This window comes from Staphylococcus sp. GDY8P119P (assembly GCF_017892075.1).
Lineage (GTDB): Bacteria > Bacillota > Bacilli > Staphylococcales > Staphylococcaceae > Staphylococcus > Staphylococcus ureilyticus.
In genome coordinates, this window is the sequence record NZ_JAESKJ010000011.1 from 1 (window position 1) to 57,671 (window position 57,671).

The 57,671-nt window shown below is 32.4% G+C and carries 46 protein-coding genes, 2 pseudogenes, 1 riboswitch and 2 other annotated features (1 of these 51 running past the window's edge); of the genes and pseudogenes, 3 read left to right on the plus strand and 45 right to left on the minus strand.

Annotated elements, in window-relative coordinates; genetic code table 11:
* The 7 genes from radC to KA830_RS10965 all read right to left on the minus strand — a co-directional run.
* Positions 1 to 555, minus strand: a 555-nt coding sequence (gene radC, locus KA830_RS10935; RefSeq protein ID WP_210134253.1) for a RadC family protein, incomplete at its 3' end; no start/stop codon positions are given.
* Positions 556 to 772: 217 nt separating this feature from the next.
* Complete coding sequence (locus KA830_RS10940; RefSeq protein WP_075100080.1) at positions 773 to 982, minus strand: hypothetical protein; 210 nt, start codon at positions 980 to 982, stop codon at positions 773 to 775.
* Between the two features lie 159 nt (positions 983 to 1,141).
* On the minus strand, positions 1,142 to 1,963 hold the full coding sequence (locus KA830_RS10945) for a squalene/phytoene synthase family protein (protein ID WP_204180454.1): 822 nt from the start codon (positions 1,961 to 1,963) through the stop codon (positions 1,142 to 1,144).
* Between the two features lie 233 nt (positions 1,964 to 2,196).
* A complete protein-coding gene (locus tag KA830_RS10950) occupies positions 2,197 to 3,045 on the minus strand; it encodes an aldo/keto reductase (RefSeq protein WP_046207648.1) in 849 nt (282 codons plus the stop codon).
* Positions 3,046 to 3,170: 125 nt separating this feature from the next.
* The gene (locus tag KA830_RS13910; RefSeq protein WP_046207649.1) at positions 3,171 to 3,881 is read right to left on the minus strand and encodes a prepilin peptidase; all 711 of its coding nucleotides are present in this window, start codon (positions 3,879 to 3,881) and stop codon (positions 3,171 to 3,173) included.
* 180 nt (positions 3,882 to 4,061) lie between these two features.
* Positions 4,062 to 5,324, minus strand: coding sequence for a bifunctional folylpolyglutamate synthase/dihydrofolate synthase (locus tag KA830_RS10960; protein ID WP_064208865.1), 1,263 nt, complete (start codon positions 5,322 to 5,324; stop codon positions 4,062 to 4,064).
* A gap of 11 nt (positions 5,325 to 5,335) precedes the next feature.
* On the minus strand, positions 5,336 to 7,966 hold the full coding sequence (locus KA830_RS10965; protein WP_210134254.1) for a valine--tRNA ligase: 2,631 nt from the start codon (positions 7,964 to 7,966) through the stop codon (positions 5,336 to 5,338).
* Between the two features lie 40 nt (positions 7,967 to 8,006).
* Positions 8,007 to 8,247 (minus strand) — a binding site (T-box leader).
* A 58-nt stretch (positions 8,248 to 8,305) separates the two neighbouring features.
* Here KA830_RS10965 and KA830_RS10970 point away from each other — a divergent pair.
* Positions 8,306 to 8,884: a DNA-3-methyladenine glycosylase I gene (locus KA830_RS10970; protein ID WP_046207652.1), complete on the plus strand. Its 579-nt coding sequence runs from the start codon at positions 8,306 to 8,308 to the stop codon at positions 8,882 to 8,884.
* Positions 8,885 to 9,238: 354 nt separating this feature from the next.
* On the opposite strand, the gene KA830_RS10975 is transcribed toward KA830_RS10970, so the two are convergent.
* From KA830_RS10975 to KA830_RS11110, 28 genes are all read right to left on the minus strand, one after another.
* Positions 9,239 to 10,321, minus strand: coding sequence for an AbrB family transcriptional regulator (locus tag KA830_RS10975; protein ID WP_064208863.1), 1,083 nt, complete (start codon positions 10,319 to 10,321; stop codon positions 9,239 to 9,241).
* A 224-nt stretch (positions 10,322 to 10,545) separates the two neighbouring features.
* The gene (hemL, locus tag KA830_RS10980) at positions 10,546 to 11,829 is read right to left on the minus strand and encodes a glutamate-1-semialdehyde 2,1-aminomutase (RefSeq protein ID WP_046207654.1); all 1,284 of its coding nucleotides are present in this window, start codon (positions 11,827 to 11,829) and stop codon (positions 10,546 to 10,548) included.
* Between the two features lie 14 nt (positions 11,830 to 11,843).
* Entirely contained in the window at positions 11,844 to 12,821 is a 978-nt protein-coding gene (gene hemB / locus KA830_RS10985) for a porphobilinogen synthase (RefSeq protein ID WP_046207655.1), read from the minus strand.
* Positions 12,811 to 13,497, minus strand: coding sequence for a uroporphyrinogen-III synthase (locus KA830_RS10990; protein ID WP_204180452.1), 687 nt, complete (start codon positions 13,495 to 13,497; stop codon positions 12,811 to 12,813). The genes hemB and KA830_RS10990 overlap by 11 nt, the downstream gene beginning before the upstream one ends.
* An 18-nt stretch (positions 13,498 to 13,515) precedes the next feature.
* Positions 13,516 to 14,442 (minus strand): hydroxymethylbilane synthase, encoded by a 927-nt coding sequence (gene hemC, locus KA830_RS10995; protein WP_204180460.1) that lies wholly within the window; start codon positions 14,440 to 14,442, stop codon positions 13,516 to 13,518.
* A 49-nt stretch (positions 14,443 to 14,491) separates the two neighbouring features.
* Positions 14,492 to 15,331: a cytochrome C assembly family protein gene (locus KA830_RS11000; protein ID WP_064208860.1), complete on the minus strand. Its 840-nt coding sequence runs from the start codon at positions 15,329 to 15,331 to the stop codon at positions 14,492 to 14,494.
* 21 nt (positions 15,332 to 15,352) lie between these two features.
* On the minus strand, positions 15,353 to 16,687 hold the full coding sequence (hemA, locus tag KA830_RS11005) for a glutamyl-tRNA reductase (protein ID WP_204180451.1): 1,335 nt from the start codon (positions 16,685 to 16,687) through the stop codon (positions 15,353 to 15,355).
* Between the two features lie 149 nt (positions 16,688 to 16,836).
* On the minus strand, positions 16,837 to 17,424 hold the full coding sequence (gene yihA / locus KA830_RS11010) for a ribosome biogenesis GTP-binding protein YihA/YsxC (RefSeq protein WP_046207659.1): 588 nt from the start codon (positions 17,422 to 17,424) through the stop codon (positions 16,837 to 16,839).
* A gap of 271 nt (positions 17,425 to 17,695) precedes the next feature.
* Positions 17,696 to 18,958 carry an ATP-dependent Clp protease ATP-binding subunit ClpX gene (gene clpX, locus KA830_RS11015; protein WP_046207660.1) on the minus strand — a complete coding sequence of 421 codons (1,263 nt, stop codon included), beginning with the start codon at positions 18,956 to 18,958 and terminating at the stop codon, positions 17,696 to 17,698.
* Positions 18,959 to 19,144: 186 nt separating this feature from the next.
* Positions 19,145 to 20,455 (minus strand): trigger factor, encoded by a 1,311-nt coding sequence (tig, locus tag KA830_RS11020; protein ID WP_046207661.1) that lies wholly within the window; start codon positions 20,453 to 20,455, stop codon positions 19,145 to 19,147.
* A 184-nt stretch (positions 20,456 to 20,639) separates the two neighbouring features.
* Positions 20,640 to 21,566, minus strand: coding sequence for a hypothetical protein (locus KA830_RS11025; RefSeq protein WP_204180450.1), 927 nt, complete (start codon positions 21,564 to 21,566; stop codon positions 20,640 to 20,642).
* A gap of 12 nt (positions 21,567 to 21,578) precedes the next feature.
* Positions 21,579 to 22,190 carry an NUDIX domain-containing protein gene (locus tag KA830_RS11030; protein WP_064208858.1) on the minus strand — a complete coding sequence of 204 codons (612 nt, stop codon included), beginning with the start codon at positions 22,188 to 22,190 and terminating at the stop codon, positions 21,579 to 21,581.
* A 246-nt stretch (positions 22,191 to 22,436) separates the two neighbouring features.
* Positions 22,437 to 22,793 (minus strand): 50S ribosomal protein L20, encoded by a 357-nt coding sequence (rplT, locus tag KA830_RS11035; RefSeq protein ID WP_019468478.1) that lies wholly within the window; start codon positions 22,791 to 22,793, stop codon positions 22,437 to 22,439.
* 66 nt (positions 22,794 to 22,859) lie between these two features.
* Positions 22,860 to 23,060: a 50S ribosomal protein L35 gene (gene rpmI / locus KA830_RS11040; protein WP_019468477.1), complete on the minus strand. Its 201-nt coding sequence runs from the start codon at positions 23,058 to 23,060 to the stop codon at positions 22,860 to 22,862.
* A gap of 28 nt (positions 23,061 to 23,088) precedes the next feature.
* Positions 23,089 to 23,616, minus strand: coding sequence for a translation initiation factor IF-3 (gene infC, locus KA830_RS11045; protein WP_037539866.1), 528 nt, complete (start codon positions 23,614 to 23,616; stop codon positions 23,089 to 23,091).
* A gap of 23 nt (positions 23,617 to 23,639) precedes the next feature.
* Positions 23,640 to 23,768: a sequence feature (ribosomal protein L20 leader region), on the minus strand.
* A gap of 58 nt (positions 23,769 to 23,826) precedes the next feature.
* Positions 23,827 to 25,320, minus strand: coding sequence for an amino acid permease (locus tag KA830_RS11050; protein WP_046207664.1), 1,494 nt, complete (start codon positions 25,318 to 25,320; stop codon positions 23,827 to 23,829).
* A 208-nt stretch (positions 25,321 to 25,528) separates the two neighbouring features.
* Positions 25,529 to 25,702: riboswitch (Lysine riboswitch) on the minus strand.
* Between the two features lie 59 nt (positions 25,703 to 25,761).
* Positions 25,762 to 27,699, minus strand: coding sequence for a threonine--tRNA ligase (gene thrS / locus KA830_RS11055; RefSeq protein WP_192945941.1), 1,938 nt, complete (start codon positions 27,697 to 27,699; stop codon positions 25,762 to 25,764).
* A 340-nt stretch (positions 27,700 to 28,039) separates the two neighbouring features.
* Positions 28,040 to 28,963, minus strand: a complete 924-nt coding sequence (gene dnaI / locus KA830_RS11060) for a primosomal protein DnaI (RefSeq protein WP_046207666.1) — start codon at positions 28,961 to 28,963, stop codon at positions 28,040 to 28,042.
* A 3-nt stretch (positions 28,964 to 28,966) separates the two neighbouring features.
* The gene (locus KA830_RS11065; RefSeq protein ID WP_204180449.1) at positions 28,967 to 30,358 is read right to left on the minus strand and encodes a replicative helicase loading/DNA remodeling protein DnaB; all 1,392 of its coding nucleotides are present in this window, start codon (positions 30,356 to 30,358) and stop codon (positions 28,967 to 28,969) included.
* The gene (gene nrdR / locus KA830_RS11070; protein WP_046207668.1) at positions 30,359 to 30,829 is read right to left on the minus strand and encodes a transcriptional regulator NrdR; all 471 of its coding nucleotides are present in this window, start codon (positions 30,827 to 30,829) and stop codon (positions 30,359 to 30,361) included.
* A 261-nt stretch (positions 30,830 to 31,090) separates the two neighbouring features.
* Complete coding sequence (gap, locus tag KA830_RS11075) at positions 31,091 to 32,116, minus strand: type I glyceraldehyde-3-phosphate dehydrogenase (protein ID WP_210122862.1); 1,026 nt, start codon at positions 32,114 to 32,116, stop codon at positions 31,091 to 31,093.
* A 254-nt stretch (positions 32,117 to 32,370) separates the two neighbouring features.
* Entirely contained in the window at positions 32,371 to 32,997 is a 627-nt protein-coding gene (gene coaE / locus KA830_RS11080) for a dephospho-CoA kinase (RefSeq protein WP_046206879.1), read from the minus strand.
* Between the two features lie 15 nt (positions 32,998 to 33,012).
* A complete protein-coding gene (gene mutM, locus KA830_RS11085; RefSeq protein ID WP_204180459.1) occupies positions 33,013 to 33,885 on the minus strand; it encodes a bifunctional DNA-formamidopyrimidine glycosylase/DNA-(apurinic or apyrimidinic site) lyase in 873 nt (290 codons plus the stop codon).
* 15 nt (positions 33,886 to 33,900) lie between these two features.
* Positions 33,901 to 36,531, minus strand: coding sequence for a DNA polymerase I (gene polA / locus KA830_RS11090; protein ID WP_204180447.1), 2,631 nt, complete (start codon positions 36,529 to 36,531; stop codon positions 33,901 to 33,903).
* 361 nt (positions 36,532 to 36,892) lie between these two features.
* The gene (gene pnpS, locus KA830_RS11095) at positions 36,893 to 38,581 is read right to left on the minus strand and encodes a two-component system histidine kinase PnpS (protein ID WP_046206877.1); all 1,689 of its coding nucleotides are present in this window, start codon (positions 38,579 to 38,581) and stop codon (positions 36,893 to 36,895) included.
* Positions 38,581 to 39,291 (minus strand): response regulator transcription factor, encoded by a 711-nt coding sequence (locus KA830_RS11100; RefSeq protein ID WP_046206876.1) that lies wholly within the window; start codon positions 39,289 to 39,291, stop codon positions 38,581 to 38,583. Before KA830_RS11100 ends, pnpS begins: the two co-directional genes overlap by 1 nt.
* Positions 39,292 to 39,710: 419 nt before the next feature.
* Entirely contained in the window at positions 39,711 to 40,979 is a 1,269-nt protein-coding gene (gene icd / locus KA830_RS11105; RefSeq protein ID WP_046206875.1) for an NADP-dependent isocitrate dehydrogenase, read from the minus strand.
* A gap of 49 nt (positions 40,980 to 41,028) precedes the next feature.
* Complete coding sequence (locus tag KA830_RS11110) at positions 41,029 to 42,147, minus strand: citrate synthase (RefSeq protein WP_210134255.1); 1,119 nt, start codon at positions 42,145 to 42,147, stop codon at positions 41,029 to 41,031.
* A gap of 352 nt (positions 42,148 to 42,499) precedes the next feature.
* Here KA830_RS11110 and KA830_RS11115 point away from each other — a divergent pair, with 352 nt between their 5' ends.
* Entirely contained in the window at positions 42,500 to 43,864 is a 1,365-nt protein-coding gene (locus KA830_RS11115) for an amino acid permease (RefSeq protein WP_070039334.1), read from the plus strand.
* 428 nt (positions 43,865 to 44,292) lie between these two features.
* Here KA830_RS11115 and pyk read toward each other — a convergent pair whose 3' ends face one another.
* The 9 genes and pseudogenes from pyk to KA830_RS11155 all read right to left on the minus strand — a co-directional run bounded on the left by pyk (position 44,293) and on the right by KA830_RS11155 (position 56,274).
* Positions 44,293 to 46,053, minus strand: coding sequence for a pyruvate kinase (gene pyk, locus KA830_RS11120; RefSeq protein WP_046206872.1), 1,761 nt, complete (start codon positions 46,051 to 46,053; stop codon positions 44,293 to 44,295).
* Positions 46,054 to 46,073: 20 nt separating this feature from the next.
* Complete coding sequence (gene pfkA / locus KA830_RS11125) at positions 46,074 to 47,042, minus strand: 6-phosphofructokinase (protein ID WP_046206871.1); 969 nt, start codon at positions 47,040 to 47,042, stop codon at positions 46,074 to 46,076.
* A 394-nt stretch (positions 47,043 to 47,436) separates the two neighbouring features.
* On the minus strand, positions 47,437 to 48,381 hold the full coding sequence (locus KA830_RS11130) for an acetyl-CoA carboxylase carboxyltransferase subunit alpha (RefSeq protein ID WP_064208849.1): 945 nt from the start codon (positions 48,379 to 48,381) through the stop codon (positions 47,437 to 47,439).
* Positions 48,374 to 49,240 (minus strand): acetyl-CoA carboxylase, carboxyltransferase subunit beta, encoded by an 867-nt coding sequence (gene accD / locus KA830_RS11135; protein ID WP_046206869.1) that lies wholly within the window; start codon positions 49,238 to 49,240, stop codon positions 48,374 to 48,376. The genes KA830_RS11130 and accD overlap by 8 nt, the downstream gene beginning before the upstream one ends.
* 75 nt (positions 49,241 to 49,315) lie before the next feature.
* The gene (gene ystJ, locus KA830_RS11140; RefSeq protein ID WP_204180445.1) at positions 49,316 to 50,548 is read right to left on the minus strand and encodes an NADP-dependent malic enzyme; all 1,233 of its coding nucleotides are present in this window, start codon (positions 50,546 to 50,548) and stop codon (positions 49,316 to 49,318) included.
* 414 nt (positions 50,549 to 50,962) lie between these two features.
* Positions 50,963 to 53,507 (minus strand): annotated as a pseudogene (locus KA830_RS11145) (DNA polymerase III subunit alpha); the annotation flags it as partial.
* 113 nt (positions 53,508 to 53,620) lie between these two features.
* Positions 53,621 to 53,990 (minus strand): annotated as a pseudogene (locus KA830_RS13915) (PHP domain-containing protein); the annotation flags it as partial.
* 20 nt (positions 53,991 to 54,010) lie between these two features.
* Complete coding sequence (locus KA830_RS11150) at positions 54,011 to 54,946, minus strand: DHH family phosphoesterase (RefSeq protein ID WP_204180443.1); 936 nt, start codon at positions 54,944 to 54,946, stop codon at positions 54,011 to 54,013.
* A 35-nt stretch (positions 54,947 to 54,981) separates the two neighbouring features.
* Positions 54,982 to 56,274 carry a DRTGG domain-containing protein gene (locus tag KA830_RS11155; RefSeq protein WP_046206865.1) on the minus strand — a complete coding sequence of 431 codons (1,293 nt, stop codon included), beginning with the start codon at positions 56,272 to 56,274 and terminating at the stop codon, positions 54,982 to 54,984.
* 223 nt (positions 56,275 to 56,497) lie between these two features.
* Here KA830_RS11155 and KA830_RS11160 point away from each other — a divergent pair, with 223 nt between their 5' ends.
* Positions 56,498 to 56,911, plus strand: coding sequence for a universal stress protein (locus KA830_RS11160; RefSeq protein WP_046206864.1), 414 nt, complete (start codon positions 56,498 to 56,500; stop codon positions 56,909 to 56,911).
* 145 nt (positions 56,912 to 57,056) lie between these two features.
* Here the strand turns inward: KA830_RS11160 and KA830_RS11165 are convergent, their stop codons facing one another.
* A protein-coding gene (locus KA830_RS11165) for a metal-dependent hydrolase (protein WP_046206863.1) crosses the window boundary here: on the minus strand, positions 57,057 to 57,671 show its 3' portion. It continues 75 nt past the right edge of the window; 615 of the gene's 690 nt are visible here — the last part of the coding sequence; its start codon lies off the right edge, out of view — the gene reads right to left on this strand; its stop codon occupies positions 57,057 to 57,059.

The window sequence follows — 57,671 nt, forward strand, 5'->3', positions numbered from 1 at the left end:
GGATACTATGTTTAATACATCACCAGATGGATGGTTATGTAAAACGATAATCGCATTACTGGCACATTTAATCGCTTCACTAAATATTTCTCTTGGATGTACGATTGAAGCATTTAACGTACCTATAAATATTGTTTTCTTTTTTATAACGATATTTTTGGAATTTAAGAAAAGTACAATAAATTTTTCTTGTTTTAAGTGTTCCATCTGACCCATCATAAAGTCCGCCACATCTCTAGGGCTAGTGATTTGAATTTTATCATCGACGCTTCCAGAATGTATGCGCTCTCCTAATTCAAATGCTGCTTTCAATATAAGTGCTTTATACAGTCCCACACCTTTTACTTTGTTTAAATCGTTAATGGATAATGCTTTTAACTCTTTTAAATTATCTACTGATTTTAGTAATTCATTAGCTATGTCTAAACTTGAACTACCTTTTCTACCTGTATTAATTAGAATAGCTAATAATTCAGCATGTGATAAATACCTAGCACCCTGACTCAACATACGTTCTCTTGGTTTTTGATGATCTGCAAGTTCATTTATTTTCAATAAATAACAACTCCTATGAAATAATCTAGATGTATTACAATATTGGTAAACTTAATCATTTGTAATGTCATTGGAATAAGATTCTTTAGAAGATTTCAAAAGTGAGATGTATTTATTCTACTACGAATAATATCTCATGTAGACTTTTTTCTCATTAATCTAATAATTGTTAATTTCTAGCTAAAAATTTTTAATTCAATATGAAACAGTTGCATCATTAAAATTTATGATTATCAAAATGATTACTATCATGCTGATATTTTCTAAAACTATCTATTAAAATGAAAATGCCTAATCCAAGTATGATTAAAGGAAGTATGATGATGAAATATATTGTGAGTTTCCCAAATATATTAGTTAAAAATGCTAAAGCAAATATTATTAAAAATACAAAATTTAATAAACTTAATAGTGTCGTTCTATTCATAACTGAATCCATCCTTAAATTAATGTCTGTTCAAAGATATCTCATAATAGTGCGTTAAAATTCGACAAATAAAATCATACATTTTATATATAATTAAAAAGCATAGTAAGTTTCAACATGTAAATCTTACATATTAAAATAACTATGCTTTTAATCAAACTACTCTTCTTTTTTAACTTCTTCTACTGTTTTTTCAACTTCTTCACGTGTCATTTTTTCACGTCCATTTTTCATTGCTTTTAATGTTTTATGTGCGAACGCTAATGGTAAACGACAGAACAACAATATCGTTCTTTTATTGATAGCCTTCATGTATTCATCGGCTTTTGCTAAATTTTCTTCAGCATATGCAAATAAATCTGCGCGAGTCCAACCATCTGGAACAAAGCTTACGTCACGTTCTTCAAGATCTTCTTCCTCGTTACGAAGGATGTTGACAGCCTGCAGTCCTCTTCCGTAGCCTATTGCTAAATCTCTATCTGTTTTAACATTTGCACAAACATCCCAGAGTTTAGATAGCATTACACCTACAAGCCCAGCCACATAATATGTATAATCATCTAAATCATCGCGAGATTTAATTCTCCAATTAGCTTTTGCCCATTTTGCCATACCATACGCCATTTCACTAGAAGATTCTCTAACGATTGACCGTGTGTGTTCAGGGCAAGCATCCAACCAATCTTCCAATCTTACTGTAACCTCTGGTAATTTATCTTTGACTGGATTTATGATTTCTAAATATTTTTCTGAATCAAAAGGTGTTTTAAGTAAATCGCTAATTTGCATTAACATATGATACTTTAAATCATTACTAATTTCTTCATGATCTTCAATTTCATCAATTGCACGCATAACTAAATATGCACAAGCTACAGAATGTTTTAGTTCTTTTTCTAAAAAAGTAATTGGAATATAAAACGTACGGCTTGTCTCTTTTAAAACGCGCATTGCATCTTTTGGGAATTTCTTTTCTGCCATTTTATGAGTTCCCCTCCCTTTTCTTGATATTATCATATTTTTAAATATTAAAATAGCATATGCTATACTGTTAGCAGATTTATACTTATGTTATTTAAATATATTAAAAAGCGAGAATAAAATCGACTAAAATTAATCAATTCTATTTCCCGCTTCTAGGAGTTAACAAACACAGATTTTTAAAATACTAAGCTTCTAAAGATTTTAGTACTTAAATGTAACTTTAAATTCTATTATACAAACTCTTCGTATTCATAAGGATTTTGTCCTTCAACACGACCATTTTCACCTTTGTCTAATGCATCAATTTTAGCAATATCTTGATCTGATAGTTCAAAGTCTAGATAGTTAAAGTTATCACGTTGATGGTTATATTGTGATGCTTTAACTACAGGAAAAACATGTTTTTGGTTTACCCAATTAATAATGACTTGTGCTGTAGAACGATGATATTTTTCAGCAATTTCTTTAATTGTATCATTCATTAGCACATCATTAATCTCACGACCCAATGGACTCCACGCTTCTGATAAAATACCACGCTTATCATTTTCTTCAATTAATTCACTATTATTAAAGTATGGGTGAATTTCTATTTGGTTAGTTACCGGAGTAACTCCTGTTGCCTCAATGATGTCATCTAAATGATCAGGCATAAAATTAGATACACCTATTGATTTTATTAATCCATATTTTTGAGCATCAACTAATGCTTGCCAAGCTTCTACATATTTACCTTGTTTAGGATTAGGCCAATGAACTAGATATTTATCAAAATAATCTAAACCTGTTCTATAAAGAGATTCTTGTATCAAGTTAATTGCCTTATCATATTCATGAGCCGAACCTGGTAATTTGGCACTGACATAAATTTCTTCTCTTGGAATACTAGAACGACGAATAGCTTCACCTACCATCCCTTCATTATTGTAGTTAGTAGAAGTATCAATGACGCTATAACCTAGATTTAATGCATTTTCTAATTCTTTAACACCTTTACCACCTTGAATATTAACTGTACCTAATGCTATATGAGGTAATGTGGTACCATCATTTAATAGAAACTTTTTATTTAAACTCAATTTATAACTTCCTTTCAATATTAGGTGAGTTTTGTTACAAATCAACCTTAAATTGATTTTAAATCATTACTTTTATATTTTACCCTCTTTTAAGCATTTTTAATCGCTATAGTTGCCTGAATTAATCATAAATATCTAAATCCTACTTCGAAAATTCTTAAATGTAATAAAACTGTCTCTATACAAAAAGCAAGATATATAAATGGGATAAGTGGTATTTTAATTTTTCGTTTTTTTGTTTGAAGCACTAATATCGTTGAAATTACACTGCCTAGTAAGAAAGTAAGAAAGAGTATGTTAATAAAGATGGAATAAGGTATTAAGTAAGATAAAAGTGAACAAATTAATATATCGCCATATCCAATAGCATGTTTGAACAAGAAATAAAATATGTGTAGAAAGAATGTAACAATGACAAAATAATTAAGATGACCCTCAAAAATTATTGCACTAACAAAAGCAAATATTAAAAATATATGTAATGGGATAGAAAGTGTTTGTATATCAAAGAGAGCAAAAACAAGCAGAAATAAATATAAACATATGAAAGTACTTAACGCTTGTACACTTGGATGAAATAGTGTATAAAGTGCTGGTACTACTGACAATATTTCACCTAAGATATAACATCTACTAAGCGTTTGATTACAGCACGACGCCTTTCCAAAAAGTCTAATATAACTGAATATTGGTATGATATCTCTGTACCTCAATTGCTTATTACAGAAATCACATTTAGATCTACTTACCAAATACTTTAATTTAAAAGTTTCTACAAAACATAACTGGTAAAGAAAACTAAATAATACAGGACATACAACAAACAATAACAGCAATGAATCGCCTCCTCTTGCTTATTATACCTGCAAGAGCCTAGCTTTTTAACAAAAATATCATTTTTTTAAGAATAGTAAATATTTGTAGAAAAAGCTAGTTAACTATTTAACAAAAACAATAAATACCTTTGGTTAAGTTGTAAAATAGTAACTAGCTTTATGATATTCAAATAAAAATATTTAGAAATTCACTTTCGCTTTAACTTCACTAATGAAATACAAACTACCTGTAATGACTAACCCTTGTCCTTCATAGTTTTCAATAAATTGAACAAAATCATCTACAGTTTCTTTTTGCTCGAATCGTATTTCATCATAAATTTCTTCTTTTGTACATGCTTTTGGAAAATCAAAATCGGTAATATACATTGTAGAAGCAATTGTTTTTAATTGATCAACCATTGCGTGGATAGGTTTGCCATTAATAGCTGCATACAAAACGTCCACATTGTCTATTTTATAATAATCTTTTAATGTCTTTATGAGTGCTTCTATACTTTCTAAATTATGCGCACCATCTATAATCATCAATGGATCATCTTTAACCTTTTCAATTCTTCCTGTCCAATGCACTGCTTCAATCCCATTGATCATCTTGTTAAAATCTAATTCCACTAATCCTGATTCATTTAATTCGATTAATGCTGTAATTGCCAATGCTGCATTCTCTTTTTGATGTTCACCAAACATATCCAAAATAAGCGTTTCTAGTTCATAATTCTTATAGCGATATGTAAATTCCTCACCTTGTGAAATCACACTGATATCTCTATCTAACTCGATACCTTCTGCATTTTGTTGTTCTACAAAATCACGAATGACTTTAAGTGCATCTTCATTCTTCACAGCATATATAACAGGTGTTTCAGGTTTAACAATTGCACCTTTATCTTTGGCAATATCTACATATGTGTCGCCTAAAATATCAACATGATCTAAACCAATACTCGTTAAAATGCTAAGTATTGGTTTAAATACATTGGTAGAATCATTTTTTATACCCAAGCCTGCTTCTACTATTACAAAGTCAACCGGATGAATTTCTCCAAAATATAGAAACATCATCGTTGTAATAATTTCAAATTCTGTTGCTGTTCCAAGTTCTGTTTCTGCTTCTAATGCTTCACTTACTGGTTTTACCTTTTGAACTAATTCTACAATGGCATCATCGCTAATTGGTACACCATTTAAACTTATACGTTCATTAAACGTTTCTATAAAAGGAGATGTAAAGGTCCCAATTTCATATCCATTGTCAACAAGCGCTGACCTTAAATAGGCAACTGTTGATCCTTTACCATTTGTACCACCGACATGAATACCATTGATATTAAATTGTGGATTGTTTAATTTATCTAGCATCCACTCCATGCGTTTAACACCTGGTTTAATGCCAAATTTAGTTCGTTCATGTATCCAATATAAGCTGTCTAGGTAATTCATGTTAAGGACTCCTATGCTTTTAATTGATTAATGCGTTCTTGTACACCATCATATTTTTCTTGATATGTTTGCTTTTTCTCACGTTCTTCATTAATAATTTTTTCAGGTGCTTTATTAACAAAGTTTTCATTTGATAGTTTCTTATTAACACGGTCTAACTCTTTTTCCCATTTTTTGAGTTCATTTTCTAAGCGCGTAATTTCTTTATCCATGTCAATCAAGCCTTCTAATGGTAATACGACTTCACCAGCAGAAGTAATAGATGTCATTGCTTTTTCAGGGATATCTATTGTAGTTTTAATAATCAACTCACTTGGATGACAAAATCTATCAATATAATTTGAATTATTTAATAAAGTCTCTTTTATATTTTCATTTTTTGCTTGAATAAAAATTGGAATTGCTTTAGATAATGGCGTATCTACTTCTAAGCGTGATTGTCTTACGGATTTAATTATTTCAACAAGTTGTTGCATCGTTTCTTTACTTTCATCAAATACTAACTCATTATTGGATTTTGGCCAAGCTGCATTGACAATCGTTTCACCTTCGTGTGGTAAATTTTGCCAGATTTGTTCTGTTACAAATGGCATAAATGGGTGCAACATTCTCATCGTATTATCTAATACATATGTTAATACAGAACGTGTAACTTGTTTTTGATCTTCATCTTCTCCGTTCATAGGTATTTTACTCATTTCTATATACCAATCGCAGAATTCATCCCAAATAAAGTTATATAAAGCTCTGCCAACTTCTCCAAATTCATAACGTTCACTTAAATCAGTGACTGTATCTATTGTTTCATTTAAGCGTGTTAAAATCCATTTATCTGCTAATGATAAATTACGAGTTAAGTCAACATCTTCAACTTTGAAATTGTCACCAATATTCATCAGACTAAATCTAGCAGCATTCCAAATTTTATTAATAAAATTCCAAATTGATTCAACTTTTTCCGTAGAATAACGTAAATCATGACCAGGAGATGACCCAGTTGCTAAGAAATATCTTAAACTATCTGCGCCGTACTCATCGATTACGTCCATAGGATCAACACCATTGCCTAAAGATTTACTCATTTTACGGCCATCTTCAGCACGTACTAATCCATGTAATAACACATCATTAAATGGTCGTTGTCCTGTAAACTCAAGTCCTTGGAATATCATTCTGGCAACCCAAAAGAAAATAATATCATAACCGGTTACAAGTACATTAGTTGGATAATAACGTTGAAAATCTTCGTTTTCAGTATCAGGCCAACCTAATGTTGAAAATGGCCAAAGCGCACTTGAGAACCAAGTGTCTAATACATCCTCATCTTGCGTCCATTCTTCTGAATTTTGTGGAGGTGTTTCACCGACGTAAATTTCTCCTGTTTCATTATGATACCATGCAGGTATTTGATGCCCCCACCATAATTGTCGTGAAATCGTCCAATCTCTAATTTCTTCCATCCAACGATTAAATGTTTTTTCAAATCTTTGAGGTACAAAATCAATTCTATTATCCGTTTTTTGGTTATTTAACGCTTGTTCTGCTAATGGTTTCATTTTAACAAACCATTGTGTGGATAGATAAGGTTCAACGACCGCACCAGAACGTTCAGAATGTCCAACAGAGTGTTCATGTTCTTCAATTTTAATCACTAAATCCTGTTCTTGTAAATCTTTTACTAATGCTTCACGACATTCAAATCTATCCATACCTTGATATTTACCAGCATGTGCATTCATATGACCAGACTCATCCATAACAGTAATGCGCTCTAGATCATGACGGTTACCAATTTCAAAGTCATTTGGATCATGTGATGGCGTAACTTTCATCGCACCACTACCAAAATCGATATCCACATATTCATCTGCTAGAATTGGTAATTCTCTTCCAATTATAGGCAAGATTACAGTTTTACCTATCACATCTTTATAACGGTCATCATTCGGATTCACCACGATTGCAGTGTCACCTAACATTGTCTCAGGGCGCGTAGTTGCTATTTCTATATACCCATTGCCATTTGCGTAAGGATATTTGAAATGATAGAACTTGCCTTGAACATCTTCATGAATGACTTCTATATCAGATAAAGCAGTACGTGCAACTGGGTCCCAGTTGATAATGTATTCACCTCGATAGATGAGTCCTTTATTATACATATCGACGAATACTTTTTTTACCGCTTTACTAAGTCCTTCATCTAACGTAAAGCGTTCTCTACTATAATCTAAACCTAAACCTAATTTTGCCCATTGTTGTCTGATAAAATCAGCATACTCTTCTTTCCAGTCCCAGGCTTTTTCGAGGAATTTTTCTCTACCTAAGTCATGGCGAGATAAACCTTCTTCTTTGAGTTTCGCTTCTACTTTAGCTTGTGTCGCGATGCCAGCATGATCCATACCTGGTAAATATAGTGTGTCATACCCTTGCATACGTTTCATTCTTGTTATAATGTCTTGTAATGTTGTATCCCAGGCATGACCTAAATGTAATTTACCTGTTACGTTTGGGGGTGGAATAACAATTGTATATGTTTCTTTTGAATGATCTTCTGCTGCTTTAAAATAGCCATTACTGACCCATTGATCATAACGCCCAGCTTCAACTTCGTTTGGATTATATTTGGGGTTCATTTCCATGTTTAAAATCCTCCTTAAATAAATAAAAACCCATCCTATAAAATAGGACGGGTTTACCGTGGTACCACCTAAATTCAAGAAATTAACATAATAATTTCAAGCACTTAAAATTATGATTAACGCTCAAACACGCCTTAACCTACTTTATTATCTTTGTTTTGACAAATTTCAGCTAAAGTTCAATGAGGGCTACCTTCAATAAGTTAAACTGTACATTTTCAGCGACCATGTACTCTCTGTTAAATTTCAGCTTATTTACTCTTCCCATTAGACAATATTTCTTTACTTGATTATAGTATAATGGATATGAAAATAAGTCAATAAAATGGAGTGAAATTTATGAATGAATGTGCGTTCGGCACTACAGATCCTGTATATATTAATTATCACAATGAAAGTTGGGGACATCCTATTTATGATAGTTTGAAATTGTTTAAATTAATGGCGTTAGAATCCCAACATGCTGGTCTATCTTGGTTAACCATTTTAAAGAAAAAAGAAGCGTATGAACAAGCATTTTATAATTTCAATCCAGCTAAAATTGTAAAAATGACTTCAGAAGATATTGATAAGTTAATGGCATTTCCTAATATTGTTCATAATAGAAAAAAATTAGAGGCTATTGTCAATCAAGCTAAAGGTTATTTCAAAATTGAGCAAGATTACGGCAGTTTCAGTAAATTTTTATGGTCTTATGTCGATCATAAACCACTCGATTTAGGTTATATTCAATCAAGTGAACGGATTACAGTCGATCAACGTGCAACTGAACTTTCTAAAAAATTAAAACAATATGGATTTAGTTTTTTAGGTCCGGTAACTGTCTTCTCATTTTTAGAGGCAGCAGGACTATATAACGCTCACTTACAATCATGTCCTTATAATCCTAATATATACAACGGTGAGGGTTTTCATTAACATCAAACTAGTTTTGGTATAAAAAGTGACATGCTCCCTCATAGTTTTTATTTTTAAATGTCTACATGGAGGAGCATATTAGAGACTTTGTCGTCAGTCTGGCATGAGCTTTTGTTCATGTTTTTAGATTAAACAACTAGGAATCTTTCAAAAGTGAATCGATGTCATAAATATATAAATGATATGCATAAAATCATGAAAATTTAAATTTATAAAAACCACTCCGAAGAGTGGTCAAAAGGATGAAGTACTGGAGGTACTTCTCTTCTATAATATCAAACAGAAATGTGTTGTTCAATATATTAAATATTAAATTATTGTAAAAAAACAAAAGATTTACAAAGTTATATTTCGCTAATCATTTTTATTGCTTTCACGTTGACTTTCTCTAAATTTAAGAAAATAATTTAACATCGGTGCAATTAAAAATAATATAAAGAAAATTCTAAAGATATGATAACTAGATATCATCGCAACATCTGCGCCAGTTTCAATAGCAACTAATACGATTTGACTCATACCCCCAGGCGCAGCACCAAGGAATAGTTCATTTACTTGATGATGAGATACCGTTGCTATAAACAAGACCATGACAAATGCTAATAATATCAATAAAATATTCTGAAATGCTATTGCTATTGCAATTCTTCCTTTCATTTGGTCAAGTAATTTTGCTATTTGTATCCCTATTCGAATCATATATATGATTTGTGCTGCAGCAATGATGTAATTATCTAATGTGAAAGTCACGCCTGTAACTAAGTTCCAACATATCAGTACGAGGATAGGCGCAAGTAATTGCTTGGTTGGAAAATTTATTTTTGACATAACAAAATAAATAGCGACTATTGCGATAATGAGTAAAGCCATATTGGGAATTGTTAAAGCCCGTGTCAAAACTTCTGTAGATTGTCCAGACGTTGAATGATTTCCTGGGCTTTGAAAAAAATACGAAATAAATGGCACTAATATAACTACGAAAATGATTCTTGATGTTTGAGTTAAACTAACAACCATGATATTCGCTTTTTTATTTTCTTCTGCCATTATTAACATTTGACTTAAAGCGCCAGGAATCACACTTAAAATTGCCGTTTCAGTATTAACATTGGCAATTTTTTTGAAAAAATAAGCAATGATTAATGCTAAAATAAGTAACATAATTGTTATTAAAACAATCGTGAGCCAATCATCTTTAATGTCAAATATGACATTTTTAGTAAACGTAGAGCCAATTTGAACACCTAAAAGCACTAACCCGATTTGGCTCAACCAAAACGGCCACTTTATATCTAAATGTAAATAGCGTATACAAACGATACTAGCAATAATTGGACCAAACATAAATGGTAGCAAAACATGGGCAGCATTTAGTGCCAAACTAAAAATAAGCGCTAATATTAATACAATTATATTATTTTTAAAATGCTTATTCATATGCTCACAACTTTCCTTAGTATCGTTATATATACATCTCTAACTAAAACAATGGAGCGAGTTAGAAATCAAAATGCTTAATTTGATTTCGAATCCTCGCCCCATTAAGGTAAAAAGAACTCTAAAAAGTAAGTACAATTAAATATTTGTTAATGAAGCTTTTAAAATACTGTTTAATTTGGCTAAGTAGTAAATACCAACATTAAATTTTTAAATGACTAACATTAAACAATACGACTTAAAGCAGTATCAAATGCTGCTAATGTTTTTTCTATGTCCGCTTCTGTATGGGCAGTAGAAAGGAAAGTCCCCTCGAATTGAGAAGGTGGTAAAAATACGCCTTCTTTAGCCATTTCTCTATACATTTGACTAAACATTTCTAAATCACTTTGGTTTGCTTCTTCAAAATTAGTTACCGGTCCTTCATTCAGGAAATACCCTATCATAGAACCTGCACGATTCACAGTTATAGGTACATTATGTTTTTTAAAAATATCTTTTAATCCACTTTCTAATATATCTCCCAGTCTATTGAAATAATCATATGACTCTGGTGTTAATTGTTTCAAAGTTTCATAACCGCTTGTCATAGCTAGCGGATTTCCTGATAATGTTCCTGCTTGATATATATTACCTGATGGTGCTATATGGTCCATGATTTCTTTTTTACCGCCAAATGCTGCTGCAGGTAATCCACCACCTATAACCTTACCGAGACAAGTTAAATCTGGCATCACATCAAAGTAACCTTGTGCACAATGATAACCTACTCTAAAGCCAGTCATAACTTCATCAAATATTAATAATGAGCCATATTCATTTGTGATATCTCTTAAACCTTGTAAGAATCCATCTACTGGTGGTACAACACCCATATTGCCTGCTACTGGTTCAACGATAACGCCAGCAATGTCATCACCAAACTCTTCGAAAGCTACTTTTAATGATGCCAAGTCATTATATGGCACTGATATTGTATTTTTAGCAATACCTTCGGGTACGCCAGGAGAATCTGGTAATCCTAAAGTTGCAACGCCAGATCCAGCTTTGATTAAAAGCGAATCGCTATGACCATGATAACATCCAGTGAATTTCACTATTTTATTTCTACCAGTATAACCTCTTGCTAAACGTAATGCATCTAATGTTGCTTCTGTTCCTGAAGATACCATACGTAGTTTTTCAATGGAAGGTACACGATCAATAACTAATTCTGCTAACTTGTTTTCAATTAATGTAGAAGCACCAAAACTTGTTCCATTATCAACAGCTTCATGTAATTTTTCATTAACTTGTTTATTTTTATGACCTAAGATTAATGGTCCCCAACTTAGAACATAATCAATATATTCATTGCCATCAATATCGTATATTTTTGAACCTTCTCCATGATCCATAAAAATCGCAGGTGTATCTACAGACTTAAATGCTCTAACTGGACTATTTACGCCCCCTGGCATTAGATTTTCAGCTGTCTTCATTGCTTCTATAGAATTATTATATCCCATTTAAAATTGCCTCCTTATTGTTCATCAATATATCTACAAATATCTTTAGAGAAATATGTGATAATCATGTCTGCGCCTGCACGTTTCATTGAAATCATCTGTTCCATCACAACTTGTTTTTCATCAATCCAACCATTAAGTGCAGCAGCTTTTGTCATGCTATATTCACCACTTACATTGTATGCAATTACTGGTACATTAGTCGTATTTCGCACATCTCTAATAATGTCTAAAAAGCTTAATGCCGGTTTAACTATCATCATATCTGCACCTTCATGTAAATCACTGTCTAGCTCTCTCAATGCTTCTCTTCTATTTGCTGGATCCATTTGATACGTTTTTCTATCGCCAAATTGAGGTGCAGACTCAGCAGCATCACGGAATGGACCGAAAAAGCTAGAAGCATATTTTATACCGTAACTCATGATTGGTATATTATAATAACCAGCATCATCTAAACCTGCTCTAATTTCTGCAACAAAACCATCCATCATATTACTTGGTGCAATGATATCAGCACCCGCTTCTACTTGTGAAATAGCAGTTTTCACTAGTAATGGTAAAGATTTATCATTGTCTACATCATTTGTTTTTTCATCAATAACACCGCAATGACCATGGTCAGTATACTCACATAAACAAGTGTCTGCAACAACGAGTAAATCACTGTACATTGCTTTGGCTTTTCTTGTTGCTTCTTGAACAATACCATTATGATCAAAAGCGCCTGTACCGATGGCATCTTTTTCATTAGGTACACCAAAGAACATGATGCCTCTGATACCTAAATCATATGCTTCTTTAATTTCTTCATCAAGCAGATTTAAGCTAAGTTGATACACACCTGGCATTGACTTAATTTCTTCTTTAACATTGTCTCGTTCTACCACAAAAATAGGATAAATTAAATCTTCTTTGTGTATATGTGTTTCACGAACCATTTCTCTCATAGATTTACTACTACGTAATCTTCTGTGTCTATCAAATTGCATCATTTTCCCAACTTTCTTCAACTTTATTTATTAATGAATCTAACGTTTGAATATTTGATGTTGTTGCATCATAACCATATTGTTTGACCGTGTCTAAGGTTTGTTGTCCTATGACATAATAATGATTAAATCGCGGTGTTTCACTTTGCTCAAAAAAATATTTTACTGCAGATGAACTCGCAAAAGTAATGACATCTAGCTCATTATTTCGCATCATACGTTTAACATCTGCTATATTTTTAGTATGTGGTACTGGACGGTATAAATCAATTTTACAAACTTGATACCCTTGTTGATATAAACTTCTCTGCAATAAAGGACGTGCATAAGCACTTGAAGGAATCAATATTTTACTGTTTTTTGCAGTTTGAAAACATTTAAGAAAACCTTCTTGTGAATAATCTGAAGGATAAAATAATACATCTAATCCCAATGATTTACAATATTCTGCAGTTTTAGCGCCTATTGCAGCAAAATTTTTTACGTTCACTTGCGATAGAAATGGTTGAAAATACTTCACTGCGTTCTTAGACGAAAAAATAAGCCAGTCATAGTCGACATCTAATAAATTTATATCAAATGATAAAGGTTCTACATCTATAAACGGCTTGTGTAAAATATGCTTATCATTTTGTTTAAATTTAGAAGTTTGTGTCATAACTATAACTGGTCTCATTATTTTCACCTCGAACGATTATTGTTCTTCGTTTAGTGCTTTTATTATTTCGTACGCACCTTGTGTATTTAAGACTTCTGTTACTTTTTCACCTAATTCAACAGGATCATTCCCGCGCTCGGTATGTTCGTAACGTTCTTTACCATCAGGTGACATAATTAGTCCTGTAAATTCTATTGTACCATCACTATTTTTACTAGCATAGCCCCCTATAGGCACTTGGCAACTTCCATTCATGCGTTCTAAAAATGTACGTTCGGCAGTTACACATTCTGCAACATCCTCATTGTGGACTTTAGCAAGAAGCTCTAGCAGCTCCTTGTCATCAGAACGACATTCTATACCCAATGCACCTTGACCGATTGCAGGGATCAAAGTATGCTCATCTAAATATGATGTTACGATATCATCTGACCAACCCATACGTTTTAGCCCTGCTGCAGCTAATAATATGGCATCATAATCTTCATTATTTAATTTACTCAATCGTGTGTCAATGTTACCGCGAATCCATTTTATTTGTAAATGTGGATATTTTGCAAGTATTTGTGCACCACGTCTTAGCGAACTGGTACCAACAATACTTTGATTTGGCAATGATTCTAGCGGAACATGATTTTTAGCAATATATGCATCGTATGGATTTTCTCTGTCAGGTATGCAGCCTAAAGTCAATCCATCTGGAATTACGCTTGGAACATCTTTTAAAGAATGAATTGCCATATCAATTTCTCCATTAAATAGAGCATTTTGAATTTCTTTAACAAATAGACCTTTTCCGCCCACTTTAGATAATTGTTTATCTAAAATTCGATCGCCTTTCGTTACGATTTCTTTTATTTCCACTTCTAAACTTGGATCTACCATTTTTAATTTATCAATAAATTGTCTACTTTGTGTTAAAGCTAACTTACTTCTTCGTGAACCTACTACTAATTTACGCATCATGCGCAACCTCCTAGAAACAAGTCTATTCATTCAACTAAATCACACTTCAATAAATACCTGTCCATTGATGAAAATCAGATATATGTGAAGCGAAAAATAAATTAATCATACTAAGACAAAACAATATGATATTAAAATAAATTAATTTGTGCTTTGTTAGCATTTTTTTAACTCTAAAAATTAAATAAATTCCATATAGTAATGTTATGATTGAAGACATAATAACTTTAGGGTCTACAATGATATTTACCCCTAATGTATTAAACCCCCATTGTGCACCTAATACAATACTTAATATGATGAATATGAAACCAATTAAACTACTGTAAAATACCACTTGTTCAAGCGTAGCTACACTACCTATTCTAAAATATTTCTGGTCAAACCGTTTTTGCTTCAAATTATTGTATTGTATTAAATATAAGATACAATTTACAAACGCAAAGGCAAATAATGCGTAACTAATTACCGCCAAACTTATATGCACAATAAGCAATTCATTGATAATATTGAGTTTTTCACCAGTGCTTTGATAATGCATAGGTTGGAACGTATTGATTGCAATAAATAAAAAACCAATCATATTAAATAAAAATATAGATAAGTTTATTTGTTTTATCACATTGATTACTATGGAAATAGAAATAATAAGCCATGCTACAGCAAAAAACACATCAAATATATTACCTAATGGAATTTGTTTCGTTACATTTACATATAAAGATAAAGAGATTGTTTGTAACATCCAAACAATCCCCAATGAAACAAAACCAATCATTTTAACTCTATGATGCTTTTTCAAAAAATCATAAAAATAACAAGCAATGCTAAATAAATAAATTAATAATATAAGTTCATTTAATCTAATGAACGAAAATTCTTGCATATCATCACCATTTGCATTTACTTATTCAAAACTAAAAATTTGACTTGTTGTTGTTACATTGCGTTTTTTCTCTTTTGGTTTATAGGCTTGTTCAGCTTCAATGTCAAAAATGTTTTGAAATAGCTCTAATTTTTCGTTACTTTTTTTGTCACTACTCAACTCTTTTGCTTGCTTAATAGGATCTTTTAACATTTGATTTATGATACTTTTAGTGTGTTTTGATATCACTTTACGTTCTCTTTCTGTTAATCCAGGGAGTTTTCGATCAATACTACTCATTGTATCTTCTTGAATATCCATCGCTTTTTCTCTAAGCGCGCGAATAACAGGAACAACACCTAACATATTAACCCATTCATTATGTGCATCAATTTCTGCTGGAATTCTTTGTAAAATTTCATCAGCAGCATTTTGACGTTGTTTTAGGTTCGCGTCTACTAAACCTTTCAAATCGTCAACATCATAATTAAAAACATCTTGAATCGTATCTATGCCTGGTTCAATATCTCTTGGAACCGCAATATCTATCAACACGAGAGAATCATTTTTCCGTTGTGATTGAATCGTAGCCATCATGCTATTTGTAATGATATATTCATCTGAACTCGTTGAACTAATCACAATATCCGCATGTGCCAAAAGTTGTGGTAGTGCCTCTATAGATTCATATTTAACATTGTGTACAGTTGCTAATTTCTGTGCTTTACTCACAGTCCTATTAACAATGGTTACATCAGTTACGTCTGAACCTATCAAATTCAAGAGTGATAGCTCACTCATATCCCCTGCACCAATAATCAAAGCACTTTTATTATTAATTTTGCCAAATACTTTTTTACTAAGTTCAACTGCTGCATATGAAACACTAACTGCATTATCTGCAATATCCGTTTCATTATGCGCTTTTTTCGCAAAAGTAATCGCTTGTTTAAACAGATGATTAAATATAGTACCAGTTGTATCTTCTTCTTGAGCAATAAAGAATGCATCTCTAATTTGTCCAAGAATTTGAGTTTCTCCTAACACTACAGAATCTAAGCCTGAAGTAACTTGCAATAAATGTCTTACTGCTGCGTCCCCCACAGTTACTTCAGTTATTTCTTTAATCTCTTCAACATCAAACCCAAAATTTCTCGCTAAAAAACGTTGAATATAATAGCGACCTGTATGAATTTGATCAACAACAGCATATACTTCTGTGCGATTACAAGTTGATAATATTACATTTTCTAAAATAGATTTAGTTTCGAATAAATCAACATTGGCTGAACGTATGGCATCATCTTTAAAAGCAACTTGTTCTCTTAGTGCTACATCTGCTGTACGATGATTAATGCTTATCGCAATTAAATGCATTTATAACGCCCTCCATACATATTACAATAACTAAATTATAACACAATTATCATTTGAGTTAAGCATATTGCACACGTAAATTAGAAATATTCTAATCTACATTCAAATAGTTGTCATAATTTATAGGCTTTAACCGTTTTCTCAACATTCTATATATATTTTGCAATTATATCCCATACTTGTTGTTGCTTATTCGCTTGGATAGAAGAATAACTGATAATTTCATCTTCAGGTTCCATTTCAAGTTTTCGCTGGACATTGGCTAAATGTTTCTGTACTTTACCTTTAGCGATTTTATCTTCTTTTGTAGCAACTACTAATGTCGGAATATCAAAATACTTCAAATAGTTATACATTAAAATATCATCTTCTGTAGGATTATGTCTCAAATCAACAAGCTGAATGACAAGTTTTAAAGACGTTCTCTGAGAAATATATTTTTCAATCATTTTTCCAAACGCTTCACGTTGTTTTTTACTCACTTTAGCATAACCATAACCTGGCACATCTACAAATACCAGTTGATTATCAATATTATAAAAATTGAGCGTTTGTGTTTTACCTGGTTGTTGTGAAGTTCGTGCCATATTTTTACGTCCAATCATACTATTAATAAAAGATGATTTACCAACATTGGAACGACCACTGAGTCCTACCTCGCTCAAACCAGTTTCAGGATATTGTTCAGGCTTTACCGCACTGATTAATAATTCTATTTCATTAGGATTTATTTTCATTACCGACCCTCTTTTCTATTAAAGTCACTTCATTATTATATTACACAATTTCACTTATTTATATGTATTTTTATATGATTTATATTCCATTTTAAAAGAAAAAGGCTAAGACACATTTAAAATGTCTCAGCCTTTTAGTCTTAATTTTCAACATTGACTAATATAAAACTTTGATAATCTAATATATACAACGTTAATCAAAACTCATAGGGCAACCAGTACTAATCAATTGATTCGCTTTGATTCAGCCCTTTATTTTCAAACTATTTTATTAAGCAGAAGTTTGTTCCTTATTAACGAGATTTCCTTCTTTATCGTATAGTTCAGGATCTTTTTCATCATTAATCGTTTCTTCAGTGATTACCACTTTTACAACACCATCAGAAGATGGAACATCATACATAATATCGATTAATGCTTCTTCAATAATTGAACGTAAGCCACGCGCACCTGTTTTACGCTCAATCGCTTTGTTACTAATTGCAGACAATGCTTCGTCTGTAAATTCTAGTTCTACATCATCTAGTTCTAACATTTTTGTATATTGTTTTACTAAAGCATTTTTTGGTTGTGTTAAAATATTTTTCAATGCATCAACATCTAGTGTTTCTAGATTTGCAACAATAGGCACACGACCAATAAACTCTGGAATTAGACCGTATGATTGTAAATCTTCAGGTCTGATTTGTTCTAAGATAGCATCCTCATCATATTTAGATGCTTCACTACTAGAAAATCCAATGACTTTTTCACCTAGTCTGCGTTTAATGACTTCATCAATACCGTCAAATGCACCACCAAGTACAAACAAGATATTTGTAGTATCTATTTGAATTAATTCTTGGTTAGGATGTTTACGTCCGCCTTGTGGTGGCACGCTTGCAGTTGTACCTTCAAGAATTTTCAATAGCGCTTGTTGTACACCTTCACCTGAAACATCTCTTGTGATAGAAGTATTTTCTGATTTTCTAGCGATTTTGTCGATTTCATCGACATAAATGATACCTTTTTCAGCTTTATCTATATCAAAATCAGCTGCTTGAATTAAGCGAAGTAATATATTTTCAACGTCATCGCCAACATATCCGGCTTCAGTGAGACTCGTAGCGTCTGCGATTGCAAAAGGCACATTTAATGTTTTAGCTAAAGTTTGGGCTAAAAGGGTTTTACCGCTACCTGTTGGACCAATTAAAGCAACGTTACTTTTTTGTAATTCCACGTCATCTTCATTTGGACCTAAATTTTGAACACGTTTATAATGATTATATACTGCGACAGCTAGAGATTTTTTAGCTTTTTCTTGGCCAATAACATAATCATTTAATTGATCCATAATTTCTTTAGGAGTTGGTAATTCTGTTAGTCCTTCTGATTCTGATTGAGCTAACTCTTCTTCAACTATTTCTGAACATAGCTCAATACATTCGTTACAAATATATACGCCACTTCCTGCGACCAATTTTTTAACTTGGTCTTGATCTTTACCACAGAAAGAGCATTTTAAATTTTCTTCATCTTCATTGAATTTGAACATTCTATTTACACCCCTATTCCCTAAAGACTATACTAGATAGCATTTTAATATGCAACTTGAACAAATCTCAAGTTTTTTGCACAAAACATTGTAGCAGACACATTAATTGAATGCATCTGCTACTAGTTTACAATATTAAACAACTATACTTTGTTTCTACAAACAATATGCTTGTGACATTTTTAGTTATGCTTCAGAGTCATCTTTAGATGGTTCTACTAATTTCGCTTCTTCTACTAACATATCAATAACCTTTTGAATACGTACATCATTTTTAACAATGTCAGTGTTACCAAGTGTTTGTTTAATATCTTCTACAGATATATTAAACTGTTCACTCATTTTTTCTAATTCTTTGTCGATGTCAGCATCAGATACTTCTACTTCTTCTGCATCAGCAATCGCAGTTAATGTTAAATTTGTTTTAACGCGTTCCTCAGCATCATCTTTCATTTGCTCTCTTAATTGTGACTCATCTTGTCCAGAAATTTGGAAATAAGTTTCTAAATTAAGACCTTGTTGTTGCATGCGTTGTCCAAATTCTTGAACCATGCGGTCTAACTCAGTTTTAATCATCGCTTCTGGAACATCAATTGTTGTGTTATTCGTAGCTTTATTAATAGCTTCTTCTTTTTGAGTATTCTCAGCGTCTGTAGCTTTTTGTTCAGCTAAACGTTTACGTAAGTTTTCTTTATACTCATCAACTGAGTTAGCCTCTGCATCTAATTCGTTTGCAATTTCATCATTTAATTCTGGAACGTCTTTATATTTGATTTCATTAACTTTTGTTTTGAAAGTAGCTTCTTTTCCAGCTAATTCTTCAGCATGGTATTCTTCTGGGAATGTTACATTAACATCTTTTTCTTCGCCAGTTTTAACACCAACCAATTGTTCTTCAAAACCTGGAATAAATGAACCTGAACCAATTTCAAGGTCGTAGCCTTCAGCTTGTCCACCTTCAAATTGTTCACCATCAACATAACCATCAAAATCAATGTTTACCGTATCACCATTTTCAACTGCACCATCTTCTTTAACAACCATTTCTGCTAGATGTCCAAGTTGATGATCGATTGATTCTTGTACTTCTTCTTCAGTTAATTCAGTATTTTGTTTTTCAATTTCTAAACCTTTGTAATCACCAAGTTCAACTTCAGGTTCAACTACAACATTTGCTTCAAATGTCATGTCTTTACCTTTTTCAATTGATGTTACATTGATTTCTGGTTGATCAACTGGTTTAATGCCAGTTTCGTCAATAGCTTCACCATACGCTTCTGGTAATAAGATATCAACTGCATCTTGATACAATGCTTCTACACCAAAGCGTTGTTCAAAAATTTGGCGAGGTACTTTCCCTTTACGGAAGCCCGGCACATTAATTTGTTTAACCACTTTTTTGAAAGCTTGATCAATTGCTTTGTCTACTTTTTCTGCTGGAACAGTAACAGATAAAACACCTTCGTTACCTTCCTTTTTTTCCCAAGTTGCTGTCATGTATAAAAACCTCCATGATTATCCTATTTTATTTTTTCAACTTCATTATTATAGCACACGTCAAAGCTCGACACAAATTATGAATTTTATATGAATAATTAATAAAAAGTTGAAATTTATTATAATTTTATATTACCTCTTAACTCCATTACCCATTTTTCATATGAGTTAATGATAAAACTACTTATTTTTCTTTATCTAACGACTCAATGAATGCAAGCACATGATTCGTTTCATCGATACTTTCTAAACCTAACATTGATTTGAAATAATTTGTATAACCTTCTATCCAAGTTTCCTTTGTTGCAATGAGTTCAACATTTAATGGATAAAGTAAAATGGCATGATTATTCAGCATATGAAGTGCTTCTTCTACAAGTTGTTGTGCTGCACCATCTTCAAGTTGCTTCAGAACGTTAGGTATAACTTCAGTTTTAAATAAAGTTTGTTCTAGCCCTTCAAGATTCTGTGGAATCACATTGATTTCATATCCATATTTATGAATAGAAATCGTTTGGTCATTTTTTGCAAAACGCAAGTATTCCAACATAATAGTTACGACATTCGGTGCGAGTTTCAGCTCATTCAACAAATGAATCACTGTATCTTGATAACGATATTGACTATGATCTATGAGCGTCAGCATAATGTTAACTTGTTCTTTAAGTGTTAATGTATCAAAACTTTGTAGCATTTGAGCTGCATGTTCATTATGTTTATCAATTTGGCTTAAAGCAAATTCCTTGATTGGAAATAATTCCATTCTAGTCTTATGATCATTGACTTCATCTATGATTTGATTAATAATTTCAACAACTTCAAAATATTGTCCTAAGCCATTTAAACTTTTAACATAATAAATCATTAAATCATCATAATTAGATATACCTTGTTTTAATAGAATGATTGCTTCTTCACGTAGCTCTAAATAATGTTCCATTTTAAAAAGCATCGCACATTTTAATAAAGCCATTTGTTCATCAAGTTCGAACTGAGCTTCTAATGACTCAAACAACTGATAAGATTGTGCTAAATTATTTTCATTAAAAGCTTGTTTAATTTCTCTAATCAACTTTTCTTTTGATCTCGGAAATGGAATGATATCAGACATTAATCAACACCTCTATTGTATTGCCTGTAAAATGAGCGCACTCCATGTTTCAAAGTCATCATAATTGTCTATCTTGTTATGGTTGACCCATTTAATTTTTAAAGTGTCGGTCTCTTTTGCTTCTACATCATTACTGTTAACATTAATCTTAAATACAACACCTAAATGTACTTCACCAACTTCATTTGTATCATCATTGATAAAGCCTATGTATGCTAAATTTTGTGATTTACTTTCAGAAAGGCCTACTTCTTCATTTAATTCTCTCTGAGCGTTCACTCTAAGCACTTCATTAATAGATTCAGCACCTTTAACGTCATTCATATGGCCACCAACACCGATCGAAGACTGACCATGCAAACGCGTTTCTCCGCCACCTGAGAGTCGTTCATAAACTAATATTTCATCGTGCTCATTTTCTAAAATGCAATACGAAATAAGTTGTTTATAACTTGGATCTTCTTCCATATCACCACGTCGTTTAATTTCATAATTCGATAGTGTTTCAAAAATGTCTTGTCCCTTATTCGAATTTTTATCTAAAAATCCATTAAACTGATTATTTTCATTATCAAATAAAATTTTTCTTGGTACTACCGTAATCATTTCGTCAAATTTAGACATTCGTTTCTCCTTCATATGTGACTTCCTTGTCATTTTATCAAAACATTCACGTATCTCAAAACAATACTAATAGCAAAACGCTTACTCGTAGGTAAATTATTAATCATCTAATATTTCAACCTTTGAATCTAAATCATTAACCTTATAAAGGTATTAACACAAGCATATCTATCATAAAGTATTTACGCAGTGCCAATACCACATAAAAGCCTGAGACAATATGGTGTCCCAGGCTTTATTTGAAAATTATTTTAAAGCTTCTTTAGCTTTTGCTACTAATTCACCAAAAGCTTTGTCATCTGAAATCGCGATTTCAGAAAGCATTTTACGGTTTACGTCGATATCAGCTTTTTTCAAACCATTCATTAATCTTGAATAACTCATGTCATGTTGACGTGCTGCAGCATTAATACGTGTAATCCATAATTTACGGAAGTCACGTTTTCTTTGACGACGGTCACGGAAAGCATATTGACCTGATTTCATAACTTGTTGTTTTGCAACTTTATATAATGTGCGTTTTGCACCAAAGTAACCTTTAGCTAATTTAATCGTCTTTTTACGACGCGCTCTTGTTACTGTTCCACCTTTTACTCGTGGCATAATAAATTCCTCCTTAAAATGTGTACATTCTTAAATTTTTCGCTGTTTCTCAGGCTATCTCGTCAATTATTTTTTATAAGATAATAATTGTTTTACACGTTTCATGTCTGATTTGTGCACTAATGAAGCTTTACGTAATTTACGTTTTTGTTTAGTTGTTTTATTTGCAAACATATGTGAAGTGAAAGCTCTTGAACGTTTTAATTGACCTGAAGCAGTTCTTTTAACACGTTTAGCAGCTCCACGGTGGGTTTTCATTTTAGGCATGATTCATTTCCTCCTGTATTATCTAATATTATTTTTCGTTTATTGGGTTAAGCATAATGAACATTTGACGACCGTCCATTTTAGGTCTTTGCCCAATAGTTGCGATATCTTTACATTCTTCAGCGAATTTTTCTAAAACTCGTTGACCAATTTCTTTATGCGTAATCGCACGTCCTCTGAAACGAATAGAAACTTTACATTTATCGCCTTTTTCTAAGAACTTACGTCCATTTTTCAATTTAGTTTGGAAATCATGTTCCTCAATTGTTGGACTTAAGCGAATTTCTTTAAGGTTGATTGTTTTTTGTTTCTTCTTCATTTCTTTTTCTTTTTTCTGTTGTTCGAATTTGTATTTACCGTAATCCATAATCCTTGCAACAGGTGGTTTAGCGTTTGGAGCCATTAAGACTACATCTAAACCTACTCTTTCAGCCATTTCTAGGGCTTCGGATTTTGATTTAACACCAATTTGTTCTCCGTCTTGCCCTATCAAACGTAATTCTTTTGCGCGAATCTTTTCGTTAACTTGAGTCTGATCTTTTGCTATGGTTGACACCTCCAAGATTTTTACGAAATTATCCCAAGCAAAAAGAGCGAGTATATAATATACCCGCTCTTCTCTACACATGATATTTTCATGTATATATAGACCTGCCAACTGCATTTAGCGTCGCTACAGGTGAGAAGCGGGAGCTTCTACTTGGTTCGTTTCGTATTCAACATTACCTATCTTAGCAACTATCTTCAAATAAGTCAACAGTTTATTTTAATTATGTTTAATTTCGTCCATATCTATGTCTTGTCGTAAGTTCACTTTCTCTAATGGTACCATTTTCGTTTTATAACGTAATTTATGATAAATAAAGAATGCTAGAAATACTGGAATACCCATATATGTGATAATAAATCGGTTCAGGTTAAAGTCACCTGTTTTGATAAAATCTACGTCTTGTCCAATAATGACTAACACACATAGGACACCAGCAAAGATTGGGCCAAATGGGAATAGTTTAGCTTTATATTTTAATTTAGATTTATCATAATTTTGCTTGTCAAATGCTTTTCTGAATCTATAATGACTGACTGCGATACCTACCCAAGCGATAAAACCAGTCATACCACTTGCAGCAACAATATATTCGTAAGCATCACCACTCAAATGTTGCAATACAAAGATGCCCACGACAATCACAGCTGTCGTAATTAACGATACATACGGTACGCCGTTTCTATTTGTTTTACCAAAAACTGGATATGCTAATTTGTCTTTACTCATGGAGTATAGCATTCTAGTCGATGCATACATTCCAGAATTACCAGCAGATAATACCGATGTTAAGATAACGGCATTCATAAATGATGCTGCAAATGCTAATCCAGCATTTTTAAATACAAGTGTAAATGGTGAGGTAGCAATATCATCGCCACCACCCATTAAAGAAGGACTATCATACGGTATTAACATACCAATTACAAAAATTGCTAATATATAGAAAATCAATATTCTCCAAAATACTTGTTTAATTGCTTTAGGTACTGCTCGTTCTGGATTTTCAGATTCACCAGCTGTAATACCGATTAATTCAGTACCTTGGAATGAGAAGCCTGCAACTAAGAATACACCAAGAATTGTCAGTAGACTACCACCTAAGCCGTCACCAAGAATTGGGCCACCGCCTTTAGAAAATGTGTCAAAACCTACGAATTCTCCACCCATAATTCCAAGTATAGTAAGTAGACCGATGGCAATAAAAATGATAACTGTAACAACTTTAATTAATGCAAACCAGTATTCACTTTCACCATAAACTCTAACAGACAAAGCGTTTAGTCCAAATATAATAATTAGGAACAAACAGCTCCAACTCCAAGCTGGTATACCTGAAAGAGGTGTCCAATATTGAATCACTTGTGCAGCAATCGTAACATCTGCAGCAACTGTAATAACCCAGTTGAACCAATAATTCCATCCCAATGCAAATCCAAGTGATGGATCAACAAAACGCGTAGCATAAGTACTAAATGAACCAGAAACAGGTAAATAAGTAGCCATTTCTCCTAAAGATGTCATAAGGAAAAATACCATTGCCCCAATAATTGCATATGCAAGTAATGCACCCAAGGCACCTGCATCATGAATTGCACCACCAGAAGTCATAAATAAACCAGTACCAATACAACCACCAATAGCTATCATGGATATATGACGATCTTTTAGCCCTCTTTTAACTCCATTATTTTGATTTACTTCTTTTGCCATAGATGCTCCCTTTCCTTTAAACTTAGAGGCCAACTTACTATGCGATTATAATTATACTTTTATAGTTATTAATAACCTTTACATCGGAATATACATGTTATTTAACCAATTTGCTATAAATTTCCCGTTTTAGTATGAATAATAATCTTAAACCTAAATAAAATGGTTACATACCTATTAGATATGCAACCATTTTAGTCATAGCATTTATATAGGTAGCACATCACATATGTGACAGTCCAGTCTCTTTCGAAAACTGACCCAACCAATAGTGAAAAATGGTCACTTTTGATTTCGGCATTTTTACCTTTCACAAATCCTACATACGCTCCAAATAGCTTACAGATTGTTACTGATTAAAAACGCAACCTCTAACTCAATTTTTTTATTTTTTTATTTCACTAAGATTCAATATACATGATTTCAACATTACTTTCAAGGTTATCTTTGTTTTTTAAGTCTGATTTCATCTACCAAATCCCAAATAAATGATTCTTTTTCAACCGTTTCTTGATCTTGCGAACCATATTTTCTAACATTCACTTCATTATTTTCCATCTCTTTATCCCCAACGACAAGTTGATAAGGGATTTTTTGCATTTGTGCTTCTCTGATTTTGTAACCCATTTTTTCATTTCGATCATCTATTTCGACTCTTATACCTTGTGATTTAAGTTCGTCTTGTAAATGTCGAGCATAATCATAATGCAAGTCAACGTTTACTGGAATAATTTCAACTTGTTTTGGTGCTAACCACGTAGGGAAAGCTCCTTTAGTTTCTTCTGTTAAAAATGCAACAAAGCGCTCCATTGTCGAAACAACACCACGATGGATGACTACAGGTCTATGTTGCTCACCGTCTTTTCCTATATATGACAATTCAAATTTTTCAGGTAGTAAGAAGTCTAATTGAGCCGTAGATAACGTTTCTTCTTTACCCATAGCTGTTTGTACTTGAACATCTAACTTAGGACCATAAAAGGCTGCTTCCCCAATAGCTTCTTCGTATGCTAAACCTAGTTCATCAACCGCTTCTTTCAACATGCTCTCTGCTTTATTCCACATTTCATCATCATCAAAGTACTTTTCTTTATCCTCAGGATCTCTGTAACTTAAGCGGAATTTATAATTTTCAAATCCAAAGTCTTCATAAACATCGACAATTAAATTAACAACGCGTTTGAATTCTTCTTTTATTTGATCTGGTCTTACAAAAATATGTGCATCATTTAAAGTCATTCCTCTAACACGTTGTAATCCAGAAACAGCACCACTTGCTTCATAACGATGCATTGTACCTAATTCCGCAATGCGAATTGGTAATTCACGATATGAATGTGGTTTATTAGCATAAATCATCATATGGTGAGGGCAATTCATAGGTCTTAACACCATTTCTTCATTTTCATCTAATTTCATAGTTGGGAACATGTCCTCTTGATAATGATCCCAGTGTCCTGATGTTTTATATAAATCTACATTTGCCATCACTGGTGTATACACGTGATCATAACCCATGCTTACTTCTTTATCTACAATATATCGTTCAATTTCGCGACGAATAGTTGCACCGTTTGGTAACCACAATGGTAAACCTGCACCTACTAATTGATTGTTTGAGAATAGTTCTAATTCTTTACCAATTTTACGGTGATCGCGTTCTTTGCGTTCTTCTAACATTTGAAGATGTGCCTTTAAATCTTTTTTATCGAAGAAAGCAGTACCATATATACGTTGAAGCATTTTATTATCACTATCTCCACGCCAATATGCGCCTGCAGTTGATAAAAGTTTAAACTCTTTAATTTTTGAAGTTGATGGTACATGAACACCACGACATAAATCAGTGAATTCACCCTGCGAATACAAAGTAACATTTTCATCTTCTGGAATAGCATCTATTAGTTCTAGTTTATACGGATCATCAGCAAAAAATGTTTTCGCTTCATCTCTCGATACTACTTTTCGTTCTATAGGATAGTTTTCATTGACGATTTGTTTCATTGTTTTTTCTATTTTTTCAAAATCATCAGATGACACGCTTTCAGACATATCAAAATCATAATAAAATCCACCATCAACGACTGGACCCACACCAAATTTCACATCTCCATATAAACGCTTTAAAGCTTGTGCCATTAAATGTGCAGTAGAGTGACGCAAAACTTCTAATGCTTCATCACTACCAGGTGTAACTATTTCAATTTCACCATCTGTTTCGATTGGTCTTGTTAAATCAATCATTTGTCCATTTAACTTTCCTGCTACAGCTTTTTTTCTTAAACCAGGACTGATTGAGTGTGCAATCTCTTCTGTAGTAGTTCCTTTTTCAAATGCTTTCGCATTACCATCTGGAAAAGTAATATTTATTTGATCCATTTAAATTCCTCCTATTTATACTTGCCTTAAATCATCACGAAATAGTCATATTACAAACGTAAAACAAAAAGACCCCATCCCTAAAAGGGACGAGGTCTTCGCGGTACCACCCTAATTAAAGTAATTTTTATAATGATAAAAATACTTTACTCTACATAAGTTAACGGTCTTGAGCCGGATGTTGATTAGAACATCTATCATGAAGTAGTAACAGATAATGATACTTACCAAATTCTCATCACACATTGGTTCTCTGTGAAGTATGAAATTATCTATCATGTCTTCATTTTATTTCGCTTGATTTAGATTTAATTATATTATACAACATTTTTTTAATAATTCAATCGTTACGATAATTTTTGCCTTCCAAAAAATATGGTGTTGCTAACGATTTAATTCTTTCCATTATTCTAGCTGCTTTTGTTTTTTCAGTACCATTGCGCGTAACAGAAAGATGATATTCTAATTCTTCAAAGCTTAGGTTAGAGCTAAAAAACGTTGGTAATTCGTGAACCATTCTATAATGAAGTAATGGGCCAATTACTTCATCTCTTGCCCAAGGTGTAATCTCTTCAGCACCAATATCATCTAACATTAACACATGTGATTCACGTACTTTCGCTAACCTTGATTCGAAACTGCCATCTTTAAATCCACCTTTTAAAGTGCGAATAAATTCTGGTAGATATACAATCGTAGAAGGTACTTTTTCAACTTTTAATTCATTGGCAATCGCACCTAATATAAATGATTTTCCAGTTCCAAAAGGACCATGTATATATAAACCTTTGACTTGGGGCGCTTTTTCTACTATTTTTTCACAAATATCGGTTGCTGCCATTGCAACATCTATACGATCTCTTTTGTCCATATAAATATCGCTTAATTTCGCATTTAATGTATCTCGTTGCATATGATGTGAAGCAATTAAATGGGCATCAAATTTTTCTTCGTCATGTTTGATTTTACATGGACAAGGTAGGTAACGAATTTTTATGTGCTGATTTTCTACATATAATTCAGGCACATGACCCTTAACAAAGTTCGGACAATCTTTAAAGGCATGTCCATCATAATGTTTTTCTTGATCTTTGTATTCTTGTAAAATATTCAAATCTTCATCAATCATTGCATTAGTTACTTCTGATTGATGTGTCTCTAAAAACATTTTGACATCTGGATCATTGATAACATCTTTTTTTATCTTTTCAATTCGCTGACTTAAATCCTTAGAGTCACCCATAATATGATTGAAAGACTTCATATATTATTCCTCCTCTCGCTTACTATTCAATCGTTTTAACAACGCTTCACGGTCTCTTTTTAACGCTTCATCTTCATCTGGATTATTAAGTTCTTCTAAACTTTGATTTTTCGTTTCTTTACTATCTCGTTCTTCTAGCCATTTAGGTGTCATTTCCCTAGAAACGAGTTGTTTAGATTTATAACTACCATTTTTAGTTTGATTTGACTGTTTGGATGTAGGTTGGTTCACCTTTTTAGCATAATGATACGCTTCTTCTGCAGTTTTGATACCCTTTTTTTTCCAATTTGATGCAATCTCAAAGATATAAGTTTTAGGAAGTTTCATGTCTTCTTTTAACATTACAAATTGTAAAAGTATATTAATTACACCAAATGGTAGTTGTTCTCTTTCAACTAATTCTTCGACCATATACTTTTGCTGCGTCGTCGGTTCAGATTCTGACCACGAAGCAAGCATATCGATGGGGCTAGTTTCGTCTAATTGTTTTAACCAATGATTTGAATCATCTTCTGTTATATTATTTTTTTCCGTGCTGACACCATCTATATAATTTGATTTTTTAGCCTTTAATTTTGGAAGCTGTTGTTCATGTTCTATGAGGTAATACGTTCTAGCATGTTTACGCATTTCTTCAAAAGAGAGCTCTTGTGCACTAGTGATTGATTTTAAAATAATGCGTTTCATTGCTTCTGGTGTTAAACCATATAAAGTCGCAATCTGTGTGATCAATGCTTTAGCTTCACTATCAATTATTTTAGTGCTAATAAAATGATTTTGTAATAAATCATAAAGTGCTTCAAAATCAAAATTTACATTAGATAAATCTGCACCACCATAAGTTTCTTCACTTTCAATCATCTGTGTATCTTCAGTCAGTGCTTTGTTAGGCACTTTAAACACATCAATGAATGTGCGCGTCACATCTTTGTACTGACTTAAGTCAATGGTCATTTGATCCTCGAAATGTGATTTCAGTTGCAAGTAGCGTTGCTTACTTACTTGACTATATAAATATACAGATAACATAGGATCATTAAAAAATTGCTCTGCTGATGGTGGTTGTACAAGCTTGTATACAAAAGAAGAGTGTTGTTTAGAATGATGCGCAAAAGATTTTAATAATCCAATGCCTTCTAACAAATCCATTTCCTTTCTGAATTCAAGTAAGTTTATTTTTAATTCATTCATAATAATATAATGTGTCAACACAACATCTTGTTCAAATTCTACGAACTGATTCAAATAATGATACAAACCAATAGCATTTGAGCCAATCATTGGCGTAAATAATCTATTAAGTATTTCTAAATGTTTATGATTTAAATAAAAATGACGCAACACGTGGAAATCATCTTGTGGTCTTAAACCATAATCATAGGACTGTAATCCCATTTAAGAATCACTCCGTTTGTTTTCTGCTAAAATTCCTTGCATTGATTGCAATAGTTGATCAACATCTTTAAATTCTTTATAAACAGATGCAAATCGCACATAAGAAACTTGATCCACATGCATCAATAAATTCATGACGTGTTCCCCTATTTCTCTTGAAGAAATTTCGGCACGTCCTTCATCTCTTAATTTCCATTCTACATTATTAGTAATATCTTCTAATTGTTGATAACGCACAGGTCTTTTTTCACATGAGCGCACCAAACCATTGAGTATTTTTTCAGGTAAAAATTGTTCACGTGTGCCATCTTTTTTGACAACGATTAACGGTCTTTTTTCAATATGTTCAAACGTAGTAAACCTTGTGCCACATTGTTCACATTCTCTTCTACGTCTGATCGCATTAACTTCATCAGCATGTCGTGAATCTACAACGCGAGAGTGCGTTGAACTACATTTCGGGCATTTCATCGAATTACCACCCTCTCAATTTGATTACCATTCATTATACTATAAATCGTTATGCCACAAAAGAATCGTATTACACAATAACGCTATTTATTTATAATAAATACATTTAATCCTTCATATTTAAAATAAAACCTCTCTTTAAAGTGAAAATGCACATTCACTTTAAAGAGAGGTAAAGATATAAGTTAACAATAAATTAATTTTCTTGAATACGCAATTACAAAGCAGTAACCACATTAAATATTTACAGTAATTAGGCTATTAATTAACAACAGTTGATACATTATTTTTTAATAATTGACCAATTTCTTCGGCAACATCAACAACTCTATTTGAATAACCCCATTCATTATCATACCAAGCTATAACTTTCACTTTATTTTCACCCATAATCATTGTACTTTGTGTATCAATAATGGCTGAATGTGGATTTGTGTTAAAGTCCATAGATACAAGCGGTGCATCTTCAGTCGCAATCACATCTTCTAATGTGTTATTTCTGAAAGCTTCATTAACTTGTTCTACTGTGACGTTAGTATCTAAATCAACCACTAAATCAACTAATGATACATTTTTAGTCGGCACTCTTAAAGCCATGCCATGTAGTTTGCCTTCTAGTTCAGGTAAAACTTCTTTAAGTGCTTTAGCCGCTCCAGTCGAAGTAGGAATAATACTTTCATTACATGAACGCGCACGTCTTAAGTCTTTATGTGGATTATCAATATTATTTTGATCATTAGTAATAGCATGCACTGTTGTCATTAAACCATTTTGAATACCGAATTGGTCATTAAGTACTTTTGCCACAGGCCCAATGCAATTCGTTGTACAAGAAGCATTACTAAAGATATCATATTTTTCAATGTCTAATTGATCATTATTCACACCTTTAACAATCATTTGTACATCTCCACCTTTAGATGGTCCTGTTAACAACACTTTTTTAGCACCAGCCGAAATATGAGCGACTGCTTTATCACCGTGATTAAATTTACCAGTAGCTTCAATTACAATATCTATATCAAGTTCGCCCCATGGTAAATTTTCTGGATTTCTGTCAGCAACAAGTTTTATTTCACGGTCATCGACTTTTATACCATTCTCAATAGGTTCTACCTTTAAATCGAAATTACCATGTGTTGTATCATAATTGATTAGGTGAGCAATTGTTTCTGGTGGATAGCTAGCATTAATCGCGACTACATTCATATTTTCATTTTTTAGCGCTATTCTTAATACCATTCTTCCTATTCTACCCATTCCATTAATTGCAATATTTGTCGTCATTCGAAGCACCCCTCGTTTTAGTGTTATACTTTATGGAATTAGTATAACATAAATCGATGAATGCGAAAGCGTTTTCTTAAAGAAAAATTTAAAAAACTTAAAATAATTAAAATTGTAGTTTTCTAAACGATTAATTTTAGAAAAATCTTTATCCTTATTATTATTGATATACAAAAAAATCCCTCCAAAGTTTTCATTTATTAAATGTCCACTTTGAAGGAATCAAATAAGTATGATTTTAAAAACATTGTTATTTAAATTTCTTGCGAATGACCTGTTTCACTTTCGATATAACCTTCATCAGTTAATAATTGTTCTAAGTTTTGTTTTAAATCTAATTTAGAATCTCGATTATCGATAACATGGTCTGCCATTCTGCGTTTTTTATCTATGGATATTTGACTATAAACACGTGCCTTTGCATCCTCCATAGAAATATCATTACGTTGCATTAATCTATCAATTTGGATACTTTCAGAAGTATAGACAAGCCATACTTCATCGACTGTATCTTGTAGTTCATTTTCATAAAGTAATGGGATATCCATAATTACATTATATCCATCTTTTAGAAATGCTTCTTTTTCTTGTTCCATAATGGTTCTAACAATTGGATGTACGATTTCATTTAATTCTAATCTTTTTTCTGGATAGTTGAAAATAATATCTCCTACATATTCTCGGTTCATATTACCATCTTCATCGATTGCTTCTTCTCCAAATGTTGAACGCACCTGCTCTAGTCCTTCAGAACCTTTTTCAACAGCTTTACGTGATGCAATATCTGCATCAACAATTTTAAAACCATGTGCTGTTAACAATTCTGAAACAGTTGATTTTCCTGATGCGATACCACCAGTTAATCCAATAACTTTAGGCATATTTTCACTCTTCCTTCATTTTTGACATACAGGACAGAAATGACTATTACGTGTTGCAATGATTTGTGTCTCAATATCATTTCCGCACACTTTACATGTCTTTTGTTTATATACATTTAAATGTTGTTGCATCGTACCTGTACTTCCATCTGCATGGAGATAATCTGAAATACTGGTACCTCCATATTTAATACCCGCTTCTAACACTTCTCGAACATAATAAAATAACATTTCTTTTTCTTGATAATTTAAATCTTTAGATATACGTGCTGGATGGATACCTGCTCTATATAATGCTTCACAGGCATAGATATTACCACAACCTGAAACTACTCTATGGTCTAATATCATTTGTTTGATTGGTTTATTTTGATATAATTTTTTATCAAACCATGACATATAATGTGGTAATGCTTCTTTCTCAAAAGGTTCCGGTGCGATTTCTAAAAATGATGGATATCCTTCAAATGAAGCAACATTTCTAATCTCACCAAATCTCCGAATATCTGAGTAAACTAAGAGTTTGTCATTATCTAATTTAAAAATAACATGCCAATGTTTACGATAATTGGGAGCACTGATATCTTCTAAATGATCTACGACAAAAAAACCACCTGCCATACCTAAATGGCTAATAATTATTCTTTGTGTCGAACTATTTTCAATATAAAAAACAATATATTTGCTACGTCTTTCAATATTATGAATCGTGTAGCCTTTAGTATAATGTTTAAATGTATCTAAAGATAACCCTTTAATAATCGTTTCTTTATTATTATTTTTTCCTTCTATCACTTTATCAGAGAACATAATATCCTCAATTTTTTGCCCTTTTACAAAAGGCCTTATCCCTCTTGTAACATGTTCAACTTCAGGTAGTTCAGGCACCATATTCCCCTCTTTCTATTTCGCGTCATACCATGTTTGTCCATAACTAGATTCTACTTTCAATGGAACATCTAATTTCAATGCATTATCCATTATCTTTTCAATAAATTTTTCAAAGTCTTCTACTTCTTCTTCTGGCAATTCAAAAATTAACTCATCGTGTACTTGTAGTAATAGTTGAGCATGAAAATCTGTATGTTTAACCTCGTTAGCAAAATGAACCATCGCAAGTTTGATGATATCTGCTGCGCTTCCTTGTATAGGTGTATTCATTGCTGTTCTTTCAGCAAAACTTCTTAAATTAAAATTTCTACTTGTAATATCTGGAATATAGCGTCTTCTATGAAGCAGTGTCTCTACATAACCTTGCGCTTTACAATCTTTAACTATGTCTTCCATATATTGTTTGACACCAGGGAAACTGTCCAGATAATCATCTATAAATTTTTTGGCTTGTTTTCTAGTTATTCCCAAGCTTTGGCTTAATCCATAGTCACTTATACCATAAACAATACCAAAATTCACAGCTTTTGCTTGTCTCCGCATTAAACTATCAACATTTTCAGGTTCTACGTCAAAAACTTTCACTGCTGTAGCTGTGTGAATATCTTCATCATTGATGAACGCCTGTTTCAAACTTTCATCTTGTGTAATATGTGCCAGTACTCTTAATTCAATTTGTGAATAATCGGCTGAAAAGATAACATTATTTTTATCACTTGACTTAAATGCTTTTCTAATTTTTCGACCTTCTTCTAAACGTACTGGTATATTTTGAAGGTTTGGATCGATTGATGATAGACGTCCAGTTTGAGCCAATGTTTGATTAAATCGAGTATGAATACGATTATCTTCAGCAATCACTTTTTGTAAGCCTTCAACATACGTTGATTGTAATTTAGCTAATTGCCTATATTCTAAAATATATTCTATGATTGGATGTTCTCCTTGTAACTGTTCTAATACATCAACCGCTGTAGAGTATCCTGTCTTTGTCTTTTTAATGACAGGTAATTTTAATGTTTCAAATAATACAACACCTAATTGTTTTGGTGAGTTAATATTAAACGTTTCACCTGCAGCATCATAGATATTGTCAATTAAGACATCTAATTTACTTTGAATTTCTACTTCCATTTGTTGTAGTTCACTAAGTTCAGTATAAATACCTGTCTCTTCCATTTCACTTAAAATACGAGCCAACGGTAATTCTAAATCATGTAATAAATCAGTTTGATTATAGTCATCCAATTGTTGTTGAATTTTTGGTTTAACTTGGTTGATGGCGTTGATAATAGTTCCCACATAAGGATTTAATACGTCATCTGATGGAATTTGTTTTTTCTTGCCTTTTCCATATATTGCTACACTTGATTGAACATAATGCTGACCATAGTTTGCTACCACAGAATTCACATCATCTATTGTGCGTGAAGGATCAATAATGTAACTAGCTAGCATCACATCAAACACAATATGCTTAATATTAATACCAAGTCGATGTGCTACGATATAAGACTTTTTGGCATCGTAGACGATTTTTTCAGTCTTCTCATTTTCAAGCCAAGCAACCAGTGACTGATTTTGTGAAAGTTGTTCGGCATTGACTACGACATAATGTTGACCATCGAAGAAGCCAAATTTCAAAATATTGTCTTTTAAGTAATTGGCACCATCTAACTCGAAATGGATGACTGCTGTTTTTAATGAGTTGAAATCAATTTTTGTAAAATCATCTTCTAGTTCAATATCCATCTCTTGAACGTCAGAGTCATTAATTGAAGCATCCATCTGGTCTAAGAGTTGGTTAAATTCTAATTTTTTAAATAGTTCAATTTTGTCATCAGTATCTGATTGATCAGGCAATTTAGTATCTTCTAATGATACTTCAATTGGACTATCACAATTGATAGTCGCCAACGTTTTACTCATTAAAGCATCATCTTTACTATTTTCAAGCTTTTCTTTCAATTTTTTACCCGAAACTTCATCTATATGTTCGTATACATTTTCTACTGTGGAAAATTGGTTTAATAGTTTAATAGCTGTTTTTTCTCCAACGCCTGCCACACCAGGAATATTATCTGAACTATCCCCCATTAGACCTTTCATATCAATAATTTGTTTCGGCGATAAACCATTATATTTTTCAGCTATAAATTCTGGAGTATAATGGTCGACATCTGTAACACCCTTTTTAGTGTAATAGATTGTAACATCGTCAGTAGCTAATTGTGTTAAGTCACGATCACCAGTAATGATTATTGTTTGGAAGTTTTCATGATTAGCTTGTTTGCTTAAAGTACCTATAATGTCATCTGCTTCATAGTTTTCTAATTCGTAACGTTTGATACGGTATGCATCCAATAATTGTCTAACGTATGGAAATTGCTCACTAAGTTCTGGAGGAGTGGATTGTCGTCCACCTTTATATTCACTATATTGCGCATGTCTAAATGTTGTTTTCCCAGCATCAAAAGCGACTAAAAAATGTGTGGGTTGTTCTTCTTTTATAATTTTTTCCAACAACATTGCAAAACCATAAACGGCGTTCGTATGAATACCAGCTTTATTTTGTAATAATGGTAACGCATAAAAAGCTCTAAAGCTCAAACTGTTTCCATCAATTAAAATTAATTTATTCAATATTTTAACCTCCAACACATATTTACTTTCCATTTTATCATAAATTATAGGTCAATCCGTATTCATTCGATGAGGTTGAGATAAAATAATTATCTCAATTAATCTCCATGTTATTGTCAGTCACTGTTAATCCACATATTATAGTTTAATGATTAAGTATCACTATGCACATGTTTATCGTCTCTATCACAGGAAGCTTTCCAACCTATTCAATAACAAGTACTTTTCTCTTTGTATAGGACAAAACAATGATTTCTAATAAATTTGAGTTTTTCTTACTCTATTTTTACTAACACAAAATAAAACGACCGATTAACCTTGGCCTATGATGGTTATGGTTAAATCGGTCGTAGTTATTATTTTAATCAAAAAATGTGACTCTAAAAGTTGAACCCTTTTCTGGTTCACTAAACACATTAATTCTACCTTGATGGGCTTCCATAATATGCTTTGTAATAGATAAGCCTAAACCTGTGCCTCCTGAATCTCTACTGCGGGCTTTATCTACACGATAAAAGCGTTCAAAGATATGTTTTTGATCTTGCTTACTAATACCAATACCAAAATCTTGAACTTCAAGCACACGCTTATTACCTTCTTTGAAAACACGCACAATGACTTGACTAGAAACTTTAGAATAACTTATTGCGTTCGAAAGTAAATTAAGTGCTACTTGCGAAACTTTATCTTTATTTGCCTCAATAATAATATCTGGTTCAATCTCATTAACTATTGTTATATTTTTACTTTCTGCGATATTTTGCATATGCTTCATTGTTGACTCAGCAATTTCAGATAAACTTGTTGGTTCTGTTTCTAATTGTGTTTGTTGCTCAACATGAGACAAATCTAATAAGTCATATACTAATGTTTCAATACGATTCGATTCTTTAGAAATGATGTTTAAAAAGTCATTTAATGTTTGTTCATCATTTTTAGCACCATCTAAAAGTGTTTCGGCGAAGCCTTTTATAGAAGTGATAGGTGTTTTCAATTCATGTGATACATTAGCTACGAATTCACGTCTTAAATTTTCTAATTTTTTCAAATTTGTAATATCATGTAGCACGACTACCATACCGTAAAGATTCTTTTTACTTTTAGATAAAATTGGAATACATGCTGTGTCAAAGTATTTTTGGTGGACTTGGTCAATTGTCAACTCTATTTGATCATAAGTTGATTTTTCAACTTTAAATGCTTCGGCGATTAACTTTTGAATCTCTGGATCTATAAAGTCGATATAGCTTTTATGTTCTACAACATTCTCAGGATTAAACACATCATAATATGATTTGTTTGCAATCACAATCTCACCATATTTATCTATCATTAAAATTGAACTAGGAATATTTTCTATCGTTGTTTTCAATCGATTAGATTGTAACTTTTGTTTATGATTTAATCGTTGTAATCTTCTGGCTAGCTCATTTGTGGTGACGAATAATTCTCTCGTTTCTTTAACATTACTTTCTGGAACCCTAACATGATAATAACCTTCGGCTAAAAGGTTTGTTGCATATGTAACTTCATTTATCGGTCTAATGTAAGTTCTATTAATGCTTCTCACGACAAAGAAAATAATAACCAATACAAATAATCCAATTAAACCTACATATTTCCATATACCTATTTGTAGTTCTAGTATTTGATTATTAACACCACTGATAATCACATCTTTATCTCTAATCGAAGTTTTAAAAGTATATCTACGGTCATCCCCTATTTTATCGTAAATTATTTTGGAAGGATTCGCTTCATTATTAATATCATTATTAAATGGGGTCCCTGATTTTGTGGAAAATACTTCATCGTTACCTTCAGTAAGTATCAAAGTAAAATTTTCGTTTTTTGCAATATCTTTGATTTCATCTGTTTTATCATGATTGTATAAACTGACTAAATGTTGTGCTTGGTGTTCTAAGTCACCTTGTTGGCTTGATATGACTGTATTGTATATGACATGTGTAATTATTGCACCTAATGCAACAAAACTAATGATAACGATGGTACATAATAAAAATAAGAGTCTTTGGTGAAACTTCAACATTAGACTTTAGGTCTTTCCAATTTATAGCCTAAACCTCTAACTGTTTTGATCAATTTAGGCTGCTTAGGGTTCTCTTCCAATTTATCTCTTAAATGACTTATATGTACATCCACAATTCTTGAGTCACCTGCAAATTCGTAATTCCAAACAGAGTTTAGCATATGCTCACGTGTAATTACTCTGCCTTGTCTTTCAATAAGATATAGTAACAGTTCAAATTCCTTAGGTGTGAGTTCTAATAATTCATCACCACGGTAAACCTCAAAATATTCTGGTCTAATTCTGATAGAACCAATTAAAATATCATCTTCATCATTTTCAACTGGTACTGCTTCATTAATCATGGCAGATCGTCTTAAAATGGCTTTAACTCTAGCTACCACTTCTCTCGGTGAAAATGGCTTAGTCATATAATCGTCTGCACCAAGTTCTAGACCTAACACACGATCAAATTCATCATCTTTAGCAGTTAACATTAAAATTGGCACTAAATTTTTATCAGATCGGATCGTTTTACAAACTTCGATTCCATCTTTTTTAGGAAGCATAACATCTAATACAACCAATTCTGGATTTACAGCATTCACTTTTTCTAATGCTTCTTCACCATCATAGGCAACATCCACGATATATCCAGCTTGCTCTAAATTATATTTTAACAAGGTTACAATTGATTGCTCATCATCTACTACAAGTACTTTTTGTGACATAGTATACCTCCAAATTTATGATTACAAATTAATTATAACGTAAATTTTAATAAAAATAACATACTTAAAAGTATTTTTACATAAACTTAATAAATAGAAAATAATTAGTTATTTGTAAAGAAAGCACAAAGAATTTGTATCGTCTACATAAACTATTCTTCAATGAATCAATAACTGGTATTGAATATACTTATTATTCCTGATTTTAATAATACCTTAACATTAATTTTATATTCTAACTATTAAATCTTTCGTTTAAATTATATTTTGCTAAGATTTGCTTGCTCGTAAAATATAATTTAATCAAAATAAAAGAGCGAGATAGAAATCATAATAATCATGATTTCATATTCTCGCTCTTAAGCTAAATTATTTATTTTCCTTAGAAAAATACTTCTTTATTGTTATTTATTGTCATTTTATTTAATATTTTTGATTAATTCATCAGCGAATTCAGATGTAGATACTTCTTTTGCACCATCCATTAAACGTGCGAAATCATAAGTAACGACTTTTGAAGCAATTGTTTTTTCGATAGACTCAGTAATCTTGTCAGCTGCTTCTTGCCAACCTAGGTGCTCAAGCATTAATGAAGCACTTAAAATTTCAGATGATGGGTTTACTTTATTTAAACCAGCATATTTTGGTGCAGTACCGTGTGTAGCTTCAAATATCGCATGGCCAGTTTCATAGTTAATATTTGCGCCTGGTGCAATACCAATACCGCCAACTTGTGCTGCTAACGCATCTGACACATAGTCACCGTTAAGATTCATCGTAGCTACTACATCGTGATCTGCAGGACGTGTCAATATTTGTTGTAAGAAAATATCTGCAATGGAATCTTTGATGATAATTTTACCGTCTTTTTCAGCTTGTTCTTGAACTTCATTAGCTTTTTCTTTACCATCTTTTTCAACAATTTCATCATATTGTTGCCATGTAAAGACTTTATCACCAAATTCATTATGTGCTAAATCATAGCCCCATTGTTTGAAAGCACCCTCTGTAAATTTCATAATATTACCTTTATGAACTAGAGTTACAGATTTACGATTATTATCTAGAGCATATTGAATCGCTGCACGAACTAAACGCTCTGTACCTTCTTTTGAAACTGGTTTCACACCAATGCCTGATGTTTCTGGGAATCTTATATTTTTAGCACCCATTTCATCTTGTAAGAAATCGATTAATTTTTTAACTTCTGGTGTTCCTTCTTTAAATTCAATACCAGCATAGATATCTTCTGTGTTTTCACGGAAAATAACCATATCTGTATCTTCCGGACGTTTAACTGGTGAAGGTACGCCTTGGAACCAACGTACTGGTCTTAAGCAAGTAAATAGATCAAGTTCTTGACGTAGTGCAACGTTTAATGAACGAATACCTCCGCCGATTGGTGTAGTAAGTGGTCCTTTAATTGCAATTAAATATTCATTGATTGTATCTAAAGTTTCTTGTGGTAACCATTCGCCTGTTTCATCATAAGCTTTTTGACCTGCAAGTACTTCTTTCCATTCAATTTTCTTTTCACCGTTATAAGCCTGTTCTACGGCTGCGTCAATGACTCTACTAGCAGCTGACCAAATATCTGGTCCAATACCGTCACCGATAATATAAGGAATGATAGGATTATTTGGTACAGTTAACCCTTCTGCTGTTTTTACTACTTTTTCTCCTGCCATGTAAAAATACCTCCATCATTTGAATTGTTTTATTTATGTTAATTCGTGATTATCTTTCTTCAATTGGTTCATAAGTTCTATTAGTTTCACCAATATATTGTGCTCTTGGACGCATAATTCTATTATCTCTATATTGTTCAAGAATATGTGCAATCCAACCTGAAGTTCTACTAACTGCAAAAATAGGTGTGAATAAATCATGTTCAATATTCATACTGTGATATACAGTTGCACTATAGAAATCCACATTAGCAATAAGGCCTTTTTCTTCTTTCATTTTATCAGCTATTTTTACAGATATATCAAATAACTGGCTTTGGCCTGTTTCGGATGTAATCTTTCTACTCATCTCTTTTAAGAATTTCGCTCTTGGATCACCATTTTTATATACACGGTGACCGAATCCCATTATTTTCTTTTTATTTTTAATTTTATTATCAATGTATTCATCTACATCATCAATAGACTTAACTTCTGATAACATACTCATTACACGCTCATTTGCCCCACCGTGTAATGGACCTTTTAAAGAACCGACAGCTGCTACAATACCTGAATACATGTCTGATAATGAAGACACTGCACATCTTGCAGTAAAGGTAGAAGCATTCAACTCATGATCTGCATGTAATACCAATGCTTTATTAAATGCTTCAACTTCGATATCTGTTGGTAATTCACCACGTAACATATATAAGAAATTACCAGCATAATTTAAATCACTGCTAGGTTTAACAGGTTCTTTACCTTCTCTAACTCTAGCATATGCTGTAACAAGTGAAGCGATTTTAGCTTGAATGCGTACTGCACGTTCCATCGTTTGATCTTCACTTTCATCCTCAGCATGTTCATCAAAGTGCGCAACGTAAGACACTGATGTTCTTAATGCTGTCATTGGATGTACATTACTAGTAGCGTACTCTTTAAAATGATTATATACTCTAGGATTTAATGTCATATAGTTAAAGAGTTTTTCTTTAAATGATTGTAATTCTTCTTTATTAGGTAATCGGTAATGCCATAATAAAAAGACTACTTCTTCAAATTCAGCATTTTCGGCTAAATCATCAATTTCATAGCCAGCATATGTAAGTTGACTATCAATGATAGAGCTCACTTTAGTTTCTGCTGCAATTACCCCTTCTAAACCTTTTTGTAACTCTGCCATATATATTCCCCTTTTCTATTTCATAATGAAACGGCTTTCATAAACTATTATAGCCAATATTTACGTTTTTGTGAATATTTCAGTTTAAATTCCTAGTTAATCATTAAGAAATGATGATTTGTTTATATGCCCATAAACACGCCATAATTAATGAACGTTGTTATATCATCATTCTAATATGTAATTACCCTTTCTTCAATTTATCAAAGTTTTTAATTGGTTATCATGATTAATAACAAATTATTAATATAATATTACACTGACTTTTTTAAGATACAACTATAAAAAAGTGTTGTTTTATTTTAAATTGCGTATCATAATAATAAATAACTTAATAAAGGAGTTAAAACTTATGGCAAAACAACAGTTACAAAGAGAACTCAGCAATAGGCATATACAGTTAATTGCAATTGGAGGTGCAATCGGCACAGGGCTTTTCTTAGGAGCAGGTCAAACCATAGCATTAACTGGTCCTTCGATTTTACTTACATATATCATTATAGGATTTATGTTATTTATGTTTATGCGGGGCTTAGGTGAAATTCTTGTAACAAATACGAATTTTAAATCTTTTGCTGATGTAACAAATCAATACATAGGTTCATTTGCTGGATTTGTTACCGGATGGACATATTGGTTGTGTTGGATTATTACAGGTATGGCAGAGGTTACAGCTGTTGCTAAATACGTTAGTTTCTGGTTCCCACATATACCCAATTGGATAAGTGCTCTATTTTGTGTATTAATTTTAATGTCACTCAATTTATTAAGCGCTAAACTTTTTGGAGAACTAGAGTTTTGGTTTTCCATCATCAAAGTAGTTACAATCTTAGCACTTATTGTCGTTGGCATTGTAATGATTGTCATGGCATACGATACACAATTTGGACACACCTCGTTAACTAATTTATATCAACATGGTATTTTCCCAAAAGGGATTAGTGGATTTTTAATGTCATTTCAAATGGCACTCTTTTCCTTTGTAGGGATTGAATTGATTGGCGTGACGGCTGGCGAAACAAAAGATCCAACTAAAACGATTCCAAAAGCAATCAACAGCGTTCCGATTAGAATTTTAGTATTTTATGTTGGTGCATTGACTGTAATTATGTCAATCATCCCTTGGAACAATATTAATCCAGAAGAAAGTCCCTTTGTGAGATTATTTGCTTTAATTGGTATTCCATTTGCAGCAGGCATCATCAACTTTGTAGTATTAACAGCTGCTGCTTCTTCTTGTAATAGTGGTATATTTTCAAACAGCCGTATGTTATTTGGGCTTTCAAATCAAAAGCAAGCACCCCCTATTTTTGAAAAAACAAACAAAAATGGTGTGCCTCACATAGCAATCTTAGTCTCATGTGCTCTATTGTTAATTTCAGCCTTATTGAACTATATTATTCCAAACGCAACTTTAGTATTCACATATATTACAACTGTTTCAACAGTACTATTTTTAGTCGTTTGGGCTTTAATTATTGTTGCTTACATTAATTATCATCGCCAAAACCCAGAAATGCACAAAAATGCTACATATAAATTATTTGGTGGTAAATATATTGGGTATATCATTTTGATTTTCTTCTTTTTAGTATTTTGCTTACTTTTCGTAAATGTAGAAACAAGAAGAGCAGTCTATTTAACACCTATTTGGTTTATCATCTTGAGTCTTATGTATCTAAGATATAAAAAATTCGCTACTTCAGATATGAAGTAATCCTATCAACAACTATTGTTGAATGCTTCAACACATCAATAATCTAATACAATAGCCTAAGACATAAAATGGTCTTGGGCTATTTCTGTATAAAAAAGAGAATTGATGCTACATCGTTATGTGTAGTGTTTAACAATAGTATTTGAGTATCTCAATACAAGGTGTATATATCATATCGAAATCATTTAAACAGATAACTATTGACGTGCTTAACATGTGTTATATATCAATCAAATAAGCGCAATCTGTTAATGTTTTTATGGTATGATGTATTACTTTAAGTGACGATTATAAATCGAGTAACGATGTTAAAGTTTTATATCTAGAAAAAATGCACTTCCATTTATAAATGGAAGTGCATTTTTAATTTGTATTATCACTTATGTTGCTTATATTATGAGTAAAGATTTAGCATATGATAACTATGATTAAAGTACGTTCGCATATCCTTCAAATACTTTTCCTTGATTTGCATCTACCGTAATCAAGATATCATTTTGTATCTCTTTAGTCGCATTTTCAACACCTACAATTGTTGGAATGCCTTTTTCTAGACCTATAATTGCGCTCGGAGAAGTGATGCCGCTCTCTTCAGCAATTAAGCCACTGGCTTTTTCAATGTAAGGGACAAGCGTTTCATCTACAGAAGTTGTGACAATGACCGTTTCACTTAAATCTTTGCCTTCAAGTTCACTCGCATCATTCACTACTAAAGTATTTCCAACAACTGAATTTCTACCGATACCTTGACCTTTAGCTAATTCGTCACCTACTAGATGTAATTTCATCATATTTGTTGTCCCTTTTTCTCCTGTAGGTACACCTGCAGTAATAATGATTAAATCACCATTTTGAACTTTTTCAGTTTCGACCGCTGTAGCAACTGCTGTGTTCAACATAGCATCTGTTGTTTTACGTCCTTCTTTAACGACAGGGTGAATACCCCAAACCAATGCACATTGACGCGCAGTTTCAGCATGTGGTGTAACCGCAATAATATCTGATTTAGGACGATATTTAGAAATCGTTCTAGCAGTAGAACCACTTTCAGTTGCTGCTACAATCGCTTTTACATTTAAATTTAATGCTGTATGCGCTACTGAAACACCAATTGCATTAACTAATGAAGTTTGCACTAATTTAGTTCGATCGGATAATAATCGTTTATAATCTTGTGCAGCTTCAGCTGAAATTGCAATATTACGCATTGTTTTGACTGCTTCTTCTGGGTATAATCCAGCAGCTGTTTCGCCTGATAGCATAACTGCATCTGTACCATCATAAATGGCATTCGCAACGTCACTTGCTTCAGCACGTGTCGCACGAGGATTACGTTGCATTGAGTCTAACATTTGCGTCGCTGTGATAACAGGCTTACCTAATTTATTACATTGTCTGATCAAGTCTTTTTGCACCATTGGTACGGATTCAGGTGGTATTTCAACACCCATATCACCACGAGCAACCATTAAACCGTCTGAAACTTCAAGTATTTCTTTAATATTGTCAATACCTTCTTGGTTTTCGATTTTAGGTATAATGCTAATGTTTGTGTTTTTACCATCTTCAAGTAATTTACGAATGTCTAGTACATCACTCGGACGACGCACAAAACTTGCAGCGATAAAGTCAATATTTTCACTTATACCGAATTTAATATCTTCAGCATCTTTATCAGTGATACCTGGTAAACTTACTTTAACACCTGGTAAGTTTACGCCTTTTTTATTTTTTAATTCTCCAGTGTTTAAAACATCACATACAACTTCACCGTTTGCTTTATCTATTTGTTTTACTTGTAATTCAATAAGGCCATCATCTAATAAAATATATGAGCCTTCTTGAACATCATTTATTAGATTATCGTACGTTACTGAGAATTTTTCAGGTGTACCTTCAACTTCAGTCATACTTACGATGACTTCCGTACCTTTTTCAAGTTCAATAGCACCATCTTTCATGTTGTGAGTACGGATTTCAGGACCTTTTGTATCCAATAATATTGCAACTGTTTTACCTAATCTTTGAGATACTTCACGAATTCTATCAATTCTAGCTTTATGTTCTGCATGATCACCATGTGAGAAATTTAATCTCGCAACATTCATTCCAGCTTTAATTAATTTCTCAAGCATTTCTTCAGACTCAGATGCAGGTCCAATTGTACAAACAATTTTAGTTTTTCTCATTATTAATGCCTCCCAGTATTTTATATCGATAATTCATTTGCTAAAGCAAATGTTTCAAAATCAAACTTGTGTTCATTTGACCTAAATATTTCTTCAAATGAAGTGTCTGTTAATTCATTGTTGCGAATACCAACGCCGATTGCTGTTTTTCCTTCTAGTAATAAGTCTACAGCATGTCCACCTAATCGTGAAGCAAGCATTCTATCTGCGCCACTTGGACTGCCGCCACGTTGGATATGACCAAGCACAGATACACGTGCATCAACATTAATATACTTTGTCAGTTCTTTTGCACAATCTTCTCCAGACATACAACCTTCTGCAACCATAACAATGGAATGTTTTTTCCCACGTCTTATTCCGTTGTCAATTTTTTCAGCTACATCTTTAATATCTGTTTCCACTTCTGGGACAATGATTGTTTCAGCTCCTACTGAAAGTCCAGCCCATAGTGCTAAATCTCCACAATCACGACCCATAACTTCTATGATGAATGTTCTTGCATGACTTGAAGCCGTATCGCGAATTTTATCAACACAATCTATAATGGTATTTAATGCAGTATCAAATCCAATTGTAAAATCTGAACCGTTGATATCATTATCTATCGTACCTGGTACACCTATCGTTTGAATTTCTTTACATTCTTCGCTAATGCGTTGCGCACCTCTATAGCTACCATCTCCGCCTATTACTACTAGGCCTTCAATACCTCTTTTGCGCAAGTTCTCTATTGCTTTTTGTCGAACTTCTGCTTCTTTAAATTCAGGACACCTTGCTGAATACAGAAAAGTTCCGCCACGTTGGATTGTATCTCCAACAGAACCGAGCTCCAACTTCTCGATATCATCGTTTAATAATCCTTGATAGCCTTGGTAAACACCGTAAACTTCAATATTATTATAAATCGCTTTTCTAACAACAGCTCTAATAGCCGCGTTCATGCCTGGTGAATCTCCACCGCTAGTCAACACTGCAATTTTTTTCATGACGACATACCTTTCTAACATGTATTTCTTATTCTAAAAATACCATAAAATTATAGAAGGTGCCATTAAAATAGGGCATTGTAACTCATGTAAACGTTTTTAATTATTGTAAAAAAACATTTTACAATACGAAAGCGTTTCCTTATATTTTATATTTTCAAAACAATGATACTTTATCATACCTTTAACTTTACTTTATTAAACAGATATCTCAAATTCCCACTTTTGACTTACTTTACTCAATAAAAAAAGAGCACTAATATGAAATCAGGGGGCTGTATACCTGATTGCAATTTAATGCTCTTTTAAAACCTTAGACTTTAAAATCCACATGGTTAGTATGAATACTATAAAAAATGGCTTTGCAGAAGTATATTATTTCGTGTCTTTTTAATTATTCATTAAAAGAACCGATATTTCTAAATTTGTCATAGCGATCATCTATGATTTGTTGTTCATTAAACGCACTTAATTCTTTCAAATGTTTTAAAAATGCACTTTTTATATTTTGAGCTTGCTTTTCAATATCATGATGAGCGCCACCAAGAGGTTCTTTTAAAACTTCATCGGCAATTTTCAACTCATATAAATCTTCTGCAGTAATCTTCATTGTTTCCGCAGCTATTTGTGCTAAATTACTATCTTTCCATAATAATGCAGATGCACCCTCTGGTGAAATTACAGAATATGTGCTGTTTTCCAGCATTAATAAACGATTCGAAATGCCAAGACCTAAAGCGCCACCGCTTCCACCTTCACCAATTACAACCGCAATGACTGGCACTTTAAGTGCTGCCATTTCGATAAGGTTTTTAGCAATAGATTCACTTTGACCACGTTCTTCTGCTGCTTTCCCTGGATAAGCTCCTTTTGTATCGATAAATGTAAAAATAGGTCTATTAAATTTTTCAGCTTGCTTCATTAAGCGTAAGGCTTTTCTATATCCTTCAGGATGCGCCATACCAAAGTTACGATAAATATTATCTTTAGTATCTTTCCCACGTTGTTGACCAACAACTGTAACTGCTTGGCCATTTAAATAGCCAATACCGCCAATCATAGCTGGATCATCTCGGAAATTACGATCACCATGTAACTCAATAAAGGAATCAAAAATATGAGGTATATAATCTAGAGATGTAGGTCTTTCTTGTAAGCGCGCTAATTGTACTCGATCCCATGGCTTTAAATGAGTATATACCTTTTGTGTTTCACGCTCTAATGAAGCCTCAAGCATATCAATTTCTTCCTGTAAGTCCACGTCATTTTTTTCTTGTGATTCTTTTAACGATTCAATTTTGTTTTTTATTTCAAAAAGTGGCTTTTCAAAGTCAAGCATTCGTTTTCACCTCTTGGTGCATTTTTAAAATATTAGATAGTGTTACTTTCATTTCTTTTCTATGTACAACTTTATCTAATTGTCCATGCTCTAATAAAAATTCAGCAGTTTGGAAGTCGTCAGGTAGCTTTTCATTAATCGTTTGTTCAATCACTCGTCTACCAGCAAAACCAATAAGTGCTTTAGGTTCACTTAAATTAATATCACCAACTGAAGCAAAGCTTGCCGATACACCACCTGTTGTTGGGTTTGTAATATACGAAATATATAGCAATCCATGATCCATATGTCTTTTTAAAGTGACACTGGTTTTACCCATTTGCATTAAAGATATGATACCTTCTTGCATTCTAGCGCCACCACTAGCAGAAAATAGGATGAACGGTAAACGATGCTCAGTACAATATTCTATAATTCTACATATCTTTTCACCAACCACTGAGCCCATGCTACCCATTCTAAATCTAGCATCCATCACAGCTACGCCAAATTCAATACCTTCTAAATGTGCTGTACCAGTAACAACAGCTTCATTTAACTCTGTTTTTTGTTGATCTTTTTGAATTTTTTCTTCATAACTTGGAAAATCCAATGGATTCGCAGAGGTCATTCCTTTATCAAATTCTGTGAATGTACCTTCATCAGAAATGGCTTCAATTCTTTTATACGCTGTTAAAGCGATGTGATGATCACAATTGAAACATACATTTAAATTTTCAGCTAATTCTTTAGTATACATGATCTTCTTACATTTCGGGCATTTTGTCATAATTCCTGCTGGAACATCACTTTGTTTTGAATCGGAAACAGTCACATACTTTTTCTTTTTACTACTTCTATTGAAAAAATCTTTAAACATTTTAAACCTCCACTTAACCATTACTGTCTTCCCAATATTATAAACACAATATTTTGAGATCAGTATTCATGAATATTATTTATCTAAATCTGTTAATTTCATTGTTTTATTATAAATTTCTTCTGGGTCCATATCTGTTCTTGCTACCCCTGTTTCCATTGCTGCTTTTGCAACTTCTCTAGCAACAGAAGGTGCCACACGTTTATCAAATGGACCAGGAATACAGTAATCTGGATTTAATTCTTCTGGTTTAATTAAATTTGCAATTGCTTCTACTGCAGCTTGTTTCATCTCTTCATTTATATGCGTAGCTTCTACATCTAATGCACCTCTAAAAATACCAGGAAATGCAAGGACATTATTGATTTGATTTGGATAATCCGAACGACCAGTTCCAATTACTTTAGCACCTGCTTCTTTTGCTACATCAGGATTGATTTCAGGATTCGGATTTGCCATAGCAAATATAATTGGATCTTTAGCCATTGATTCAACCATTTCTTTTGTTAACAAATCGGCTACAGAAACGCCAATAAATACGTCAGCATCTTTTATGACATCACTTAACGAGCCTTCTACTTTATCTCTGTTTGTCCATTTAGCTACAAATGCTTTTGTATCATTCATACCATAAGAACGACCTTCGTAAATAGCACCTTTGGAATCACACATAATCATATCTCTAACACCATATGAATAAAGCAATTGAACAATTGCCATACCTGCTGCACCTGCTCCGTTAAGTACCACTTTTATATCAGATAATTCTTTATCTATAATGCGCAGTGCATTAATCATACCTGCAACTGTTACAATTGCAGTACCATGTTGGTCATCATGAAAAACAGGTATTTTTGTTTCTTTTTTTAAACGCGCTTCAATTTCAAAACAACGTGGTGCAGAAATATCTTCAAGATTAATGCCACCATAGTTTGGTTCTAATAATTTTACCGTATTTACAATTTCATCTGTATCCGTAGTATTTAGTGCAATCGGCACACCATCAATGCCTGAAAAACTTTTAAACAAAACTGCTTTCCCTTCCATTACTGGAATACTAGCTTCTGCACCAATGTTGCCCAATCCAAGTACAGCTGTACCATCTGTAACAACCGCGACTGTATTTGCTTTCATTGTGTATTCAAATACTTTTCTAGGGTCTTCATGTATTTCTTTACATGGTTCAGCTACACCGGGTGAATATGCCAAACTTAGCTCTTCTTTATTGGTCACTTGAACTTTTGGTGTAATTTCTAATTTACCTTGATTAATTCTATGCATTTCTAGTGCGTCGTCTCTTAATGTCATGTAAACCTACCCCTTACATTCAATAATTTTAATCAGTCATATATATTTTTATTACAATCTAACAAAAATTACAAATGTTATCGTTAGCATTAAATCATAAGCACATGTTGTATGATAACTTTTGTAATAAAAACATATATTTTACATGTAGTATTTAAACTATCATTTAATATAAACTGATGGTAAGTATCAACTTAACCATCAGTTTACTATATCATAGTTTATAGACTTGATAAAGTTAAATTATCCTTATATCCCATGGTGAAAACTTGGCTATCAGCGTTTCAATTTTTTCTTTTTTACGTGTTATAAAACCTATAATTTTAAATTGATTTTGGTTTTCTTGAAAATATTTCACTGGGATGTCATCTGCCGTTGCTTGTAAATTTAACTGCTTTTTTATTTCTGATAAATCTTCTATATTTCTAATGATGATTTGTTTTGCATTTGCTAGTTTATTACTTTCAAACGACGCAACACTTTCTATTTGGTTAATAATAAGTTGTTTTTTATTATTTCTATATTCAAATTTACCTTTCACAATAAGTGTATCTGTCTTGTTTAAGTATATTTCGAATTTTTTATATGCGTCTGGGAACACTACCCCATCTAAATTATTAAGTCCATCATTTAACGTAATAAATGCCATATTTTGTCCGTTTTTAGTACGAATACGTTTTAACTGGTCGATTTGAATAAAGATAGGTTGATTATCTCTAGCATTATTAAGTTTATAAATACCAAGATATTGTTTTTCTTCAAATGCCTTCTCTACAGGATGTGTCGAGACATAAAACCCTAAATATTCTTTTTCATAATCACTTAGTACTTGATCTGGTAATTCTTCTTTGTCTTCATAAGATGTTTTTGGGGTCAATACATCAAAAATAAAATCATCTTGTTCCACATTGGATACGTCATCTAACACTTGATCAATCGCATGCAATAACGTCGCTCTATTTTTACCAAATGTATCAAAAGCCCCGACTAATATTAATGCTTCAAGTAATTTTCTACTCTTTATTCTTTTAGGTATACGACGTGTAAAATCAAAGAAATCTTTATATATACCATTACTTTTTCTTTCATCAACAATAAGTTTAACACTCTGATAGCCGATGCCTTTAATTGCGCCTAAAGATAGATAGATACCTTTGTTGCTTGCTTTATAAAACCAATGACTTTCATTAATATTGGGTGCCAATATATTTAATTGCTGATGTTTCGCTTCATCGATCATTTGTGCTGTCTTCTTTTCACTACCAATTGAATTACTTAGGATATTGGCATAAAAATAATTAGCATAATGTACTTTTAAATAACTCATAATATAAGCTATTTTGGAGTAACTCACCGCATGTGCACGTGCGAAGCCATAATCTGCAAATTTTAAAATCAGATCAAAAATTTGTTTGCTTAATCGTTCATCATACCCGTTACTTAAAGCACCTTCCACAAAGTGTTGTCGCTCACTCTCTAATACTGCACGATTCTTTTTACTCATTGCACGTCTTAATATATCTGCTTCACCATAACTAAAATTAGCAAACTTACTCGCAATTTGCATAATTTGTTCCTGATAGATAATAACACCATACGTTGTTTTTAATATAGGCTCTAAGTCTTTATGCAAATATTGTACTTTTTCAGGGAAGTGTCTCCTAGTAATATACGTTGGTATTTCTTCCATAGGTCCAGGTCTATACAAAGAAGTTACAGCTACAATATCTTCAAATTGTTCTGGTTGTAATTTTTTCAATACATTTCTTATACCATCAGATTCTAATTGGAATACACCTGTTGTATCACCATGTGAGAGTAACTGAAATACTTTCGAATCATTAAAAGGAATGGCTTCAATATCTATATCAATGTTCATATCTCTTTTCACTTGCTTAACGATTTGATGAATAATAGATAAATTTCGTAAACCTAGAAAATCAATTTTCAACAGACCAATACGTTCCGCTTCGGTCATAGTCCACTGTGTCAGTATGCCAGTATCACCTAAAGTTAATGGTGTATACTCATATAAAGGGTGGTCGTTTATAATGATCCCTGCTGCATGTGTTGACGTATGTCGTGGTAGACCTTCTAATTTTTTACAAATTTCAAACCAGCGTTCATGCCGATGATTTCTATGCACAAATTGTTTAAATTCCTTTTTCTCATATGCCTCATCTAATGTAATGCCTAATTTATGAGGGATTAAAGATGAAATTTCATTTAATGTTATTTCATCAAAACCCATAATCCGACCGACGTCTCTTGAAACTGCCCTTGCTAATAAATGACCAAATGTCACTATACCAGAAACATGATTATTGCCATATTTTTCCTGTACATATTTAATCACTTTTTCTCTATGTGTATCTTCAAAATCAATATCAATATCTGGCATAGTAACACGCTCAGGATTTAAAAAACGCTCAAATAACAAGTTATATTTAATGGGATCAATCGTCGTAATATCTAATAGGTAACTAACTAAAGAACCAGCAGATGAACCACGACCTGGACCAACTAATACATCATGCGTTTTAGCAAAATGTATTAAATCACTTACAATTAAAAAATAGTCTTCAAAACCCATGCGTGTAATAATTTCATATTCATGATTAAGCCTGTTGTCGTATCTTTGTAATGATGCTTGGGATAGATTTAACTGTTTCAAATTTTGTTGAAGCATCTCATAAAGATAATCTTTAGACGGCTGATTATTTGGTGTTTTAAATTTAGGTAATAATGATTGATGATATTGTAGTTCGGCATTACAAATGGATGCGATGTAATTTGTATTTTGCCAAATACGCTCACTAACATGGAATGTATCTAGATCAGCTCTACTAAACATATGTGCGTTGTAATCATGCACTTCTTTAACTAAATCTAATTTCTCATTATTTTTTATAGCAGCTAATGCCGTTAAAGTATCCGCATCTTCTTCATTTAAATAGTTTGTACTTTGTGCCCACACGGCCGGAAAATCTAAACCTTTTTGGCTACTATGATTTACAAATATATCTTCATTACCAATAAAATTTTGTAATATGCTTTGGTGTGCTTCATTTACATCTTTAAATATGACAATCAAATGATCAATATATTTATTAAGCCACTCTAAGGGCGTTTCAGACTTTTCTTTCATTTTTATTGCAGACGATAATTTAAATAAATCTTTTAGACCTTGATTATTTTTAGCAAGGACAATGGTTTCAACTGAAGCTAAACCATCTGTGAGATAAATCGTCATACCAAATATTGGATGAATATTTGCTGCTATGCACGCGTCGTAGAATTGGGGATAACCATATAAAACATTTGTATCTGTAATTGCTAATGATGTGTAACCTTCTTTCGTTGCTTTCGCAATGACATCTTTAATTTTAATACTTGAATTCAATAAGTCATACGATGTATGAACGTTTAAATGCGCAACCATCAGCAAATACCTCCCAAATCTTACAATTTATTATTTAATGCTTGTGCTAATTCTTCAAATTGTCGCCAATCTGCAACGGAAACACCAGATGCATTCGGATGGCCTCCACCACCAAATGCATTAGCAATATCATTAATGACGATACCTTTAGAACGAATGCGACATCTAATTTCAGTTCCTTCATCTACCGCAAAAACCCATATTTTCAATCCTTGAATATCAGCAATCGCATTGACAAATAGCGAAGCTTCATTCGCTACAATATCAAATTTTTCTAGTACATCTTTTGTGATTTTCACCTTACAAAAACCTTTATCATTTAAATCAAAATTTTGTAAAACATAGCCTTGAAATGGCAATAATTTAGGATCTTTTTCACCCAATTTATTCAATTCTTGTTGATGATTAAATGAATATTTTAATAATTGGCTTGCGACTTCCATCGTATGTGGTGTTGTATTATTAAATAAAAAACGCCCAGTATCTCCAACAATACCTAGATACAATACTCTTGCTACAGAATCATCAATCAGAGATTGATCGTTAAAATGACTTATGAAATCAAAAATAATCTCACTCGTTGATGATGCTTCATCATTGACATAATTTATATCTCCATATTGGTCAACTGCTGGGTGATGATCAATTTTAACAAGACGTTTGCCAGTATTGAATCTATGGTCACTGATTCTCGGTGCATTAGCAGTGTCGCATACGATAACCAATGCTTCGTTATATTGGTCATCACTAATATCATCAAAAGTACCGATAAAATCAAGCGACGGTTCTCCTTCTCCAACTGCAAAAATATTCTTTTCTGGAAATTTAAGTTTTAAGTAATTTTTCAAGCCGAGTTGCGATCCATAAGCATCCGGGTCTGGTCTCACATGTCTATGTATAATTACTGTTTGAACCGCTTTTATTTCATCCATAATTTGATTAAATTCCATCGTCATTTTATATCTTCCTTTTTATATTATATATATACCCTTTAATCTATCATCTGACAAATGATCATTGCTTTTGCAACATGTTTACCATCACTTGTCATCGTTACCTCTAATTTAGCAAAATTTCTACCTACATCTAACATATCATAATGTACATTGATTTCAGATTCAATTTGCACAGTCTTAATGTAAATGATATTTAAACTTTCAATCATTACTTCAAGTTTCTTTAATTTCCGCATTTCATAACGAACGGTTTCTTCAATAATTGCTACAAAAACTGCTTTACTCAATGTGCCAAATTGATTTGTAAGTAAAGGCGAAGTTTGTACTTGAATATCATCGTTTGCAATTGTAATATGTTTAGCTACTTGATCATTAATGGTTTCACCTACTTGTGGCTGACGACTCAGCAATTGCATTGCTGTTAATACATCTTTTCTGGTAATTACACCTATTAATTTTTTGCTTGGTGAAATCACTGGTAATAATTCAATACCTTCCCAAATCATCATGTGTGCACAATTTGCAACAGTAGTTGAAAGTTGTACATTGAGTGGAGACTTCGTCATAAAATGTGCTAAAGTATCATTGTCATCCATTTTAATTATTTCTTTACTTGTGATAATACCAACTAAACGCCAATGTTCATCAATAACCGGGAATCTGGAATGTCCTGTGCGTTTTGCTTTTTCTTTGTAATCGTGCAAGGTCATATTATCAAAAACCACAGTATCTTCATTCACTGATTTAACTATGTCTTCAACGACCAATATTTCTTTCCGAATCATTTGATTATACATCGCTCTATTAATAATATTTGCAACTAAATATGTATCATAATTAGATGACAGTATCGGTAAATCATGTTCATCGGCATATTTGATTATCTCATTAGACGTTCTGAAACCACCAGTAATCAATACTGCGCTTCCTCTTTTCAATGCGGCCAATTGGACATCTTTACGATTTCCTACAATCAATAATGTGTGAGGACTTAAATACTTTACCACATCTTCAATTTCCATTGCGCCAATTGCAAATTTTGATAATGTCTTAATAAGGCCATTTCTTCCTCCTAATACTTGTCCATCAATTATTTTTACAATTTCTCCAAATGTAAGTTGTTCAATTTGTTCACGTGATTTCTTTTCTATTCGGACAGTACCAACTCTATCTATTGTTGCTACTAAACCAATTCTACCGGCATCTTTAATCGCACGATACGCTGTCCCCTCAGAGACATTTAAATCTTTCGCTATTTTTCTAACAGAAATCTTTTGTCCTACTGCTAAAGATTCGATATAAGATAAAATTTGCTCATGCTTTGTCATTTTAATAACCTCATTTTTGACATTTTCTATGATATTATAACTTTTTATAGCTAAAATTGCGATTTAATCACTTAAAAAATATATTTTAACTATAATTATGACATATATTCAGTAATATATTAATATTTATAAAACTTTTTACTCTGTTACTATGAAAATATATAATTTTTAATTTGATTTGTGATAAACTCTAATTAGAATAGAATTAAGGAGGGATGGAATAATGTTTAAAAATATTTTACTCGGTGTTGATACCACACTTAAAAATGAAAAAGCACTAGAAGAAGTTTCAAAATTAGCTGGTGAAGGTACTGTTGTAACAATTCTTAACGCAATCAGTGAACAAGATGCACAAGCATCGATTAAATCTGGTGTTCATTTAGATAAACTTGTTGAAAAACGTAGTAAAGGTTTAGAAAATACACGAAATACGCTCGATGAATATGGCATTAAATATGATGAAATCATTGTTCGTGGTAATGCTAAAGAACAATTGGTAAAAGAGGCAAATAGTGGTAAATATGAAATTGTTGTACTTAGTAACCGTCGTGCTGAAGCCAAGAAAAAATTCGTGCTAGGTAGTGTGAGTCATAAAGTTGCTAAAAGAGCAAGCATCCCTGTGCTTATTGTAAAATAGCATAACACTTAATATGACTCTAATAGTCACCTCATTGCATCAAACGATCCAATTCTATAAAACCAAAGAAAACGCCAATTCCTCTAAAATCCTAGTAGAAATTGGCGTTTTTGTTTTATCCAAGATTTTTTATGTCACAATCACTTTAAAGTTGGACTGCATCACCTGGATTTAATATCTGTACTTCACCTTCTGAAACAGCTGACTTGAAATCTTCTGGATTTTGTTTAATCAAGTCAAATGTATTGTAGTGAATTGGTACTGTAATTTTAGGTTTAATGAACTGATTAATTGCAAAACTAGCATCATCAATGCCCATTGTGAAATTATCACCAATTGGAATAAAACAAATGTCAACTGGATGACGTTCAGCAATTAATTTCATGTCACCAAATAATCCTGTATCACCAGTATGATAAATCGTCTTGCCTTCTATTTCTAAAATTAGCCCCATCGGCATACCTAAATATACGGGAATACCATTATCATCAGTCAAGCTAGAACTGTGAAACGCTTGTACAAACTTAACTGTTCCAAAATCAAATTCTGCTTTACCACCAATATTCATAGGTCTAACATTTTCAACATTTTTAGTAGTCGTTAAATAATCACCTAATTCAGCTGAACCAATAACTGTTGCATGGTTTCTATTTGCTAATTCAACTGTATCACCAAAATGATCGCCATGACCATGTGTTAAAATTATATAATCTACTTCTAAAGTTTCAGCATCTAAATCAGATAAATCGTTTCCCGTAAT

Coding starts and splice junctions, on each gene's coding strand:
- KA830_RS10940 (WP_075100080.1), bottom strand. CDS start 982: ATGAATAGAACGACACTATTAAGTTTATTAAATTTTGTATTTTTAATA.
- KA830_RS10945 (WP_204180454.1), bottom strand. CDS start 1,963: ATGGCAGAAAAGAAATTCCCAAAAGATGCAATGCGCGTTTTAAAAGAG.
- KA830_RS10960 (WP_064208865.1), bottom strand. CDS start 5,324: ATGAATTACCTAGACAGCTTATATTGGATACATGAACGAACTAAATTT.
- KA830_RS10965 (WP_210134254.1), bottom strand. CDS start 7,966: ATGGAAATGAACCCCAAATATAATCCAAACGAAGTTGAAGCTGGGCGT.
- KA830_RS10970 (WP_046207652.1), top strand. CDS start 8,306: ATGAATGAATGTGCGTTCGGCACTACAGATCCTGTATATATTAATTAT.
- KA830_RS10975 (WP_064208863.1), bottom strand. CDS start 10,321: ATGAATAAGCATTTTAAAAATAATATAATTGTATTAATATTAGCGCTT.
- hemL (WP_046207654.1), bottom strand. CDS start 11,829: ATGGGATATAATAATTCTATAGAAGCAATGAAGACAGCTGAAAATCTA.
- hemB (WP_046207655.1), bottom strand. CDS start 12,821: ATGCAATTTGATAGACACAGAAGATTACGTAGTAGTAAATCTATGAGA.
- KA830_RS10990 (WP_204180452.1), bottom strand. CDS start 13,497: ATGAGACCAGTTATAGTTATGACACAAACTTCTAAATTTAAACAAAAT.
- hemC (WP_204180460.1), bottom strand. CDS start 14,442: ATGCGTAAATTAGTAGTAGGTTCACGAAGAAGTAAGTTAGCTTTAACA.
- KA830_RS11000 (WP_064208860.1), bottom strand. CDS start 15,331: ATGCAAGAATTTTCGTTCATTAGATTAAATGAACTTATATTATTAATT.
- hemA (WP_204180451.1), bottom strand. CDS start 16,687: ATGCATTTAATTGCGATAAGCATTAATCATCGTACAGCAGATGTAGCA.
- yihA (WP_046207659.1), bottom strand. CDS start 17,424: ATGAAAATAAATCCTAATGAAATAGAATTATTAATCAGTGCGGTAAAG.
- clpX (WP_046207660.1), bottom strand. CDS start 18,958: ATGTTCAAATTCAATGAAGATGAAGAAAATTTAAAATGCTCTTTCTGT.
- tig (WP_046207661.1), bottom strand. CDS start 20,455: ATGACAGCAACTTGGGAAAAAAAGGAAGGTAACGAAGGTGTTTTATCT.
- KA830_RS11025 (WP_204180450.1), bottom strand. CDS start 21,566: ATGTCTGATATCATTCCATTTCCGAGATCAAAAGAAAAGTTGATTAGA.
- KA830_RS11030 (WP_064208858.1), bottom strand. CDS start 22,190: ATGTCTAAATTTGACGAAATGATTACGGTAGTACCAAGAAAAATTTTA.
- rplT (WP_019468478.1), bottom strand. CDS start 22,793: ATGCCACGAGTAAAAGGTGGAACAGTAACAAGAGCGCGTCGTAAAAAG.
- rpmI (WP_019468477.1), bottom strand. CDS start 23,060: ATGCCTAAAATGAAAACCCACCGTGGAGCTGCTAAACGTGTTAAAAGA.
- KA830_RS11050 (WP_046207664.1), bottom strand. CDS start 25,320: ATGGCAAAAGAAGTAAATCAAAATAATGGAGTTAAAAGAGGGCTAAAA.
- thrS (WP_192945941.1), bottom strand. CDS start 27,699: ATGGATCAAATAAATATTACTTTTCCAGATGGTAATGCGAAAGCATTT.
- dnaI (WP_046207666.1), bottom strand. CDS start 28,963: ATGAAGTCTTTCAATCATATTATGGGTGACTCTAAGGATTTAAGTCAG.
- KA830_RS11065 (WP_204180449.1), bottom strand. CDS start 30,358: ATGGGATTACAGTCCTATGATTATGGTTTAAGACCACAAGATGATTTC.
- nrdR (WP_046207668.1), bottom strand. CDS start 30,829: ATGAAATGCCCGAAATGTAGTTCAACGCACTCTCGCGTTGTAGATTCA.
- gap (WP_210122862.1), bottom strand. CDS start 32,116: ATGACGACAAATATTGCAATTAATGGAATGGGTAGAATAGGAAGAATG.
- coaE (WP_046206879.1), bottom strand. CDS start 32,997: ATGCCTAAAGTTATTGGATTAACTGGTGGTATCGCATCAGGAAAATCA.
- pnpS (WP_046206877.1), bottom strand. CDS start 38,581: ATGTTGAAGTTTCACCAAAGACTCTTATTTTTATTATGTACCATCGTT.
- KA830_RS11100 (WP_046206876.1), bottom strand. CDS start 39,291: ATGTCACAAAAAGTACTTGTAGTAGATGATGAGCAATCAATTGTAACC.
- icd (WP_046206875.1), bottom strand. CDS start 40,979: ATGGCAGGAGAAAAAGTAGTAAAAACAGCAGAAGGGTTAACTGTACCA.
- KA830_RS11110 (WP_210134255.1), bottom strand. CDS start 42,147: ATGGCAGAGTTACAAAAAGGTTTAGAAGGGGTAATTGCAGCAGAAACT.
- KA830_RS11115 (WP_070039334.1), top strand. CDS start 42,500: ATGGCAAAACAACAGTTACAAAGAGAACTCAGCAATAGGCATATACAG.
- pyk (WP_046206872.1), bottom strand. CDS start 46,053: ATGAGAAAAACTAAAATTGTTTGTACAATTGGACCTGCATCTGAGTCT.
- pfkA (WP_046206871.1), bottom strand. CDS start 47,042: ATGAAAAAAATTGCAGTGTTGACTAGCGGTGGAGATTCACCAGGCATG.
- KA830_RS11130 (WP_064208849.1), bottom strand. CDS start 48,381: ATGCTTGACTTTGAAAAGCCACTTTTTGAAATAAAAAACAAAATTGAA.
- accD (WP_046206869.1), bottom strand. CDS start 49,240: ATGTTTAAAGATTTTTTCAATAGAAGTAGTAAAAAGAAAAAGTATGTG.
- ystJ (WP_204180445.1), bottom strand. CDS start 50,548: ATGACATTAAGAGACGACGCACTAGAAATGCATAGAATTAATCAAGGT.
- KA830_RS11150 (WP_204180443.1), bottom strand. CDS start 54,946: ATGACGATGGAATTTAATCAAATTATGGATGAAATAAAAGCGGTTCAA.
- KA830_RS11155 (WP_046206865.1), bottom strand. CDS start 56,274: ATGACAAAGCATGAGCAAATTTTATCTTATATCGAATCTTTAGCAGTA.
- KA830_RS11160 (WP_046206864.1), top strand. CDS start 56,498: ATGTTTAAAAATATTTTACTCGGTGTTGATACCACACTTAAAAATGAA.